The sequence below is a fragment of the Desulfogranum japonicum DSM 18378 genome (assembly GCF_000429945.1).
In the GTDB taxonomy this organism is placed as follows: domain Bacteria; phylum Desulfobacterota; class Desulfobulbia; order Desulfobulbales; family Desulfobulbaceae; genus Desulfogranum; species Desulfogranum japonicum.
In genome coordinates this window covers 56,290-113,960 of the sequence record NZ_AUCV01000004.1, presented here as the reverse complement: position 1 = coordinate 113,960, position 57,671 = coordinate 56,290, and the positions used below count along the sequence as shown (strand labels likewise).

The 57,671-nt window shown below is 48.1% G+C and carries 44 protein-coding genes (2 of these 44 only partly in view); 22 read left to right on the top strand and 22 right to left on the bottom strand.

The window, feature by feature from the left end; genetic code table 11:
* A protein-coding gene (gene recC, locus G493_RS0105020) for an exodeoxyribonuclease V subunit gamma (RefSeq protein ID WP_028579500.1) crosses the window boundary here: on the bottom strand, nucleotides 1-1,923 show its 5' portion. Its footprint begins 1,272 nt before the window's first position; the window shows 1,923 of its 3,195 coding nt (coding positions 1-1,923); it begins with the start codon at nucleotides 1,921-1,923; its stop codon lies beyond the left edge, outside the window.
* A gap of 309 nt (nucleotides 1,924-2,232) precedes the next feature.
* Between recC and G493_RS31810 the strand changes: the two genes are divergently transcribed.
* Nucleotides 2,233-5,073 (top strand): PAS domain-containing hybrid sensor histidine kinase/response regulator, encoded by a 2,841-nt coding sequence (locus tag G493_RS31810; protein ID WP_051309019.1) that lies wholly within the window; start codon nucleotides 2,233-2,235, stop codon nucleotides 5,071-5,073.
* Between the two features lie 175 nt (nucleotides 5,074-5,248).
* On the opposite strand, the gene G493_RS0105005 is transcribed toward G493_RS31810, so the two are convergent.
* A complete protein-coding gene (locus G493_RS0105005; protein WP_028579499.1) occupies nucleotides 5,249-6,586 on the bottom strand; it encodes a M48 family metalloprotease in 1,338 nt (445 codons plus the stop codon).
* Between the two features lie 4 nt (nucleotides 6,587-6,590).
* A complete protein-coding gene (locus G493_RS27845; protein ID WP_035273654.1) occupies nucleotides 6,591-7,070 on the bottom strand; it encodes a putative molybdenum carrier protein in 480 nt (159 codons plus the stop codon).
* A 590-nt stretch (nucleotides 7,071-7,660) separates the two neighbouring features.
* On the opposite strand from G493_RS27845, the gene amrS reads away from it, so the two are divergent.
* Nucleotides 7,661-8,668: an AmmeMemoRadiSam system radical SAM enzyme gene (gene amrS, locus G493_RS0104995; protein WP_028579498.1), complete on the top strand. Its 1,008-nt coding sequence runs from the start codon at nucleotides 7,661-7,663 to the stop codon at nucleotides 8,666-8,668.
* A gap of 138 nt (nucleotides 8,669-8,806) precedes the next feature.
* A complete protein-coding gene (locus tag G493_RS0104990) occupies nucleotides 8,807-9,370 on the top strand; it encodes a DUF882 domain-containing protein (protein ID WP_028579497.1) in 564 nt (187 codons plus the stop codon).
* Between the two features lie 123 nt (nucleotides 9,371-9,493).
* Here G493_RS0104990 and nhaA read toward each other — a convergent pair whose 3' ends face one another.
* The 3 genes from nhaA to G493_RS0104975 all read right to left on the bottom strand — a co-directional run bounded on the left by nhaA (nucleotide 9,494) and on the right by G493_RS0104975 (nucleotide 12,336).
* Nucleotides 9,494-10,819 carry a Na+/H+ antiporter NhaA gene (gene nhaA / locus G493_RS0104985; RefSeq protein WP_051309018.1) on the bottom strand — a complete coding sequence of 442 codons (1,326 nt, stop codon included), beginning with the start codon at nucleotides 10,817-10,819 and terminating at the stop codon, nucleotides 9,494-9,496.
* Nucleotides 10,820-11,119: 300 nt separating this feature from the next.
* Nucleotides 11,120-11,950 carry an amino acid kinase family protein gene (locus tag G493_RS0104980; RefSeq protein ID WP_028579495.1) on the bottom strand — a complete coding sequence of 277 codons (831 nt, stop codon included), beginning with the start codon at nucleotides 11,948-11,950 and terminating at the stop codon, nucleotides 11,120-11,122.
* 179 nt (nucleotides 11,951-12,129) lie between these two features.
* Nucleotides 12,130-12,336 (bottom strand): hypothetical protein, encoded by a 207-nt coding sequence (locus tag G493_RS0104975; RefSeq protein WP_028579494.1) that lies wholly within the window; start codon nucleotides 12,334-12,336, stop codon nucleotides 12,130-12,132.
* Nucleotides 12,337-12,743: 407 nt separating this feature from the next.
* Here G493_RS0104975 and G493_RS0104970 point away from each other — a divergent pair, with 407 nt between their 5' ends.
* The 5 genes from G493_RS0104970 to G493_RS0104945 all read left to right on the top strand — a co-directional run bounded on the left by G493_RS0104970 (nucleotide 12,744) and on the right by G493_RS0104945 (nucleotide 17,358).
* Nucleotides 12,744-13,490, top strand: a complete 747-nt coding sequence (locus tag G493_RS0104970) for a hypothetical protein (RefSeq protein WP_028579493.1) — start codon at nucleotides 12,744-12,746, stop codon at nucleotides 13,488-13,490.
* Between the two features lie 418 nt (nucleotides 13,491-13,908).
* On the top strand, nucleotides 13,909-14,397 hold the full coding sequence (locus G493_RS27840) for an RrF2 family transcriptional regulator (protein WP_051309017.1): 489 nt from the start codon (nucleotides 13,909-13,911) through the stop codon (nucleotides 14,395-14,397).
* A gap of 6 nt (nucleotides 14,398-14,403) precedes the next feature.
* Nucleotides 14,404-14,658, top strand: coding sequence for a DUF4492 domain-containing protein (locus G493_RS0104955; RefSeq protein ID WP_051309016.1), 255 nt, complete (start codon nucleotides 14,404-14,406; stop codon nucleotides 14,656-14,658).
* Nucleotides 14,659-14,669: 11 nt separating this feature from the next.
* Nucleotides 14,670-16,205, top strand: coding sequence for a cytochrome ubiquinol oxidase subunit I (locus tag G493_RS0104950; protein ID WP_028579490.1), 1,536 nt, complete (start codon nucleotides 14,670-14,672; stop codon nucleotides 16,203-16,205).
* A 1-nt stretch (nucleotide 16,206) separates the two neighbouring features.
* Nucleotides 16,207-17,358: a cytochrome d ubiquinol oxidase subunit II gene (locus G493_RS0104945; protein WP_028579489.1), complete on the top strand. Its 1,152-nt coding sequence runs from the start codon at nucleotides 16,207-16,209 to the stop codon at nucleotides 17,356-17,358.
* A gap of 236 nt (nucleotides 17,359-17,594) precedes the next feature.
* Here G493_RS0104945 and G493_RS0104935 read toward each other — a convergent pair whose 3' ends face one another.
* Nucleotides 17,595-18,086, bottom strand: a complete 492-nt coding sequence (locus tag G493_RS0104935; protein WP_028579488.1) for a hypothetical protein — start codon at nucleotides 18,084-18,086, stop codon at nucleotides 17,595-17,597.
* 176 nt (nucleotides 18,087-18,262) lie between these two features.
* Here G493_RS0104935 and G493_RS0104930 point away from each other — a divergent pair, with 176 nt between their 5' ends.
* Together G493_RS0104930 and G493_RS27835 are read left to right on the top strand one after the other, a co-directional pair.
* Nucleotides 18,263-19,132 carry a DMT family transporter gene (locus G493_RS0104930; protein WP_028579487.1) on the top strand — a complete coding sequence of 290 codons (870 nt, stop codon included), beginning with the start codon at nucleotides 18,263-18,265 and terminating at the stop codon, nucleotides 19,130-19,132.
* A 146-nt stretch (nucleotides 19,133-19,278) separates the two neighbouring features.
* The gene (locus tag G493_RS27835) at nucleotides 19,279-20,361 is read left to right on the top strand and encodes an AI-2E family transporter (protein WP_084813427.1); all 1,083 of its coding nucleotides are present in this window, start codon (nucleotides 19,279-19,281) and stop codon (nucleotides 20,359-20,361) included.
* Nucleotides 20,362-20,560: 199 nt separating this feature from the next.
* Here G493_RS27835 and G493_RS0104920 read toward each other — a convergent pair whose 3' ends face one another.
* Nucleotides 20,561-21,556 (bottom strand): LacI family DNA-binding transcriptional regulator, encoded by a 996-nt coding sequence (locus tag G493_RS0104920; RefSeq protein WP_051309036.1) that lies wholly within the window; start codon nucleotides 21,554-21,556, stop codon nucleotides 20,561-20,563.
* Between the two features lie 283 nt (nucleotides 21,557-21,839).
* Between G493_RS0104920 and ptsP the strand changes: the two genes are divergently transcribed.
* The 5 genes from ptsP (at nucleotide 21,840) to gap (ending at nucleotide 28,541) form a co-directional block, all read left to right on the top strand.
* Nucleotides 21,840-24,311, top strand: a complete 2,472-nt coding sequence (gene ptsP, locus G493_RS0104915; RefSeq protein ID WP_028579485.1) for a phosphoenolpyruvate--protein phosphotransferase — start codon at nucleotides 21,840-21,842, stop codon at nucleotides 24,309-24,311.
* A gap of 16 nt (nucleotides 24,312-24,327) precedes the next feature.
* Nucleotides 24,328-25,296, top strand: a complete 969-nt coding sequence (gene pfkB / locus G493_RS0104910; protein ID WP_028579484.1) for a 1-phosphofructokinase — start codon at nucleotides 24,328-24,330, stop codon at nucleotides 25,294-25,296.
* The gene (locus G493_RS0104905; RefSeq protein WP_028579483.1) at nucleotides 25,289-27,037 is read left to right on the top strand and encodes a PTS fructose-like transporter subunit IIB; all 1,749 of its coding nucleotides are present in this window, start codon (nucleotides 25,289-25,291) and stop codon (nucleotides 27,035-27,037) included. The genes pfkB and G493_RS0104905 overlap by 8 nt, the downstream gene beginning before the upstream one ends.
* A 179-nt stretch (nucleotides 27,038-27,216) precedes the next feature.
* A complete protein-coding gene (locus G493_RS0104895) occupies nucleotides 27,217-27,435 on the top strand; it encodes a hypothetical protein (protein WP_028579482.1) in 219 nt (72 codons plus the stop codon).
* A 101-nt stretch (nucleotides 27,436-27,536) separates the two neighbouring features.
* Nucleotides 27,537-28,541 carry a type I glyceraldehyde-3-phosphate dehydrogenase gene (gene gap / locus G493_RS0104890; protein ID WP_028579481.1) on the top strand — a complete coding sequence of 335 codons (1,005 nt, stop codon included), beginning with the start codon at nucleotides 27,537-27,539 and terminating at the stop codon, nucleotides 28,539-28,541.
* A 231-nt stretch (nucleotides 28,542-28,772) separates the two neighbouring features.
* On the opposite strand, the gene G493_RS0104885 is transcribed toward gap, so the two are convergent.
* On the bottom strand, nucleotides 28,773-29,699 hold the full coding sequence (locus G493_RS0104885) for an NAD(+)/NADH kinase (RefSeq protein WP_028579480.1): 927 nt from the start codon (nucleotides 29,697-29,699) through the stop codon (nucleotides 28,773-28,775).
* Nucleotides 29,696-30,718, bottom strand: coding sequence for an SPFH domain-containing protein (locus tag G493_RS0104880; protein ID WP_028579479.1), 1,023 nt, complete (start codon nucleotides 30,716-30,718; stop codon nucleotides 29,696-29,698). Before G493_RS0104880 ends, G493_RS0104885 begins: the two co-directional genes overlap by 4 nt.
* Before the next feature lie 252 nt (nucleotides 30,719-30,970).
* Between G493_RS0104880 and G493_RS0104875 the strand changes: the two genes are divergently transcribed.
* A complete protein-coding gene (locus G493_RS0104875; protein ID WP_028579478.1) occupies nucleotides 30,971-31,681 on the top strand; it encodes an NUDIX hydrolase in 711 nt (236 codons plus the stop codon).
* 104 nt (nucleotides 31,682-31,785) lie between these two features.
* On the opposite strand, the gene purL is transcribed toward G493_RS0104875, so the two are convergent.
* The 4 genes from purL to G493_RS0104855 form a co-directional block, all read right to left on the bottom strand.
* Nucleotides 31,786-35,589 (bottom strand): phosphoribosylformylglycinamidine synthase, encoded by a 3,804-nt coding sequence (gene purL, locus G493_RS0104870; protein ID WP_028579477.1) that lies wholly within the window; start codon nucleotides 35,587-35,589, stop codon nucleotides 31,786-31,788.
* Nucleotides 35,590-35,776: 187 nt separating this feature from the next.
* The gene (locus G493_RS0104865; protein ID WP_028579476.1) at nucleotides 35,777-36,448 is read right to left on the bottom strand and encodes a DUF6683 family protein; all 672 of its coding nucleotides are present in this window, start codon (nucleotides 36,446-36,448) and stop codon (nucleotides 35,777-35,779) included.
* A gap of 325 nt (nucleotides 36,449-36,773) precedes the next feature.
* Nucleotides 36,774-38,297, bottom strand: coding sequence for a B12-binding domain-containing radical SAM protein (locus G493_RS0104860; protein WP_028579475.1), 1,524 nt, complete (start codon nucleotides 38,295-38,297; stop codon nucleotides 36,774-36,776).
* A gap of 76 nt (nucleotides 38,298-38,373) precedes the next feature.
* A complete protein-coding gene (locus tag G493_RS0104855) occupies nucleotides 38,374-39,960 on the bottom strand; it encodes a peptide chain release factor 3 (protein WP_028579474.1) in 1,587 nt (528 codons plus the stop codon).
* 507 nt (nucleotides 39,961-40,467) lie between these two features.
* On the opposite strand from G493_RS0104855, the gene G493_RS0104845 reads away from it, so the two are divergent.
* Entirely contained in the window at nucleotides 40,468-40,938 is a 471-nt protein-coding gene (locus G493_RS0104845; protein ID WP_035273708.1) for a YqiA/YcfP family alpha/beta fold hydrolase, read from the top strand.
* 344 nt (nucleotides 40,939-41,282) lie between these two features.
* Here the strand turns inward: G493_RS0104845 and G493_RS27830 are convergent, their stop codons facing one another.
* On the bottom strand, nucleotides 41,283-42,203 hold the full coding sequence (locus G493_RS27830; RefSeq protein WP_051309015.1) for a 50S ribosomal protein L11 methyltransferase: 921 nt from the start codon (nucleotides 42,201-42,203) through the stop codon (nucleotides 41,283-41,285).
* Nucleotides 42,204-42,756: 553 nt separating this feature from the next.
* Between G493_RS27830 and G493_RS0104825 the strand changes: the two genes are divergently transcribed.
* A complete protein-coding gene (locus tag G493_RS0104825; RefSeq protein WP_028579471.1) occupies nucleotides 42,757-43,476 on the top strand; it encodes a DUF4852 domain-containing protein in 720 nt (239 codons plus the stop codon).
* Nucleotides 43,477-43,541: 65 nt separating this feature from the next.
* Here G493_RS0104825 and G493_RS27825 read toward each other — a convergent pair whose 3' ends face one another.
* The 3 genes from G493_RS27825 to G493_RS27820 are packed head-to-tail and all read right to left on the bottom strand — an operon-like array spanning nucleotide 43,542 to nucleotide 49,407.
* Nucleotides 43,542-46,688: an efflux RND transporter permease subunit gene (locus tag G493_RS27825; protein WP_084813438.1), complete on the bottom strand. Its 3,147-nt coding sequence runs from the start codon at nucleotides 46,686-46,688 to the stop codon at nucleotides 43,542-43,544.
* A 5-nt stretch (nucleotides 46,689-46,693) separates the two neighbouring features.
* Nucleotides 46,694-47,968, bottom strand: coding sequence for an efflux RND transporter periplasmic adaptor subunit (locus G493_RS0104815; protein ID WP_028579470.1), 1,275 nt, complete (start codon nucleotides 47,966-47,968; stop codon nucleotides 46,694-46,696).
* Between the two features lie 11 nt (nucleotides 47,969-47,979).
* Nucleotides 47,980-49,407 carry an efflux transporter outer membrane subunit gene (locus tag G493_RS27820; protein ID WP_051309014.1) on the bottom strand — a complete coding sequence of 476 codons (1,428 nt, stop codon included), beginning with the start codon at nucleotides 49,405-49,407 and terminating at the stop codon, nucleotides 47,980-47,982.
* A 439-nt stretch (nucleotides 49,408-49,846) separates the two neighbouring features.
* Here G493_RS27820 and G493_RS0104805 point away from each other — a divergent pair, with 439 nt between their 5' ends.
* Nucleotides 49,847-50,422, top strand: coding sequence for a type I restriction enzyme HsdR N-terminal domain-containing protein (locus G493_RS0104805; RefSeq protein WP_028579469.1), 576 nt, complete (start codon nucleotides 49,847-49,849; stop codon nucleotides 50,420-50,422).
* A complete protein-coding gene (locus tag G493_RS0104800) occupies nucleotides 50,419-51,768 on the top strand; it encodes a class II 3-deoxy-7-phosphoheptulonate synthase (protein WP_028579468.1) in 1,350 nt (449 codons plus the stop codon). The genes G493_RS0104805 and G493_RS0104800 overlap by 4 nt, the downstream gene beginning before the upstream one ends.
* A gap of 425 nt (nucleotides 51,769-52,193) precedes the next feature.
* On the opposite strand, the gene G493_RS0104795 is transcribed toward G493_RS0104800, so the two are convergent.
* From G493_RS0104795 to lptA, 4 genes are all read right to left on the bottom strand, one after another.
* On the bottom strand, nucleotides 52,194-52,637 hold the full coding sequence (locus G493_RS0104795) for a PTS sugar transporter subunit IIA (protein ID WP_028579467.1): 444 nt from the start codon (nucleotides 52,635-52,637) through the stop codon (nucleotides 52,194-52,196).
* 3 nt (nucleotides 52,638-52,640) lie between these two features.
* Complete coding sequence (rpoN, locus tag G493_RS0104790) at nucleotides 52,641-54,098, bottom strand: RNA polymerase factor sigma-54 (RefSeq protein ID WP_028579466.1); 1,458 nt, start codon at nucleotides 54,096-54,098, stop codon at nucleotides 52,641-52,643.
* Between the two features lie 65 nt (nucleotides 54,099-54,163).
* Nucleotides 54,164-54,895 carry an LPS export ABC transporter ATP-binding protein gene (lptB, locus tag G493_RS0104785; RefSeq protein ID WP_028579465.1) on the bottom strand — a complete coding sequence of 244 codons (732 nt, stop codon included), beginning with the start codon at nucleotides 54,893-54,895 and terminating at the stop codon, nucleotides 54,164-54,166.
* The gene (gene lptA, locus G493_RS27815; protein WP_051309013.1) at nucleotides 54,892-55,434 is read right to left on the bottom strand and encodes a lipopolysaccharide transport periplasmic protein LptA; all 543 of its coding nucleotides are present in this window, start codon (nucleotides 55,432-55,434) and stop codon (nucleotides 54,892-54,894) included. Before lptA ends, lptB begins: the two co-directional genes overlap by 4 nt.
* A gap of 241 nt (nucleotides 55,435-55,675) precedes the next feature.
* On the opposite strand from lptA, the gene argB reads away from it, so the two are divergent.
* On the top strand, nucleotides 55,676-56,560 hold the full coding sequence (gene argB, locus G493_RS0104775) for an acetylglutamate kinase (RefSeq protein WP_028579464.1): 885 nt from the start codon (nucleotides 55,676-55,678) through the stop codon (nucleotides 56,558-56,560).
* Nucleotides 56,557-57,671: the 5' portion of an acetylornithine transaminase gene (locus G493_RS0104770; protein ID WP_028579463.1), read on the top strand. It continues 82 nt past the right edge of the window; 1,115 of the gene's 1,197 nt are visible here — the first part of the coding sequence; its start codon is at nucleotides 56,557-56,559; its stop codon lies beyond the right edge, outside the window. Before argB ends, G493_RS0104770 begins: the two co-directional genes overlap by 4 nt.

The window sequence follows — 57,671 nt, the reverse complement described above, 5'->3', positions numbered from 1 at the left end:
ATTGCCGTCATGCATTCCCAACATGCAAATGACCCTGAAGGGAACGGAACGCATGGGCACCATGTTGCAGATGGTGATCCGGCCACTCAGGAAAACCTGGTCTGCAGGCTGTGTGAGCAGATGCTGCTGGAGATGATGGACCACCACAGCATACTCCACCTGCTGGGTACATCCTGCAAGTTCTGTCTGGTTATGCAGGGTCTCAAGATAATCACGAATGAGTTTAATGCCCGGCTCATCCTGTTCCTGAAGAAAAAAAGTCTGGAGGAGTTCCATCAGAGTAGATGCCCACTGGGGAAGAGCTCTGGGGATGGCAACGTCATGGCTCCACCTGCGTAGCTGGTCAATGCATTCAGCCAGGCCTCCAAGGAGGTCGGCTTCAGAGACTGTGACTGTTGACGCAGGGTAATGGCCGTTAAAACAATGTTCCGGTGAATCCAGAAAATATGCCAGCATCAGCCTGTCCAATCCATCTTGCCAACTGTTCTGAGTGTAGTTGCCCATGCCCAGTTTGTTTCGATGATTCTCATCCAGTCCCCAGTGGATGGCGCTGTCGTTTATCCAGCGGCGAATTCTGGGTAGATCAGCCCGGCTGAGATGAAAGCGGGCGAGCAACGGTTCACTTTCCAGTAATGAGAGAACTTCCATACCTGTACATTTTCCCGCCAGGATTGTCAGCAGGTCCAGAAACGTCTGTGCTGTGGAGGAAATCCCTGCAATGGACTGGTCTCTCAGGGAAAAAGGTATCTGTTGATCAGGAGGGGCGCTGTGAAACACGCCCTGGATAGCCTGGGTGTAGATTTGTATGTCCGGCGCAATAACGAGTATGTCGCCGGCTGTCAGGTCCGGGATACGTGTAAAGAGTTTGAGCAGGGTATCATGGAGAACCTGTACCTCACGTAGCGGAGAATGGCAGATATGGAATTGGAGGGAACCGTCATCCTCCAGGGGTGGCTTTTCTGAAATCTCAGTCTGTTCCCCGTCTTCCATGAACAGAATGTGATTCTGCAAGGTGGCCAGCAGGCTTGATTCTGCACGTGGTATGAAGAGTTCTTCTTCCTCCATCTGGTATTCGAGCAACTGATTGTGAAAATCCTGGGCCACGGAACCCAGAGATGCCAGCAGAGGATTTCCCCTTTCAATATAGAGGGTTTCCCTGTCGTGTGGAGTCTGAGTCTGGCGATTTCGCTGACGCGCCAGCTGTTTGTCTGACAGGACATCACCCCAATATTCCTGGCATGGGGAAAGGTGAAAAAGGTGCACCTGGGTATGTTGGCTCAGGGTGGTGAGTATTTCCAGATACACGGGAGCCAGCGAGTTCAGGCCGAACAGGTATACCTGTTCAGGCAGGTGGTGATCAAACGGTATCCGGGACAGTGTCTCCAGGGTTCGATGAATACACGCGCTACGGTGCAGGTGGTCCGAGGCGAGGGTTTTCCAGAGGGTGGCCTGCCAGTGGTTTGACTCTTCTTCTTCCCACTGTAGGAGGACATCAGGCCGAAATATCTGATACTGGTCAAAGAGGTTGCCCTGTGTGGCGGCGAGCTGGTACATTTTCAGGGCAGCATCGTCCCCGGTGACATATCCGGTAAGCAGCTTGCCTGCATCAGTAGCAAAAAATGCAGGCAAAATCTGATAAATCCTCCAGGTCAGAACTTCTCTGCTGAAAAGTTGCAGGTTGACCTCGCTTCCCATTACCTGCTCCATAAGGTTGCCTATAAACCGCCCGGGCAGGGGGAATTTCAGGTTGGCGGCAATACCTGTATGTCTGGCAAGTTTCCGTTGCACCCACTGGCCCATCCCGGGATGCTGCACGACGATATGTTCAGCAACAAGGGGAGGAGCCGGTGCCGTGGTCAGCAGGTATGCGAGTTGGCTGACAAGCGTTTCCAGTCGATTGGATGTATAGAGCATAAAAGCCATGGTTTTTTACCTCTGGCAGGTAAACTGGTCAACAGGATGCTGTTGATGGCAGAGTGGTCCCGTAAATCGGGAATCCTCTGCTTGGGCATGCTTTGTTTCAGACAGGATTTTTTTAGAGATAGAGTTCATATGTGAATGCATGAGAAAAAAGAAATCTGTAAAAGCTCTTTGTTTACAAGCTCTCCGCTGGTTGAAATGAGGGATATGAGCTGTGGAGCCATTTCAAAGGCAAAATTATTTGTGGAAACAACCAGTGTTTTGCTATAGTTAAGGAAAACCAACTACGGTCTTTTCTCTATGCGGGTCAGTATGCAACGCCATTTTCTTCCTTTTGTCACAATACCGGTCCTGGCCACATTAGCTCTGGCAGGTCTATTTTATCTTCCCTACAACTCTGTACGCAACAAAACCATAGATAATTTCCACGGGCAACAAACTTTATTACTCAATAAGGCTGTTGAGGGTATCCAGAAATATTTTGCCACCTATCATACAGCCCTGGAATATCTGGCTGACCAGGAAACCATTGTGCAGATGGACGAAAGTGGGAAACTGCTACTGGAGGATTTTTACGCCATACATCAGTCACAGATTTTCCAAGTCAGCAGAACGGATAGCCGCGGGAGGGTAATGTTTGCAGTGCCTGGGTACTATCGTGCAGGCGAAGGTGTTATCACCCAGGAACAGCTTGATGCTGTATTACCGCAAAAAATACTCCATATCAGTGAGGAGTTTTCCCTGGATGATGGAACGTCTGTGGTTCTGTTTACTCATCCTGTCTACCGGGATGAATCCTTTGAAGGCAACGTTTCTTTCCTTGTTCCCTGTGAGGTGATCGGGCGTATGCAGGTCGGAAATCTGGGAATTGAACAATCAGCCCTGCCTATCTTATTCAGCAAAAATGGGAAAACCCTGTATGCCCGAAAGTCAGACCTCACAGGAAAGATGATAACAGAGTATTCCTCGCGTGAACTGCAGACAATACGCGCTGATATGCAGCATCATGGACAGGGCTTTTTTCAGTTGGAAGATGGTTTTTTTGATCAGGAAAATACCGGGAAGCGTAAAAGGCAGTTTGGGATGTATATTCCCGTTGACCTGCCTGGGGGAGCATATTGGTCCCTTTTGATGGTCTCGCCTGAAAATGAAGTTTTGAGCACCATGGTCTCATTTCGTAAACAGTGGCTCATGGTCACGGGCATAACCTTGCTCGCTGTCGGTTTCATGGGGTTGGGATTGTCCTGGATTGTTCTCAAGAGGCAACAGGAGAAGAAGCAGCGGGAAATGCAGGGACAGCTCGTGCAACTTCTTGAGCACGCACCCATGGGGGTGTTACTGGTCAATGAAAAGAATATAATCTCCTATGCCAATAGATCGGCCCTTGGCCTGACTGAGTCGGCTTCACTCAAAGCCATAACAGGTGAATCTCTGCTTCGTTTTTTTCATGAAGAAGATTTAAAGAAGATTTCCGGGGAGATTAACGGCTTGCTCCCTGACCGGGAAGAAAAACTGATTTCTATCAAATTGATGACCTGCAAACAACAGGAACGGGATGTGATGATTAATGTCACCCCGTTTATGCTGGGGGCACAGAAAAATTGTATTGTTACGATTCAGGATATAACAGAAGAACGAAAAGTTGTTGAAGTCCAACGTCGCCTGGCCACTGCCGTTGAACAGGTTAAAGAGTTGGTTATGATTACCGATACCAACGGAACTATAGAGTACGTTAATGCAACGTTCTGCGATATAACAGGCTATTCTGTTGAGGAAAGTATCGGGAAGTCCAGTCAGATTCTCTGGGATGACGCCAATGACCCTAAGCTCTATGCGCAGCTTAAGCGGGAACTCATCCAGGGGACTGTCTGGCAGGGTCGAATAATGAACCGTAGAAAAGATGGGTCGGTGTTTGTTTCAGCCTCTTCAGTATCTCCTGTGCGTAATATGGCCGGGGTTATCACCCATTACGTGACCGTGGAACGCGATATTACCCACGAGGTCGAGTTTGAATCCAGGATGCAGCACTCCCAGAAAATGGAAGCCGTGGGAACTCTGGCCGGCGGCATAGCCCATGATTTTAATAATATCCTCGGTGCGATTATTGGTTTTACAGATATTGCAATGCTCCAGAACAAGGACAATCCGGAATTGCATGATAACCTGAAACAAATCCGACAGGCTGGAAAGAGGGCAGCAGACCTTGTACAGCAGATATTAACATTCAGTAGAGAAACAAAAACGGAAAAACAGGCTGTTCTGGTTGCTCCTGTGATCGAGGAAAGTCTTTCTCTCCTGAGAGCTTCACTTCCCACAACCATTGAAATACGCCAGCAGATTATTGATCCTGACAGTATGGTGTTTGCCGACCCTGTCCAGGTGCAGCAGATTGTGGTGAACCTGTTTACCAACGCATTCCATTCCATGCGTGAAAAGGGGGGAGTCTTAACCCTGAAGCTGGAAAAAAGACCAACAGAAGAATGCGAGAAAATATTAAGCATATCCAACGGCGAATGCGTGGCTCTTACTATCCAGGATACTGGTACAGGTATGAAGGATGAGACCCTGCAGCGGATTTTTACGCCTTTTTTTACTACTAAACAACCCGGCGAAGGTACTGGGATGGGGCTTAGTGTGGTCCAGGGGATTGTGGATGAACTCAACGGGCATATTCTGGTGGACTCCGTGCTGGGTGAAGGCACAACCTTTATCATCTATCTGCCTGCAATTCAGGGAATCCAGGAAGGGAAGATTCTTAGTTCAGAGGAGCCGTTGCCAACCGGAAACGAGCATATTCTGGTGGTTGATGACGAGAAAGAAATACGGAAAACAGCGGGAATGATGCTGCAGCATCTTGGGTATACAGTGAGTACCTCGGGTGATCCCCGCGAAGTATTGGGAATGTTTGATGATGGAGAAGAAAATATCGACCTGGTGATTACTGATCATACCATGCCCAAAATGACAGGCGTGGAATTGACAAGACAACTTCACACAACCCATCCGAAAGTGCCGGTTATCCTGTGTACCGGCTATTCAGACAAGCTGAATCATGAAGTTGCTAGGGAGGCAGGTGCACACTGTCTGATGATGAAACCCATTGATCTCCATGAGATGGCGGTCGCAGTACGTTCAGCCCTTGATCATGCGTAACTGCTCACAGTACACCTGATCTTTCCGCGATCAGCCTGGCTTACGTATGATCCAATACGCTGCGCCAGCCTGATTGCGAAAACCTCATACTTCCTTTACCAGTTACAGATATGAAAGAATTTCAAGTTGTCCGTCTGCCCCATGAGGCGTTACGCACCTGTAAGGTTTGATCGGACTACTTGATATATCCCCACGATTTAAGTCGGTTGTGTGCATGTTGCGCCTGTTTCCCCTTGTTCACGTTTTGCAGATATTTTTTATAGTTTTCCGCAGCAGCCTGTTTTTTTCCCATCTGCTCCAGTGAATATCCTTTGTAAAAGGTTATTTCTGGATTTCCCGGGAGTACCTTGTCATAGTCTTGCAGATGATGATATGCTTTATCGTATTGCTTGATCATCATCGCACTCATACCGGTTACCAGATGTCCCTGCGCTTCCTGTGGGTAGACTCGGATTGCCTGCAGACCGTATTTTTCAGCTTCTTGAATTTTTTTCTGTAAAAAACAGCATTTGGCCATGGTAATCAGAGCACCGTAATCCCTTGGAGCCATTTTTAATGCCTGCGATAACGTTGCTTGCGCCTGGGGAAATTTTTTCTGATTCATCAGGTTAGCACCTTCCTGAACCTGTTGAATCATCTTTTTTTGAGCACGCAGGGCGGCAATACTATCTTTATACCTTTCTCTGTGAAGCGCAGCCTGCGCCATATGGCGGTATTTTGTCTGTTCAGCCTGCCTGGCTGTGGCAAACCGTTCTTCGCTCATGGGATGGGTGGCAAACATTAGCTCAATGGCATTGGGGTTATGCTTTTTATTGTCCAGTAATACCTGCATCAGGCCCACCATGCCGGAAGGGTTGTAACCGGATCGGGTCATATATTCCATGCCCAATGCATCAGCTTCCCGTTCGTTGTCTCTGGAGTAGCTGGCCAGGAGTGCTCCCGCACCCAGTCCACCGACCCCTTGAACCAGGCTTGCAGCATCTGAATATCCTGCTGCATTGGTGGCAATGGCGGCACCAGCCACGAGGATATTGCTCAGCATGCCGGTACTGGCGTGTTCAGCACTGTGGCGGGCACAGACATGTCCTATCTCATGCCCAAATAGAGCCGCAAGTTCGGCCTCATTGTCCAGTTCCACGAGAATACCCCTTGTTGCGGCGATGGAGCCTCCTGGAAAGGCATAGGCATTTATATAGGACGCGTTGACTCCTCGAAAACTGAAAGGCATATGTGGACGATGTGAGTGTGCTGCCAGGTTCTGGCCAACCCTGTTCAGGTATGTATTGATGCCGCTGTCTTGTATTGGACCAAGGTCTGTGGAGAACTGAAAGGGAGATTGCTGTCTGTCCAGTTGTATTTCCTGTTGTTCTGAAAGAAGAACAAAAGAGCTCTGTCCGGTGACTGGATCCCTGGCGCATCCGCTCAGCAGCGGTAGCGCAAGGGCTGAACAGGTGCCAGCAGCCATGAAGGTAAGCAGTTGTCGGCGAGAAAATTCCAGCTCGGTTGTGTTCATAATGCTACTCTCTGTTTCCAGGGTGGATGAGATGCCGGAGGACTGCTGAGATGAGATTGAAAACAGCCTCGTAAATGAGGGGATCTCCGCTTGCCCTTGGGCCTGCCACGTTGATTGTCGTTATGGTGTTTTCAAGTATCCAGGCCATAATCGCGTCTACAGCCCGGGCTTCTGAATAGTGGTTGAAATTAATATGAAGGCAGGGCCTGTTGTGGCGAATGGCAAGGGCTTCTGTCAGTGCTGATCCCCTGCTTAGTTTTCCATGGCTGCAAATCAGGGTACCGTCACTTTCAAGTATGTTTTTTTCTGTGCGGTCCCTGTAGTTGCCACTGGACATTTCCTGCAGTCTATATCGTCCGGGTAGAGGGCCTTTTTCTGTTTTCCGGCCCTTGGGAAGCCAACCCCCATGTTCGACCCCGCATTTTATCGCTGCGTCGAGAGCTGCCTGATCCGCTCCGGTCTGGCCACCTGAGATAATTTTCACCTGTGTACCCTAATCCTGTGCAGCATGGCTGTGTATCACGCGGTGCCACAGCCATGGTTGTTGTCTTAAGAAAATCCTGAAACAATGGGAACTGCTCGCAGTGAACCTGATCTTTCTGCGATCAGCCTGGCTTACGTATGAAATAATACAATAATACGATGCGCCAGCCTGATTGCGAAAATTTCAGGCACCCTGCGACCAGTTACACATACAGGTGAGTTTCAAGTTTATCCGTTTCTCCTATGGGGAGTTGCCAAAAATCCTCATTTGTGAACAGGCGCGAGTGAATGAGCTGTAAATGCTCTTTGATTCACCACGTGTACGTTTTATAATAAATGGAAAGTATAACGAAAAGGTATGCGAAAGGTCAATATAGATTCCTGAGCCTGGTGGAGGTATCCTGTCCGGAATGCAAGAGTTTTTTGCAACTCTATGGATATTGCCACATGGAAATATGGAGATCATCCACATGTCTTTTGCTTCTTGGCCGTTTATGGGGCACGCATGTAAACCATGCGGTAAAAAAGCCGGTATACAACATCTGTGACAAGATCCTTTTTGACAGAGGATTCGAGATCTTGGGGGGAAATATGCGACTATCAGAAATGTTTGTCCGGGAGAACGATTCAGCTGTACAATGTACACTCTGTAACCATCGGTGTCACATACAAGAGGGGAAACGGGGCATTTGCGGAGTGCGTGAGAACAGAAATGGTGAACTCTACAGTCTGGTATATGGAAAGCTGGTTGCACAGAATGTAGATCCTGTTGAGAAAAAACCGCTGTTTCACTTTTTGCCAGGAAGCACCACCTATTCCATTTCAACTGTTGGCTGTAATTTTCAATGCCTGCATTGTCAAAATTATCATATTTCACAGTTTCCGCACATGCACAATGGAGAAATCAGCGGGGTACATGCCACCCCTGGAGAGGTGGTGGGCAAGGCTCAGGTGCATGGCTGTAAAAGTATCAGTTATACATATGTGGAACCGACAATTTTCTATGAATTCAGCCGCGACTGCGGTGAACTTGCCCATCAGCACGGCTTGAAAAATATTTATGTCAGTAATGGGTATATGACTGTTGAAGCCCTGGAAAAAATGGTTCCGTGGATGGATGCCATAAATGTTGATATAAAAGCGTTTGACGATCAGGTTTATCGAAAAGTATGCAAGGCCCGCCTGCAACCTGTTCTTGATAATGTCCGTCTGCTGCACCAATATGGTGTATGGCTGGAGGTCACCACGCTTGTCATTCCTGGAATAAATGATTCCCAACAACAACTGGAAGGCATTGCAAATTTCATAGCAGACATTGACTGTGCCATTCCTTGGCATGTTACAGCCTTTTATCCGACCTATAAGATGACCGACAGGCAGAGAACTCCGTTGTCATCTCTGGAAAAGGCGTTTGCCATCGGAAAAAGTGCCGGGCTGCAATATGTATATCAAGGAAATATTCCTGGAGAGAAAGAAGATACAGAGTGTCCTTCCTGTGGGGCAAAAGTTCTCTCGAGAAGTGGATTTGTCTTGAATTTCAGTGGGTTGGAGAATGGTTCGTGTGTGAAATGCGGGTTCCGTATTCCAGGAATTTTCTGATAATTGATTGCAATCATAGCATTTTTTTTAGCTGCAGACTTGACTTTTTTGTGTTCATATTTTTTACTTAATTGAAATGATAGATAAAGTAATTTTTACGCATTATCAGATTTTTCAAGACGGTAAAAAAGGAGCATTGTGTTGGCAAGCACGCCTGGAGATAAAAAACTGTCTCGTCGAAAATTTCTTACTCAAACCGGTAGCCTGGCTTTCGGTTTTGCTTTTGGAACCCCATTGTTGGCTGAGGCAGCATTGCTGAAGCCGCGTACCCTCTCTTTTTATCATATTCATACCGACCAACGACTCGATATTGAATACGCGTATGGCCGTGTATACGATGCCGATGCCCTGAATCAAATAGACTATTTTCTTCGTGATTTTCGGACAGGAGATGTGCATACAATTGATTCCAGCTTGCTTGATCTGCTTTGGAGTGTGCAGCATAGGCTCAGCCGTAGAGGATGGTTTGAGGTTATTTCCGGTTATCGATCGCCGACAACCAATAAACTATTGCGTAGCAGGACTACAGGAGTGGCGAAAAAAAGCCTGCATATGAGGGGGAAAGCCATTGATGTACGCCTTCCCGGTGTTGCCACGACATCTTTGCGGAGGTGTGCCATCAGCTTTAAGAGAGGTGGTGTCGGATATTATCCCAAATCGGATTTTGTGCATCTTGATACCGGCAGGTTTCGCACCTGGTAATACTCCTGTATAATTCACAGATGGGCTGGCAGGAGAACAGATTTCTACAGATATGTTTTTTCATTGAAGCCCTTTGTTTGAAAAAAGATCATTAGCAATCTGCAAGAATTTTTTTCAGGTATATCATCCTCTTTCTGCACCCTTTGCCGGCAGGTTTCTGTGCAGAACAATATAACCCCATAACGCAGATAAGATGGAAGCGATAAAGATGGCTATTTTCGCATCCCCTATGAGGGCATCATCTGTAAATGCCAGTTCACTGATAAAAATCGACATGGTGAAACCGATTCCACTGAGAATGGATACTCCCCAGATTTGACTCCAGGTTGTTCCTTTGGCAAGTTCTGCCAGTTTGCTTTTTACCACCAGGTAGCTGAAGCTCAATATTCCAATCTGTTTTCCCAGAACAAGCCCAAAAATAACGCCCAGACTCAACGAGTTTGGAAAACCCTGGAAAGTCTCCATATTGATCACAACTCCAGCGGAGAAAAGGGCAAAGAGTGGCAGTATGAGAAATGCTTGAATACTGTGGAGATTTTCCTCCAAAAAAATACCAGCTGGAATCATATCTTCTGCAGCAAGATATATCTGGTTGATCGCCCGTAACTGCTGCTTGTTGTCAATCATACTGGCCGTGGTAAGGTTGGTTGTTTCAAGGTGGGCAATGCGATCTTTGATAACCTGATAAAATGTTTCAGGGGAGATGCTTGCTTTTACCGGATAAAGCAGGGCAACCAGAACCCCGGCGATTGTGGCATGGACGCCGGAGGTTAAGATGCAGAGCCATATTCCGAGAAACAGCAGCAGGTGGATACCTGGTCGGCGTACTCCACGTCGTATGACAATTCCAAGGATGGTGAGCAGAAATACCACAATAACAAGAGGCAATATGGCTATCTGTTCGGTATAAAAAATTGCAATGACCAGTACAGCCATCAGGTCATCGACAATGGCCAGGGCGGTAAGAAAAACTTTCAGGCCCGTGGGAACCCGGCTACCGAAGAGGGCGAGTACACCCAGGGCAAAGGCTATATCTGTGGCCATGGGGATACCCCAGCCAGCGGCTTCCTGTCCATTGGGGTTGAGGAAAAAATATAAAGCCGCAGGAAATATGGCTCCTCCCAAAGCCGCCATCACAGGGAGAATGGCTTTGCGCCAGGATGAAAGCTCACCAATGAGAATTTCTCGTTTGATTTCCAGGCCTACAACAAAAAAGAACACTGTCATCAGACCGTCTTTGACCCAGTGGGCCAGGGTCAGGTGGTACAGGTTTCCCCCTATGTAGGTTCCTATATCCAGGTGACTCAGGCTCTCATATATTTCAGCCCATGGCGAATTTGCCCAGAATACTGCGCTGATAGTAGCCAGTAAAAGCGCCAGGGAACCAGCACTTTGAGAGTGAAGAAAGCGTTCAAAAAGAGGTACAGACGGGTTGATTTTTTGTGGCATCTTCCCTCCATGGCAATTGGATGTTGAACCGGTACAAAGCAATCGAACTCAATCACCCGTAATATATAGCGTTGTTAGAGCGTGCGGACAAGTTTCTGTTTGATTTTTTTAGCAGGAAGAGCTGCCAAGATAAAGACCGGAGCAGCGAATAGTATGTTCGTTGCTCCGGTATCGTGTGATTTGTTGCATCCGCAGGACGTCTCGATCAGACAGGTATATCTGAGACCGCAAAGGTGTGTGAAGCATCTGTAAATAAGAAACGCATGGCCAGGTCATGCTTCAGGCATGCGTGGAGTTCTCTTATTGTCTATAAATGATGGTACCCACGTGTTCACCGTTAAGTGCCTTGGTAATGTTTCCTTCCACCATGCCATTGATTATCTGCACTTTTTCAATTACTTCGCTATTCTGCATGATTTCAAGACAGGGACGTTCTATGACCATGTCGTCCTGATTTTGATCTAACAGATCTTTTGCTCCTATTTCTGGAATAAACTCAGCTTTGGGATTTTTTTTCGGATCATCTGTATAAAGGCCCTTTTCATCCTTAATAAATAAGATGGTCTTGGAGCCGATCAGGTCTGCAAGAATGACAAGGCCCACATCTGTACGGTGAATGGGAATGCGGCCAACTTTTGGCTTAATGGCAAAATAGTCGTATGGTGGCATGCCGTGCATTACCGGAATGATATTTTCGGCAAAATATGTGGGAAGTTTGACTATGTCGGAGTGGGACATTTGTATTCCGCCCCAGGGCGAAAGCAAAGTCGCAATCATCAGGGCATTCTGTTCGGAAACCATACTGCCGAACTTGGCTATAACCCCTGTTGGCATGCCCATCTCAAGGCCAATGGTGTAAATGTGACGACTCCTGGTCCCGCCACCGGTGGTGATGACCATTTTATGGTCGCTTCGATTGCGGACTATTTCCTTGAGTATTCCTGGCAGTGCTTGTGAACCTCGATCACAGATGGACTGGCCTCCGATTTTCATGAGTTTGACATCCGGGTAGAGCCGTTCCTGCGGAGCGATATCCAGAGAGCCTATAAATTCGTTGCTTACCAGACTTTCACCCATCAGTGTGCTTTCAACATGCAGCCGTTTACTCGCTTTTTCGCGAACCAGTGCCATGTGATCTCCTTTCTTGTATTTGGCGGTGGAAGATTTTTAGTGATTATGGAGCGCCATAATCACTATAGTGTTCTTCTTCAGGTTCCCAGGTTGTGGAAAGGTAACTGAAGAAGTTCCGAGCCAACGTTCCTGTAAGCCAGGAACGTTGAATTGCAAGCTTTTGTAAAACCGTAGGTTGGCTACTCCATCTTTTCTTCTTTTTTATCCCGTTCCAGTTCAATTAAGTCAGCTCCTGCGGCCCTGGCAAGATGTTCAAGTTCTTTTTTACGGAAATGATTGCCAAAGATTTTTATATCTGCATCACAGACAGCAATGATTCTGAATCGTGGGCTTTTTGCTCCTTTTTTGGACTTGATACGCTCACGGTAAAAGATTTTTCCTGCCATGGGGGCTCCTCCTCTGAATATGGGATAGTAAAGATAACCTAAGGTATATTGTATGGCTAGAAATGTTGAAACGCAAGGTCATCAGGGGAGAAATTAACCAAATGGAAGGAGAGGGGTAAAATTACCCGGAAGGCTGCAGGTTCGTGGTATTTTTACCCATATCAACTGCATGGTGACATCCTTGTTGACAGACGGTTTTACAGAGGGTTAAGTCACAAGCCTGTCATATTCTGCACAAGTGAATGTTTATACGTGGAGTGTGAATCGGCACATTGTTTGGATATGTTTACGCCCGTTGAGGATGGTCTCTGAGGGAGGCGCAAATTCGCCTGGTTGTGTCCACTGCATAGAGGGTTGTCACAGAAATAATTGGCTCTGAGCCGCCATGGATTCAGGAAGGTGTTACAATGAGGTTGTTGGTCAGTATAGATGATACGGATAATGCCGAAAGCGCAGGTTCCGGTCAGCTTATGGAACAGATGGTCCGCAGGTTTGCTGAGGAAAAATTGATACTGGAGTATTCTCCAATCTCCAGGCACCAGCTCTTTGTACATGAGCAGATACCATATACATCCCATAACAGTGGTATGTGTTGTGCGGTAACTGTTGATGCAAGGGATAAACAAAAGCTGTCTGAGCGGCTGATGGCTTTCTTACAGGCAGAATCTGCAAGTGGATCAGACCCGGGCCTCTGCATTGTTGAGGATAATGGCAACCTGCAAAAGGAGCCGTTGATAAGGTACGGTCTGCAGGCTAAACGGGAGGTGCTCAGTAAAAGTCTTGCCTACTCCCTTGCCGAAGAACTGGGGCTGCATCTTTCAGAGCATGGTGGCAGTGGAGATGGCGTAATTGGTGCTCTTGCAGCCATTGGCTTGAAGTTGCAAGGAAATGACGGCCGCTGTCGTGGCTGGAAGACTGCCGGCTCAAAAGGAACCGTGGCTTCAGCAGCAGATATTTGTGCCCGACTCTCTATCCCGACCCTTGTGGATGCCGGAGGAAATAGAGTCACCGGTTCGGAAATGGTCCTGTTGGCCGAAGAGAAACTAAAAACCGTGTTGTTTGATCATCAAGAGGTTCTACCTGTCAAACCACTGAACAATGGCGTTGCCGTTTCATGGACCACGTTGACCAAGCAGGAGGTGAAACAGTTTTAATTGGAATACCGAGGCCATGGAGGTCCTCTGTGTAAGTGGACTTCGGAATCTACTTCTCAATGACCTTCATGTTGCTGTACCATCCATTTTTCTTCATAAGTGCTCATACCCTCCTGGCGAGTGTCTGTTTATAAACGGTCTTTTGGGAGTCTTTGCCTCCCTGCCCTTGATTGAAAATCCTCACGTATGGACAGGCACCGGCATAAAAATCAGGCATCCTGTGAACAGTTCCACTGTATTTTTAGCGATATCCGGTTCAAATAGAATTTTCTATTTCATCTGGGACAGGTTGATTTTTAAAGAGTAGAGTTTGCATTCCTGAGATTTTTACCTGCTTTTTTGTGTATTTACCATTGACAGGTTGCGTCATTTGAAGATATAAGACTTTATTGATCTTATATATCTTATTCGGGAATGTATGCGTTTAACTAGAGCTGCCGAATACGCCATCAGATGCATGGTGTATCTATCAAAAAGAGGGAAAGGTATTTTAACCAGTCGCCAAGAAATTGCCGAACAAGCGGAGATACCTGCACATTTTCTTGCTAAAATAGCCCAGGAGTTGGCGAAGTCAGGTTTTATCGAGATTCGTCAAGGAGCCAAGGGTGGTTTTATCCTTTTAAAACCCCCCAGCGACATCACGCTGTTGGAGATAGTGGAAACAATTATCGGAGAAATCTATCTCAATGATTGTGTCGCCCGTCCATCCAGCTGTACTGTGAGTTACAGTTGTGCGGTCCACCGGGTCTGGCTTTCTGCAAGAGATCAATTGCGCAGTACTCTTCGAGAGGTAACTTTTGCAGACCTGGTTCGAGACGAGTCCTGTATGACAAGGGAGTGTCGTCCTGCTAATTTACAGACAGAGGTTGCATCTGTCTCTGCCCAGCCAACAATAGATCTCCACTAAACACATATGGAACAGATGATTGCGAACAATAATCCTTTTGTACGGGTCTATCGATTTTATCGGGATGGGTTCAGAAACATGACCCTGGGTAAAACATTGTGGAAAATAATTTTTATTAAGTTATTTATATTCTTTGGGGTGTTGAAACTGTTTTTCTTTCCTGATTTTCTGGCAACACAATTTTCAACAGATGAACAACGGGCGGACCATGTTCTGGGGGAATTAACCAGACCTGTCCAATCAACCACTTTAAGCAAATAAGGAGTGCAGTTATGATTGAGAACTTTGACCTGACCATGGTCAACTGGGCCAGGGCGCAGTTTGCTCTGACCGCTGCCTATCATTGGCTCTTTGTGCCATTGACACTGGGCATTACCTGGATCATTGCCTTTTATCATACTATTTACGTTAAAACAGGCAGTGAGGAATGGAAGCGGTTGACAAAGTTCTGGATGAAACTCTTTGGTGTCAACTTTGCCATAGGTGTGGCAACAGGCATCATTATGGAATTTGAGTTTGGAACCAACTGGTCCAATTATTCCTGGATGGTCGGCGACATTTTCGGAGCGCCCCTGGCCATCGAGGGCATTGTGGCTTTTTTCCTGGAAGCCACCTTTTTTGCCGTGATGTTTTTTGGGTGGAACAGGGTGTCCAAAGGATTTCACCTCTTTGCCACCTGGATGGTCGCAGTAGGTTCAAATCTGTCCGCAGTCTGGATTCTGGTAGCCAATGCCTGGATGCAGTACCCTGTAGGACAGGAATTTAACCCTGATACAGCCCGTTTTGAGATGCAGAGTTTCAGCGATGTGGCCCTGTCTCCGTATGCGATTGCTAAGTTTGTTCATACCACGTCTTCTTCCATGATGGTGGCAGCCTTGTTTATCCTGTCCATCAGTTCCTGGTATCTGTTGAGAAATCGCCACGTAATTATGGCAAAACGCTCCATAATCGTGGCATCTGCATTGGGACTGGTCGCCTCTGTTTTTGTCATGTTCAATGGTGATGAATCAGCCTACCAGATAGCAAAAGCGCAGCCAATGAAACTGGCAGCGTTTGAAGGCCTGTGGGAAGGTGAAACCAATGCCGGTTTGGTTGCAGCCGGGTTGGTCAATATGGACAAACGGGTGGATAATGATGAGCCTGCCTTTGATTTCGAGCTGAAAATACCTGGCTTGCTGACCTTAATGGCTAACCGTTCCTGGGGTACATTTGTACCGGGGATGAAAGACCTGGTTTATGGCAACGAAGAACAGGGGATTATGGGGGCTCAGCAGAAGATGGAAGAGGGAAAACTTGCCCTTGCCCATTTGCAGTCTTACCAGCAGGCGAAAAAAGAAGGAGATGCCCTGACCGCTGAAGCTCACCTGAATTCTTTCAACAAATACAAAGAGTATCTGGGATACGGGTATCTGCAGACCCCGGAAGAGGCCGTGCCACCGGTTGCCCTGTCTTTTTACGCCTTTCACGTCATGGTGGCTCTGGGAACTTTGTTTATCCTGATATTTGTTGCCTATTTCTTCTTCAGCATAAAAGGAACCCTTGAGAATAAAAAATTGCTCCTTGCCGGTGGAACACTCCTCTATATTTTAAGTATGGTCGCTTCCCAGGCTGGCTGGATTGTTGCCGAGGTAGGTCGTCAGCCATGGGCTATTCAGGGGCTGTTGCCTGTGACAGTAGCACGGACGAACCTGACAGCTGGAACCGTCCAGACGACCTTCTGGATGTTCCTGGGCATTTTTACCGTGTTGTTGTTGGCTGAAATCAGCATCATGGCAAAACAGATCAGCATTGGTCCTGAGGAGAACTAAAATGATTGAAAATCTTGATTACATAACCCTGCAGCATCTCTGGTGGTTGCTTTGTTCCGTGGTTGGCGCACTCTTCCTTTTTATGAATTTTGTTCAGGGAGGACAGACGCTGCTCTGGCAGGTTGCTAAAACTGATAATGAAAAGGACCTGGTTATCAATTCCCTGGGCAGGAAGTGGGAATTGACCTTTACCACCCTGGTGCTGTTTGGCGGAGCTCTGTTTGCCTCTTTCCCAAAATTTTATTCAACTTCTTTTGGCGGGGCATACTGGGTGTGGATCGCGATTCTGTTCACGTTCATCATCCAGGCCGTCAGCTATGAGTACCGTAAAAAACCCATGAATATCCTGAGCTCGTGGAGCTATGAACTGTTTCTTTTTATTAACGGTTCAATCGGTATACTCTTGATTGGTGCTGCGGTTGGTACATTTTTTACAGGGAGCAATTTTGAACTCAGCAGTTTTAATTTCGTGACCTGGACCACTTCACTGCGTGGTTTTGATGCCGCCCTTGAGCCCTCACTGTCAAGTGTATTTAATATCTGTCTGGGGCTTTTTCTGGTTTTCAACGCCAGAACTTTGGGCGCGATGTATTTGGTCAATAACATTGACCTGATTGCTGTCCCGGAAATGGAAAAACGTCTTCGCTACGCCTGCTGGAATAATTTTATTATCTCCCTGCCATTCTGTCTCTGGGTGCTGGTTCACCTGCTGCTGATGACGGGATACGGTATCGTTGATGAGCAGGGAACCATTGCACTTGTACCTTTTAAATACCTGTCCAACCTGTTGGCCAATCCATGGCTGATCGGATTGCTGGCTGCAGGTCTGGTCCTGTTGGTTTTGGGTGTATTCCGTACAGCCAAATCCCAATCCACTGCAGGCATCTGGTTTGGTGGGCTTGGTACTGTTCTGGTTGGGCTGACAGTTCTTCTTCTTCCTGCATATAACAATACAGCCTTTTATCCTTCTAAAGTTGATCTGCAGTCCAGTCTAACCATTTATAATGCCTCTTCAAGTCATTATACTTTAACGGTTATGACATACGTGGCCATTGCCATACCTTTTGTGCTTGCCTATATTGCTTATGTGTGGTGGGCCATGGACAGGGGCAAAATGAAGATAGAAGATACAACCGACAAGGCTGCATATTAAGCAGGTACTTGAGCAAATACATTTGGTAAAGGAGATACGATTATGATGATAATCTTACTTGGTGGCTGGGTGGCAGTGCTCGTGCTTTCCTATTTTATTGCTGTACGCTACCTGAAAAAGCTGGACCTGTTGTAATTCTGGTGGATTGAGCCTTGTTGACAGCCGCCTCTTCCCACATGAAGAGGCGGCTTTTTATTGCGTGCATTTGCAGAAACAACGTGAACAAAGTATACAGGTTAGTGGCAGCGTAACATTGCTATTTGCATGATGAGGGGCTCTGCATACCGGATGGATGATTTGCCCCACTCGTTGTAGCCGATATTGACCCACTCTCCCTGGTCCTCCCACTTGGAGAAACCGGATTTCCAGCCAACCCATTCTTCTTTGCAATTGTATTCCCTTTTCGGGCCGAGATAAAGAAATTCAAGATCATCATCGTCCTTTGATTGCCTGGTTTGTCCTACCAGAAGGACGTCCGCTCCTTTTGAACGGGCCTCATTTTTTATCAGGTTCGCCATTGTATCTCCCGTTGTTTCCGGAGGGATCGTCACCAGTACTTCAGCAAAAACCCTGCATTGATCAGGAGCCTGGGTATATTGAAAGACCGTCTGGATGTTTTCAGTAGGAGGATAGTGAATACCTGCATAGTTGTTTTTCGTGCTGAAACTACAGGCTGAAAAAAATATTGGTGTCATGAGCAGGGTAACAAGGATACTGATACGAAACATAAAATTACTCCTCAATCTATTTTTCTACAGCACAGGGCGGTAAAACGGGCTATTTTCTTCTACTTTTTTAAAGGCAGCGGGTTACCTGACCCTTAGCATGCATTTTAGGGTAACGTTATCATAACTTGATCGGAAAATTAGTCAACTACAACGCAATGGGAAATTCTCGTTATCATATGAAGACAGATTTGCTTCTTCTTTTGGTTGCAGCTATCTGGGGGTTTGGATTTGTTGCCCAAAGAGCGGGGCTCGAATATGTGGGGCCATACACTTTTAACGGAGTTCGATTCATTCTCGGTGGTTGTTGCCTCATTCCTCTCTCTTTGTTCAAACAGGGCAGCAGCACCTACAGTATACTTGGTTATAAAAAAATAGCACCCCTGATGGCAGGCTCTGTTGCAGGTCTGGTTCTTTTTGCCGGCGCTACACTGCAGCAGGTTGGGCTGCAATTTACCACTGCAGGAAAAGCTGGTTTTATCACTGGGTTATACGTTGTGCTGGTTCCAGTTATCGGGCTGATTTTCAGGCAGCGAACAACTTCAGGAACCTGGTTTGGTGCGATTTTGGCTGTTATCGGTCTGTACCTGCTCAGCATTCAGGAGAACTGGCAGATTGCCTATGGTGATGTGCTCGAAGTGATTGGCGCCATATTCTGGGCCTGCCATGTATTGGTTCTTGCATATCTTTCGCCGAGAACCAATGTTATCAGGCTTGCTATGTATCAGTTTTTTGTCTGCGGAAGTTTGAGCCTGGGAGTAGGATTTGTGCTGGAAAACATTTCCCTGGTGCATATAATAGGTGCGTGGCTACCTATATTTTATGGTGGGGTGATATCTGTTGGTACAGGTTACACCTTACAGGTCGTTGTGCAGAAAAAGGCCCATCCTTCCCATGCTGCCGTTCTGCTCAGCCTGGAGTCTGCATTTGCCGCCCTTGGTGGGTGGCTTTTTCTGGAGGAATACCTGTCGCTGCGAGCATTCACAGGATGCGTGCTCATGCTTGTCGGCATGATAATATCTCAACTCTGGCCCGGTCAGGAGAAGTAGAAACCCGTGAATACGTATTTGGTGCATTAAAAAAATGTATCTGAAAATTGTGTCTCTGTTCATCATTACAACATCGTAAAAATTCGGGGCAACTGGGGCTGTTGCGTTCCTTGCCCTTTCAATGAAAGCCTTTCCCGCAAGATCCCATGCTTATAAATCTGGCTGCTTTTGTCGTTATTGTTGCAGGAATGGTGTCGGCAAAACCATTGCTTATACCCTTCCTGCTTGCTATTTTCATGGCCATCATCTTTTCACCACCTGTGTATTGGATGCGTTCCAAAAAGGTGCCGGTCTGGTTGGCTATTACCCTGGTCATGGTGGTTGTCATTGCTCTGCAGGTTGGGATTACGACCATGGTAGGGACTTCTCTGGCTGAATTCACCCGTGCTTTGCCCCAATATCAGGAGCGGATGCAGCAGCTGGTGCATGAAGGGGTTGTCTGGTTGCAGGGGAAGGGCGTACATATCACCGATGCTGCCATCATGGAACAGATCAATCCAAACCGGGTGTTCGCTCTGGTAGGTAATTTGGTCAACAGTTTGCTTGCCATGTTGAAAAATACCATGATGATCCTGCTGACTTTTGTGTTTATCCTTTTTGAAGCTGCCGGAATCCCAACTAAATTGCGCGCCATGGCCAGAGGCAGCGAATCACCTGTGGAAAAATACGAGGAAGTGATCAGGGGCGTCAACAGGTACCTGGGGTTAAAGACGCTGACCAGTCTGCTCACCGGTGTTTGTGCCTGGTTCACCCTTGTCTGTATTGGTGTGGATTATGCGATTCTCTGGGGAACGACTGCCTTTGTCTTGAATTTTATCCCCACTATTGGCTCAATCATTGCCGCCATTCCCCCGATTTTTCTGGCTCTGGTGCAGTTTGGACTGGGCGAGGCCATCACCACGGCTGTCATCTATTTTATCATCAATATTGGCATCAGTAACCTGCTTGAGCCCCGTCTCATGGGCTCCAGAGTTGGCTTGTCTGCACTGGTTGTCTTTCTGGCCATGGCATTCTGGGGTTGGGTTTTGGGGCCGATGGGTATGCTGCTTTCAGTGCCTCTGACCATGACTTTACGTATCGGTCTCGGCAGCAGTGAAAAAACCCGGCATCTCGCCTTACTTCTGGGGTCTAATGCAGAGGCGGCCGCTTCCCTTAAATCCCATAAGTCAGTTGGCCCCCCATATTTTCTCAAAAAGAGGGGGGAGGGAGAGGAAAACTCAGAAGAATAGGTGTGAGGGCTGCGAAAAAAACATCACCCAATATGGCTGGTCTTTCAACTTACCCATGTCATGGCTGCTTTAATAGAGCAATACGGCCAACATGAAACCATTATAACCGTCAGGAAAATGAGCCGATACCCTGCGCAATTTGTGGATAGTGATCTGCCAGAAGTTCAGCCGGTGGCGGGAGAATAGTTATCTGATATGATCATTGACTGCTGCCGCACGATTGCCTGATAATTAACCTGCTTGAGAGAACAACCTGCCTTGTTGGGCGGCTCTGTTCTCTAATTCTCTTGATCAACATTTCCCCGGCAGTCATGCCGATATCATACGTCGGCTGCTCAATAACGGTGATAGCAGGCCTGGTCATTGATGTCCAGGGTGACTCATCAAACGTGGCAAATGCCAATGTACCTGGGATTTCAATCTCTTTATCACGAATTGCCCGAAAGGCACCGTTCGCCAACAGACCACTGCTTGTCATTATGGCTTCAGGTGGTGATTCGCTTTCCAGTAGCTTTGTGACTGCTTCATGTGCATTCTCCATCTTAGCTGGCAATTCAATAATCAAGTCTGGATCTATTTTTATTCCTGATTCTTGAAATGCTGCCTGGTATCCGAGCAGCCGTTCTTCACCCGTAATACTGGGAGAACCGAATAATCCGGCAATGCGCTTAAGTCCATTTCCCAACAAGTGGGTCGTGAGTGTTTTTGCAGCACTAAAGTTGTCGATGAGAACACTGTCAACATCAACTCCCTCCACCTTTCTGTCAATCAAAACCATAGGGGTTTGGTTTGCCAGTTCTTGAGGAAAGTGCTTTGCCAAGCGCTTTGTTGGTGAAAGAATGATCCCGGCTGCATTTTCATTCTGCAACAGCTCCAGATACATTTGCTCTTTTTCGGGATTTTCATCAGTGTTGCAGAGTATGATACTATAATTATGAGCCTGTGAAACATCTTCCACAGCTCTACAAACAGAAGCAAAGAAAGGATTTTGAATATCGGCGACCACGAGTCCTATCATGCTTGATTGCCTTGAGCGTAAGCTTTGGGCAGCCCTGTTCGGGCTATAGTTCATCTGTTTTACGATCTCGAGCACCTTCTTCTGCACCTCTGGTCGTACATGTTGCTTTCCGTTCAGAACCCTTGAAACCGTTGCGGTCGATACCCCGGCCGCTTCAGCAATATCTTTAATTTTCATATGCATTCCATTTCACCTTGTTTTGTAATCATTTACAGGATAGCAAACAATGGAAAACGAGGCAACTTATATCTCCAACACCCTGCCATTACTTGATAATTTGTCGTTTAAACATAGGAAAGTCGTAAAAAGCCCATTGCTGGAAGAGCTATCTTCTTGAGAAATCGTTTGCAATAATATAAGTCTGAAATTGCGTGTTATTTTTTAGTTTCAAAAAAAAAATTGATTTTTTGTTGTAATCGGTTACAATTTAATTGTGAACAACACTACAGGAGGTGCAACCATGCTGAATCTAAATAGCGAGTCAATAGTTCTTGGTGTCAATGTCGCGGGAAAGAAAGAAGCGATCGAGATGGTCGGCAATATTCTGGTTCAAAATGGCAATATAGACCCAGGATATATCGAAAGTATGAAAGGGCGGGAAGGTGTTGCAAACACATTCCTTGGTAATGGCATTTCTATCCCCCATGGACTTCCTGAGCATAGGCACCTCATAAACAAGACCGGTGTGGCAGTCCTTCAGGTGCCCGAGGGCGTATTATGGAACCCCAATGAAACTGTCTTTCTGGTAGTGGGGATTGCTGCAAAATCTGACGAACACATCACAATCCTGACCAACCTGACGCACGTACTGGACGATCCCGACACAGTAGCCCGACTCTCGCAGACAAAAGATGCGGAAGAAATTGCCCAAACCCTCTCTGGTCAGGCTTTTACTGCCAAAAAGAGCGCACCGAGAATGGATCTTACAGGTTTTATATCTATTGATGTCGTAGTCAACAACCCCCATGGACTCCACGCCAGACCTGCAACATATTTTGTTGATGTTGCAACTGATTATGCCTCTGATGTTTTTGTCGAATATGACGGGAATACGGGAAATGGGAAAAGTCTGGCATCATTGCTTAAGCTGGGAGTCACGCCAGGTAAGAAGATTCGCATTCATGCAAAAGGCGCGGATGCCGATAGGGTTCTCAGCAACCTGAAAAAGGCTGTAGACTCCGGACTTGGTGAAGAGGAGGAACAAGAAGATGTGGCTGCTCAGACAGAACATGGCTGGAGGCCGCAACATGTCGGAAAAACCATACCTGGGATTATCGCCTCACCAGGTCTTGCAACAGGAACCATACGGCAATACGTCCATGAACAGATTGTCGTTGAAGCCAACGCCAGGGAGCCAGAGTACGAAACTCATTCGCTCAAGCAGGCTATTGCTGCCGCCAAAGTCAACCTCAAGAACCTGCACGATGAGGTTCGTGCCAAGGCCGGTGCTGCAAAGGCGGGTATTTTTCTGGCACATATAGCATTTTTAGATGACCCTGAACTTCGGGCTGAAGTCCAAAACCTCATAGAAACCGGCAAGAGTGCTGGTTTTGCCTGGAGGCAGGTTGTTGAGACCAAAGCGCACGCACTGGAGTTACACGACAACCCTCTGCTGGCTGCACGGGCAATGGATCTTCGTGATATTGGCCGTAGAGTTCTCAAACACCTGGCTGGTTCAATCCACGATGAACCTTTCATTCCATCCGAGCCGATTATTTTAATAGCTGAAGATCTTACACCCTCTGATACCGCCTCTCTGGATCCGGCATTAATTCTCGGAATCTGCACATCTGCTGGCGGCCCTACATCGCACTCCGCAATTATCGCACGATCGTTGGGCATACCTGCCATTGTAGGTGCGGGCCCTTCAGTTCTTGATATCCAGGACGGAACTGACGCCATTTTGGATGGTGATGCCGGGAATCTGTATCTTGACCCAAGTGCGGAAGACAAGGGGGCTGCTGCTCTGGCCCGTAAAGTTCTCGATGAGCTTCGTAACAGGGAGTTTGAGGATCGTTTTCTTCCTGCAATTACCACTGACAGTCACAGAATGGAAATCGTGGCTAATATCGGCAAGGCAGAGGAAGCCGAACAGGCTGTGAACGCTGGCTCTGAAGGTATCGGCCTGCTACGGACGGAATTCCTGTTCCTCGGACGGGAAACCCCGCCGGATGAAGACGAGCAATATGCCCACTACAAAACAATGATCGAAAGCCTGAACGGTTTACCGATGATTGTCAGAACGCTTGATATCGGCGGAGATAAGGAAGTCTCTTACCTTGACCTTCCGGCAGAAGACAATCCGTTTCTCGGTGAAAGGGGAATTCGCCTCTGCCTCAACCGACCTGAACTCTTTCTGTCACAGTTGCGGGCGATTTACAGAGCCTCACAATATGGCCCTTTGCGGATTATGTTCCCCATGATCACCACTCTCGAAGATTTGACTGCCGCAAAGCGCATGGCGGAAAAAGCAAGGATAGAAGTAGGGGCAGAGCCTGTGGATATCGGCATCATGGTCGAAGTGCCGTCTGTAGCACTCATGGCAGATATCTTTGCTGAAGAGGTGGATTTTTTTTCCGTAGGCACCAATGATCTCACTCAATATGTCATGGCCATTGACAGGCTGCACCCGACACTGGCTGGCCAGGCCGACAGCCTCCATCCTTCCGTATTGAGGATGATCAATACAGTTGTCAAAGCTGCTGAGAAGGCTGGTATCTGGGTGGGGGTCTGTGGAGGCCTGGCGGCCGATCCCCTCGGTGCGGAAATTCTTACCGGACTTGGGGTAAAAGAGTTGAGCATGGTGATCCCCAGTATTGCGGCCATTAAAGCGCACATTCGTTCAATTAGCCTAGAGACAGCGAAAGTAAAAGCCGAAAAGGCACTTGCCTGTAAGGATGTAAAACAAGTCAGGCGGTTGAATACATTGTAGAGGAGCACCAAACACTATGAAAACGATATCAAAACTCCTGACAATTACTTTAAATCCGGCAATTGACCTGGCCTGCACGGTTCCGGGATTGACTCTGGGGCAGGTTAACAGGGTTATAGATTATCAACACGATGCGGGCGGAAAGGGGGTAAATATTGCGGCACTTCTCCGCAAATTCGATCTGCAGGTTGCCGCAACCGGTTTCCTGGGCAGTGACAACCAGGAAATTTTTGAAACACTGTTCAGAAACGAGCGAATAGAGGATCTTTTCGTTCGAATCCCTGGCTCCACAAGAATCGGTATCAAGATACTGGATCCGAAATCGCATTCAACCACAGACCTGAACTTTCCTGGCCTGTCTCCGGAACAGGAACACGTAGAAGCCCTCATCGACGTTATAAGAAAACAACTCCAGGATACTGCCGCCGTCATTATAGCGGGTAGCCTTCCCCCGGGGGTTGAAGCAGGGGTTGTCGGGAAACTGGTGACTATGATCAAGGAGTGCGGGAGCAGGGTATTTGTCGATACAAGTGGCGAAGCCCTCACGAGCGCCATCGAAGCAAAACCCACATTTATCAAACCCAATATTGATGAATTATCCGAATATCTTGGTCGTACGGTACGAAGTGAAAGAGAGATTTTTACAGAGGCCGAAAAATTGATTCGGAGCGGTGTTGAAACTGTTGTCGTATCCCTTGGTGAGCGTGGTGCACTTTTTGTTGAAAAAGAAGAAGCGTATTACACAACCCCGCCATCAATTGATGTGGTGAGTACTGTGGGAGCCGGTGATGCTTTGGTTGGCAGTATGGCTGCGGGAATGATGCTGAACCTCTCATTACGGGAACGAGCGAAAATGGCAACAGCCATTTCTGCGGCTGTAGTGACACAGGCCGGCCCTGGACTGAAATCCATAGGAGAAGCCCGGTTGCTTGAACAGCAGGTCGATATAGACAATGTAACAATCAGTGGAGGAGCAAATGAGTAAAATAGTAGCAGTGACAGCCTGTCCTACAGGAATAGCCCACACCATCATGGCCGCAGAAGCCCTACGGAAAGTTGCAGTTGATATGGGGCATGAGATAAGCGTTGAAACACAAGGCTCGGAGGGGGTGAAAACTCCCCTTGCTCCTGAAGACATCAGCACTGCAGATGTTGTCCTCATCGCCTCTGATATTCACGTCGACCCTGCCCGTTTTGCCGGTAAGCCAATGCATGCGGTGACTACAAGTGATGCCATCAGGAAAACCAGGTCGGTAATCGAGGCGGCACTGGCTGAAGCTCAAGAGTCCCTTGAAGGAGGAGCAGAGGCTGCTGAGGAAAGAACATCCATTACCTCAACCTCAGAGAAGAAATTCATTATAGGTGTGACTTCCTGTCCCACCGGCATCGCCCACACCTTCATAGCGGCTGAGGCACTTCGAAAAGCCGCAGAAGGAATGGGACATGAAGTAAAGATAGAGACCCAAGGTTCAGTCGGTGCCAAGAATGTCATTACCGAAGAAGAAATTGCACGGGCTGACGCCGTAGTAATTGCAGCTGACGCCTATGTGGATACCAGTCGTTTTGCAGGCAAACCGATGTATGAAACGACTACCAAAGCTGTGCTGCACAATGGAACGGCAGCGATTCAGGCAGCCATTAATGCTCCCAAGCCTGTTTCCCAGGGATTGGCGGATCAGGTTTCGGCGCTTAAGAAAGAACGCTCTGCAAGTCGCACAGGGCCTTATAAACACCTTATGACAGGTGTCTCCTATATGCTGCCTATGGTTGTGGCCGGTGGTATTCTCATCGCTCTGGCCTTTGCCTTTGGAGGTATCTATGCCGGTGATGCAGAAGGGACTCTTGGCTGGGCCCTCATGCAGATTGGCGGTGCAACCGCTTTCAAGCTTTTTGTTCCTGTCCTGGCTGGCTTTATCGCCTATTCCATAGCAGATCGTCCGGGTATCACTCCTGGGTTGGTCGGCGGTCTTTTAGCAACCACCGTAGGCTCTGGTTTCCTGGGCGGTATTCTGGCCGGTTTTATTGCCGGTTACCTCACGCAATTCTTAAATGATAAGATCCGGTTGCCGGACAACCTGCAAGGTCTCAAACCGGTTCTCATTCTGCCGGTACTGTCGACGCTTATAGTCGGCCTGCTCATGATATATCTGATCGGCCCCCCGATGAAAGTGGCCCTTACAAGCCTGGAGACCTGGCTTAAGGGGTTGCAGCAGGGTAGCGCGTTGACACTTGGCCTTATTCTTGGCGGCATGATGGCCTTCGATATGGGGGGACCGGTTAACAAGGCGGCATATGCCTTTTCAGTAGGTCTGCTCTCAAGCCAGATATATGGGCCTATGGCGGCTGTTATGGCCGCCGGTATGACTCCTCCGCTTGGTCTCGCCCTGGCGGCAACCCTTTTTAAAAGCCGGTTCACAGATGATGAGCACGAGGCGAGTAAAGCAGCATACGTTCTCGGTATTTCGTTTATCACCGAGGGAGCAATTCCTTATGCTGCCCGTGATCCGTTCCGGGTCATCCCCGCCATCATGGTTGGTTCAGCAATTGCCGGTGGCATGTCAATGGTCTTCAACGTGAACCTGATGGTTCCCCATGGCGGTATATTTGTTCTCTTTATCCCAAAAGCTGTATCCCATTTACTGAGTTATGTCATCGCTATTGCAGCAGGTACGGTAGCGACGACCGTAATGTTGTTCATTTTGAAGAAACCGATCAAGAACGCATAATCGGTTGAGGAAAACATTATTGACAATATCTGTCTAATGGCATGCCAAGGCAATGGTTGAAAATGACACGGAACCTGCAGGTAACTTCAACAATATTGATCAGTTGCAGTTAGCCATGGCCGGCTGCATGGAATCGGCTTCTCCGGTTTAACTGCAGGTTGCAGAAAGCGCAGGGAGCTATGCAAACCCTGTATTTCTCCCGTATATGGTCAAAGGTGGCTGTGGCTATGGCCAGAGAAGTGGATAGTACGATTCCCATTGCCTTGCATCTGGACCATGGTTCCACCTTCCGATATCCTGGGAGTCTGTCGGAGAAAGCTCTTTTTCCCCATATTTGTGTTATTTTCAGGAAATCAATGCTCGCAATATCAACTATATGGCTGGGCTTGATTTCCTGAAAATGCCTTAATCTGAGAAAAAATAGCAATTGTCCGACAATCTCCTCGGCAATTTTTGGATATTTCTTATTTTTCGCGACCCCTATAATAGGAGAGTATGTATGACTATTCGAGTAGGAATCAATGGATTTGGTAGAATCGGCAGAAACATCTTCCGGGCAGCTGCAGTCGACCCTGAGTTTGCCGAAATCGAGATAGTAGCTATTAACGATCTCACTGACACGCAGACCCTCGCTCACCTGCTCAAATACGATTCGGTCATGGGCCCCCTGGATGCTGAAATTGAAGCGATGAAAGACGGTATACGGGTGAACGGCAGGGATATTATGGTCAGCAGCCACAGGAATCCTGCGGATATCCCCTGGAGGAAACTGGGGGTGAAATACGTGGCAGAGTGTACCGGGCTCTTCCGTGACGATGTCTCAACCCTGTCCCACCTGAACGGCGGTGCTGAAAAAGTGGTTATCTCGGCACCAGCAAAGGGTAACGTGAAAACATTTGTCATGGGTGTAAACGAGGACGAGTACGATCCCCATAGCCACAATATAGTCTCCAACGCTTCTTGTACCACCAACTGCCTGGCTCCTTTCGCCAAGGTTATCCTGGACAATTTCGGCATTAAGCGGGGATTGATGACCACAGTACACGCTTATACCGGTGACCAGCGTCTGCTTGATTTCCCCCACTCGGATCTTCGGCGAGCCCGGGCTGCTGCTCTTTCCATGATACCCACCAAGACGGGTGCCGCTGCTGCTGTTTCACTGGTCATTCCAGAACTTAAAGGTAAATTCGACGGCCTTGCCATTCGAGTGCCGACCCCGACCGTCTCCTTGGTGGACGCAGTAATGGAAGTGGAAAAGGAGACCAACGTCGAGGAGGTGAACGCCGCTCTAAAAAGGTCCCAAAGCCGCTATCTCAGCTACACCGACCTGCCCCTTGTCTCCATCGATTTTCAAGGTGACAGTCATTCCTCCATAGTCGATGGCCTGTCAACTAAGGTTATAGGCAAGACGGTGAAAGTGATGAGCTGGTATGACAACGAGTGGGGATACTCGAACAGAATGCTGGATCTAATGCTGCATATGGAAAAGGCAGCTGTTTTATAATACCGAACTTCAAACTCTTCGTGATGTCGCAGCATCGACGACGGACTATACTATGCATCGGGCTTTGGCTGAGCCCCATAAGTGAATGCAAATGGAAGCACGATGTTATGGGACTTTTTTAAAAATGATTCGCCACCTCCAACTTATGGTCTCAAGCCTTCTCATGGAGAATTCAGGCTCCAATGCAGCTATTCATAGGGTAAGTGATTAAAGCTGGTAACTCTCCTGTATTTACGATACCACCAGATGCCCTGTTGTTTCGGCAATACTGACTGTCAGCAGACTTCCTGAGTTGAAATTCAGGAAGTCCTTTTCGATCCCATCGGAAAAAACAATGCCGCTGTCAGGCATATAGGATTCGAGTACCAGAGAGTTACCGTGGGACACTTCGCCAAAAACAAGGCTTGTCCCGGTTGTTCTGCTTGGAAATGGTTCCCGGACAGAAAAATACAACCGTTTGTCATCCCAGGAAATACCCTCCTGTAATGGATGAGATGACTGTCCTGTTATGCCCATTGCCCCTGCAAGGATTGACTGCAACCAGCCGGTTGAGCCAAGCCCGGTTGAGACGATGATGCCGGAGGACGATTGTTTTTCCTTTCTTCCGTTATAGGTAAGTCCATATCTGGCTGATGTATGCGTTTTAGGGCCGATGAAAAGGTCATTTACCGCAAGCATTCGTTCTCCCTTGTTGGTTTCAGCTTGAGCCAGGGTGATGCTTCGACAGGTACATTTATTATTCTCCGTACGTTGCACTATGGCAGCGAGGTCATCAATTTCAAAGGGCAGCAACAATCCATCCCATCGTGCCGGGTCTGGATTGATCGCTATTACCGGTTGACCGTGCACATATTTCAGTGTGTTGGCAACCAGCCCATCCTGGCCGATAACCACTACAATATCTGCTGGATCAAAGAGGTAATTGGGCAGAAAATCCCTCTCTATTCGATGGTACGTACCGCGCTCTCTGAGTACGTTTTCAGCCCTGTGAATACAGTGGATATATGTATTATGCTCTTCCAGGTAATCATGTGTATCCATCTGGTTATGCTCCAGGTAAAATTTTGCCTGAGGCCAGGTATTGAATCGCATGACCAGCTCTTCCAGACGGGTCTTTCGCGTCACCAGGATGTATCTATTTCCCGCAGTATCTTTCATTTTTGCACCGCTTTTCGAAGTATTTGCCCAAATACCTCCTGGCCAATGTTCAATTCTCCTATTTTCTGGGCATTGCCGGCCAGGGATTCTAGGGCCATGGCCATGAGTTGCTCCGGATTCATCCCGGCCAGGGTCAATGCTTTCAGGTTTTCAACCGGAAGTTCGGTAAACGCACGCATTCTTGCTGCAATGGCATATGCTTCCGCATCAGATTCTTTACTGTCATTGGCTGCCTTTTCCTCGACAAGCTCACGCCGCCGGCGTTCTATTTCTATCTTTGCGGTCATTTTTTCTTGTTCTGTTTCATTTTTCCCTCGGAGAGTCTTTCGCTCATTGGCAATACGGGACTCCTGTATTTCCTGTTCTTTGGTCTGCACGATCAATTCTGTCTGCAACTCTGCCTCACGTATGGTACGTTCCTGTTCAACAGAAGATTTGCGGCGTAAATAGATGGCGTCGTCTGCTTCCTGCAATATTGCCTCTCTGGCTTCAGCTTCAAGGGCTCTTGCCGTTTCCGGAGAAGGAGAGATGCTGGAAATGGTGATATCGACAAGCGCTATGCCCAACTCCGCAAGAGAAGTTTTCTGGCTGAGATTTTCTTTGATCAGTTCGACCAACTGCTGGTTTAATTTCAACGCCTTTCTCAAGGTAACACTCTGTACCTGAACCTGGATAAAGCTCTGAAGGACGCGAACAACCTGATCACTCAGTTTCATGGGATCTTCAGAGATATATGCCCGCCCATTTTCTTTCACCGTAAAATTCAGCATCGCGGCTATTCTTGCAGGGGCTGCTATCTGGTAAGCTGCCTGGCCTTGTATTCGTATCTCCTGGTAATCGGCAGTCTGGAGGGAGAATATAAATGGAGCTTCCTGGATACTCATCGGAATGGCTTCAATGGAGGTGTATGCAGTGTTGTAAAAAAAACAGAGCCCTTTTCCTTCCTGCACGATATTGCCTCCTGCACTGCGAATGATGTAGGTAGATGAATCTGCTTTGAAGTAGTTGATCCCAAACATGATGTCCTCCTTGAGAAATCTTTGTGTCTTATAGTCGCTTTCAAATATAGTGTCACAAGGACACTAATCTTGTCAAGGAAAAAGTGTCTTAAGGATACAAAGTGATTGTGCACTTACATGCATATATGTATCTTGTACTGGAGCTGTGCTTTTCGTAGCTGCTAATAGTACTTTCGGGACATAATACCAAGCCGGGAACAAGAACACCCTCGGACAGTCTTCACCTCACCTGATTTACAGGAAAAGAAATTCATGGAAGAACAGGATTATTTGAAAACGTATGATCAGCGCGCATATGCCACTCCTCTTTTAAGTGTGGATAGCGTTCTTTTTACCTACCATGAACAATCTCTTAAAGTGCTGCTGGTACAGCGAGCCAAACATCCAGATAAAGGGAAATGGGGTCTTCCTGGCGGCTTTATCGATATGCAGACAGACAAGACCATTGAAGACACGGTAATGAGGAAACTGGAAGAGAAAACCGGTGTCATTCCACCCTACATAGAACAACTCGCTACACGGGGAAATGCTGTTCGCGATAAGCGTGGGTGGTCGGTGACGGTTTGCTACACTGCCCTGATTGCGCATCAGAATTGCCGGGTGAATATCAGTACTGTTTCAGAGGTGGAATGGGTTGATTCAGACAGGCTGGATGAGGTGGACCTGGCCTTTGATCACAGAGAGATTATTCATATAGCCCGGGAACGGCTCAGGCAGAAAGCCCTGTATTCCATTGTGCCGGCATATGCCCTTCCGGAAAAATTTACCCTGCCGGAGTTACAACATATTCATGAATTGTTGATTGGAAAAAAATTGCAGAAAAAATCTTTCAGACGTCGCATTGAGCAGGCTGACCTGCTGCACGAGACCGATGAAAAGCGTGCATTGGGAGGACGCCCGGCAACACTCTATACCATGAAGAAATCTTCAGGAAGCTATACGTTTATCCGTAATTTGGGATGACCCTGCCATCTGCGTCCATGGGAGGTATTACCTGTAGAAAACAGCCCCCGGAGAGTATCCGGGGGCTGTTTGGCTTGAGCCGGTATTAATAGGGTAATTCCTGATTACTCTCCCTTGCACCAGGCATAGGCATTCTGGAACATTTTTAACCAGGGGGAGACCTCAAGCCCTTTCATTGCTTCGGGTAACCAGTGGGCCTGCCAGGCCAGAAAAACCCTTTCAGGATGGGGCATGATGGCCAGATGACGTCCGTCTGGTGAGCAGAGTCCTGCTATACCTTTGGGAGATCCATTGGGATTGAAAGGATACTGTTCCGTTGCCTGTCCCTGATCATTGACATAGAACATGGGGGTAAGATTTTGTTGTTGTACCTGTTCAAAAATGGAGTTGTCCGGGAAATGAAGCTTTCCTTCTCCATGATCCACATGGATACCAAAAACCAGATCTTCCATACCGCGAAGCATCACGGAAGGACTCTGCTGTATTTTTACTGTTGTCCAGCGTGATTCAAATCGTCCTGAACGGTTGTGGATAAAACGTGGCTGCTGCTGTGGGGTCAGCCCCAGCCAGGGTACCCAGCCTAGCAGGCCAAAGAGCTGGCATCCATTGCAGACTCCCAGGGTAAAGGTATCCGGACGATTGTAGAAGGTATCAAATTCCTGTTTGAGACGGTCGTTGTAAAGAATGGTCGCAGCCCAACCCTTGGCACTGTCAGGTACGTCGGCGTAGGAAAAACCACCCACAGCGGCAATACCGCGGAACTGCTCCAGGTTAACTGTACCCCGCAACAGGTCATTCATACATATATCCCAGGGCTCAAAGCCTGCAGCATAAAAGGCAGAGCTCATTTCCCGGTCTGAGTTGGAGCCTTCATCGCGGAGAATGGCTACCTTGGGCTTGTTCGCAGCCTGCAGGATTGCAGGAGCAGTGGGAGCAGGGGTAAAAGGCATGGTGTAGGTCGGCCCCTGTCGATCGTAGATATTGGCTTTTTCTTCATCAGCACAGTTGTTTTTGGTCTGTAGACATTCCAGTTGGTAACTGGTTTCTTCCCACCAGCCGCGCAGTACTCGCATGTCTTCGGCAAGAACCTGCTGGTTGTTGATGGTAATGCTGATATCCGCTTTCGGAGTGGTTGTTCCCAGGCAGATTGCAGGAACTCCGGCTGCCTGCAAGGCCTTAAGGGTATCTTGCACCTGAGCGGTTGCACATTCCACCACCAGGCCCAGCTCTTCAGCAAATAGATATTCCAGAGGCGTACAGCTGCAGTTAATATTCAGGTCCAGACCACAGTTGCCGGCAAAGGCCATTTCCAGCAGTGTGGTGATCAGGCCGCCATCGCTGCAGTCATGGCCGGAGAGAATCTGTTGTTTGTCAATGAGGCCCTGAACTGTCGAAAAAGCGGTTTTTACCAGTTCCGGGTTCTCCATATCTGGGACTTCTGCACCGAGTTGATTCAATGTCTGGGCAAATCCGCTTCCTCCCAGGCGTTTTTTACCTTCTGCAAGATCAATATATATCAGGGAACTGCCTGGCTGTTTAATGTCCGGGGTAACGACTTTACCTAAATCTTCCATGGCCGCGTAGGCAGAGATAACCAGCTCCCTTGGGGATTTGACTATGCTGTCGCCAACCATGGTGGCCATGGAGAGACTGTCCTTACCTCCGTCAACAGCCATTCCCACTGCGGTCATAGCCTCACACATGGCTTTCACCGCATCGTGCAGGGCTGCCCCCTCACCCTCAAGTTTTGGTGCCCACATCCAGTTGGCAGAGCATTTAATCTGCATGGGGTCATCGATCTTTGCCCAGACCATGTTAGTCAGGGATTCGCCCACCGCCATGCGCGCACCTGCTGCAGGATCAACCAGCATTTTAATAGGTTGTTCGCCAATTGCAGTGGCAATACCTGAGCGTCCAAAGTGGCTCTGGGCTACTACAGCCACATCACTTACTGTTAACTGCAATGGACCACAGCATTGCTGTCTTGCGATCAGGCCGGTTACAGCGCGATCCACTTTATTGGTAAGGAATCGTTTGGAGCCAACGGACACCAGCCTGAATACATCACGCAGGGCATCACGTATATCGATATCTTCTGGAATTTCCAGCGGCTTTGTAGCAACTGATATGCGTTGATCCCTGAATTCCTTCTGGGGAATATTGCCAAGCAGTTCGTTGAGCTCAAGATCCACCGGGGTGGTGTTGTTGTGGCTGTCAGTGACTACAAAGCGCAGATCACCTGTGACTTCGCCAAGCACTTCGCAGGCGACTTTTTCCCGGTCACAGATTTGTTGAAATTGCTCAATGTTTTCAGGGGCTATCAGGAATCCGGTACGTTCCTGATACTCTGCGACATAAATCTCCAGCACAGACATGGTGGGATCGCCGACCCGGATATTGCGGATTTCCACCTTACCGCCTGAATGTTCCACAAGCTCTTTGAGAACATTTGCCGGGCCGCCTGCACCCTGGTCGTGGATAACTTCAACCAGGGTTTTATCGCCCATCTCGTTACAGGCACGGATAACGCGGTTCATCTTCTGTTCCATCTCAGCATCGCCGCGTTGTACTGCGTCAAAGTCCAGGTCTGAAGCATTTTCACCCTGGAGCATGGAAGAGGCCGCTCCGCCGCCGAAACCAACCCTGTAGGCAGGGCCGCCAACCTGCACGATGAGCATTCCTTTGGCTTCTTTTTCCTTTTCCGTGTGACGATCATCAATCTGGCCGATACCGCCGGTGAACATGATGGGTTTCAGAAAACCCCAACGCTCCCCGTTTTCCAGCTGCATGTCAAAGGAACGGGTAAATCCCTGAATCAGGGGCTCACCGAACTTGTTACCATAATCGGATGCGCCGTTACTTGCCTCGATCTCGATTTCAAGGCCTGATGCCAGGTTGTCCGGGCAGGGAAACTCATTTTCCCAGGAACATTCGTAATTGGGGATATGCAGGTTTGCTACGCAGTACCCGGCGGTGCCTGCCATGACAAAACCGCCTTTACCTGTGCCCTGGACGTCACGGATACGGCCGCCAGTACCGGTTTCCGCACCAGGGAACGGGGCGACACCGGTAGGGAAGTTATGGGTTTCTGCGGTCAGGAGCGGGTGATAGGTGACCTGGTTAGGCCTGAGTGGAGAAGGAACTCCTGGCTGCTGGGGCAGGAGAGTTGTTATGTCATGCCCCGTAATTACGCTGGAGTTATCCTTAAAGGCTACCAGACTTCCCTTGGGATTGGCCTTGAGCGTATTTTTAACCATGGCAAACAGGGTGTGTTCCTGTTCCTGGCCATCAATGATCTGTTTGCCTCCAAAAAAACCATGGCGGGAGTGTTCGGAGTTGGCATTGTTAAGATCCATAATCTCAACAATGGTGGGATTGCGGTTATGTTTTTTTACAAAGTAGTCGTAGTAGAGTTGCCTGTCCCATTCATCCATGGAAATGCCGGGAATTTCAAGGAGCGCAGCCGGACCTTTGGTTTTCAGGTCCACCTCGTACACTTCCTCTGGAATGATGCCTGTTTCAAAGGTTTTCAGGGGTTCCGGGTAGACGCATTCGGTCATGCGGTCATGATTTGCAGCAATAAACTGATCAAGGTTTTCATTGTCAGGGACCAGGTAGCGTCGTGAACGCTCTACGCGTGTGATACTGTCCAGGCCCACAGCCCGACAAATGGACACAAGGTTGGAAGACCAGGCTGTTGCAAAATTCAGGCGTGGCCCGATTTCTATCACCCGTTCTCCCTTAAGGATGGGTTCACTGCTTACGGTCTCGGCCAGAAAACCGTCAGCCAAAATGAGCTTGAGCTGCTGGATTTCCGATTCCGTAAGTAAACGGGTGGATTCGATATTAAAACAATAGGCGAAACGATCACTGATTTTTCTGTACAGCTGAGAAACTTCTGATCCCATGATTGTATATCCTTCTAAGTATGCATGACCTGGACAGCCAGGCTCAGGGGTGACAAATGATGGACTGAATACGATAATTTATCAGTATATTGGCTAAAAAACCGGTAGGCTCTTATTGAGTATTACTCTTTAAGGGCGCAACCTAGCACTAAAGTCTGTTTTTTTCCGCTGAAAAGTGCACTCTTTTTTATTTACGCACCAGACCTTTGTTTGTGATGGTCATGGTGCGTGGGTCGATCTTTCGTTTACGCAATGCCTTGGTAATATCTGATCGCAATGTGCGTATATCAACCCATTCCGCTCCTGCCTGTTGTTGCTGGTATTGGTAGGTGAAAAAGGCTGCATTCCAGTATAATTCTTCTGCAATTTTTTGTTTTTTGCCATCCTTGGCCAGGGAGAGTTCAGGGTCTTTTGCCAGGCCGAGCCTGAACTGTTGCCAGACTTCGCGGTCCTGTCTGTTGGAGGTTTCCCGTTCTTCAAGGATACCAAAAGAAGTGGTAACCCAGGCTGTCAGGGCTACGGCAAGGTCATTGACCTGATATCCCTGATCAGCAAGGCCCTTCAGGAAAAAGTCAAGAATGTTAATGTGTTCAAAGGTGTTCCAGATTTCATCCCTGGATGCTGCCGGAACTGTTTCCAGGAATTCGCTGAGCACCCTGTTTTTGACTCTGGCACTGATTGTGGGGCTGGGAGTGAACCGGGAGATTTGGTTCAGTTCTTCTTCACTGTAATTCGGGCCAACGGTTTTGCCGGCAGAACTGATGATGGTTTGTTGCTGTGCATGGCCGGATGAATCTGGCCACGCTGCCGCGGCAGAGCAAAAGTAGAGGATACAAAAAGTAAGGAGTATGCGATACATAGTGTAGGTCTTATGGGCGATGGAGTTATGTCGTAACCCCTCATAGGCGAGGCGGATAAACTAGAAAATTCCCCCTGTATTTGTAACTGGTTACAGGGTGCCTGAAGTTTTCGCAAGCAGGCTGGTGCAGCGTATTGAGTCATACGTAAGCCAGGCTGATCGTGGAAAAAGCAGGTGCGCTGTGAGCAGTTACGTTATGTCTTTGTATTCAGCGTACAATATCTTCCCCACTTATCGCAATCAACTTTTTTGCTGGGCAGCTGGGTATTTGTAGCTGATCAGGTGATAGGTAACTCCTTGCTTTCCTTTATTGTCTAAGTGTAAGTTATTTCCGTGTTTCACACTCTTCATCCATACAGAAAAAAGGAGCATGGTTGGAAGAAAAAAATGGTGGATCCCTCTGAATGATAGACGTCATGGCCGGATGGCGTTTGAAGTCTTTATCAAGGAATTTTCTGATCGCTTTTCTGTTCCAGCCCAGGGGATGAATAAAGTCGCTGTACAGGGAAAGATCACCCTGATAAAAATCCCGAGTAACACATTGGCTGCTCTCTGGGCTGTATCTGGGAAGGTTGAATATGGCAAGATTAAGAAAAGTGATGGCTTCAGCGTGGTCAGCACAGAAATTCAGCGTATCTACTGCATGGGAAGGGGATTCCTGCGGAGCACCAAAGAGCAAGTAGACATAGGTGCATATGCCTGCCTGATGGAGGGCTCGGAATACCCGGGACGCCAGGCCAAGGGTGATGCCTTTCTTCATATTGTCCAGAACTTGCTGGTTACCCGATTCCAAGCCCAGTTTAAGCAGCACGCAGCCTGAACGCCGCAGCGCGTTGCAAAAATTACTGTCAGCCAGTTGTTTATCCATGCGTGCAAATCCATACCAATGCGGGCCTGGAGGTCTATCTATCAGGTGTCGCATCAAGGTCGGGCTGACCGCATTATCGAGAAAATGAATGAGTCCTGGTTGCCAATTCAGGCACAGTTGGTCCAGTTCTGCCTGAATGAGTTCCGGCTGCAGAGTTGAATAGGAGCTGCCTTCAGCCTTTTCCGGGCAAAAAGAACATTTGTTCCAGTAGCACCCTGTTGAGGCGGCATAAGGCAGAATAGTGCAGGGCGATAGGTATTCCTGCATGGGAAGATTGCTGAAATCAGGAGCATATCGTTGTCGATATTCTTTTCCCAGAAGATTGAGCAGAGGTCCCTCGCCTGGACCGGCAACCAGATGGTCTATAATTTCAGAAAAAGGATTACTCCAATCTGGGCTGCTCATCCAGGAGGTGATCAGGCCACCGCCCACTATTATTGTAAGCTGAGGATGGATATGCTTGAGGAAGCCGATGAGCGCGAAACTGCAAAGGGCCTGGCTTAGATAGGTGAGCGAAATCCCTATATGGGTACAACGATATTCTGCAATCAGCGCAGCAACGCGTTGTTTGTAATAGCTGTAATAAGGGCTGGCTGTGTAGCATGTTGCCGCTTGGAGCAGATCCGCACTGCGCAATGGAGACAGGGATTTTTCCTGGTAGTTCGACAGGTTGATCAGGGCAGAGTCAGATGATTGTTCGATAACGCGATTGACGTCGCGGACTGTTTTTTGATAGCGGTCGACATTGCAATACGTCTTTGGGGTTTTGAGTGCTGTCAGGTTCCGATAGCGGTTTTTGGCAGCCCGTACAGACCAGGTGTCGTCATTGGGGGTAGAGCTGTCCAGGAGGAATTGCAGAGCCTCCAGGTTGGCGTCGAGCAGGAGGCAGTCTATTCCATGACCTCGCAGGGCACCTGCAAGCTGGGAAATGCCGGCAGGTGCCTCTCCTGGTTTGGCCACAGGCGGATGGATAAGAAGTATTTTAGCCTGCATCGCTGGAAAGAAAACGGTAACCTGGAAGAATCAAATTGACAGATGCTTCTCGCCGCCCTGGGCGCTATTCGATCTCACGTGTTTTATGAAATACCACATCAGGGAATAATTCCATGGTATGGGAAAGACGCCATTGGCCATCTGCCAGATAGGAGAGATGACCCTCGCTGTCAAAGGCGAGGTTCGCCTGGTTTTTCTTTTCAAATTCCCGAAGCATTTGCCGGTTGTCACAGCTTACCCAGCGGGCCAGTGAAAAATTGAGTGGTTCATACTCAGCATCAACACCGTATTCTGCTTTCAATCTGGTCATGGTAACTTCGAACTGCAACACACCCACTGCACCCAAAACGTAATCGTTACCGAGAACCGGTCGAAATACCTGGACAGCTCCTTCTTCAGCCATCTGGATAAGACCTTTCTGTAATTGTTTGGTTTTCAGCGGATTGCGTAGAATGACCCGGCGAAAATGCTCTGGTGCAAAGTTGGGAATACCGGTGAATTTGAGCTCCTCTTTTTCTGTAAAGGTGTCGCCGATTTTAATGGTGCCATGGTTATGAATGCCTATGATATCACCGGGGTAGGCTTCGTCGATATTTTCCCTGTTCTGGGCCATGAACACCGTGGCATTACTGAGGTTGATATCTTTGCCTATGCGGTGATGGCGTACTTTCATCCCACGGGTGAATTTACCGGAGCATATACGAAAAAAAGCAATACGATCCCTGTGAGCAGGGTCCATATTGGCCTGAATTTTAAAGGTAAATCCTGTAAACTCTGACTCTTCCGGGTCAACCATGCGGCTTTGGGTTTCTCGGGCTGATGGCGCTGGTGAGAGTTCGACAAAGGCATCGAGAAGCTCTCGTACACCGAAGTTGTTGATCGCGCTTCCGAAAAATACAGGTGTTTGGCTGGCTTTGAGATATTCTTCAAATTCAAAGGGATTGGCCGCACCTTCAAGCAGTTCAATGTCTTCACGTAACTTATCAGCGTCAATGCCCAGGAGTTTATCCAACTGAGGATCCTCCAGATCACTGATGATGATATTGTCTTCCGGTCTGGTTTCCTGACTGGGGGTGAACAGGTTGAGTTCCTTTTTGTACATGTTGTACACCCCTTTGAATCCTTTACCCATGCCAATGGGCCAGGAGAGAGGAGCACACTCAATCTGCAGTTTTTCCTCTATATCTGAGAGAATCTCCAGAGGATCAAGACCATCCCTGTCAAGTTTGTTGATAAAGGTGATAATGGGGGTGTTGCGCATACGGCAGACCTCCATCAATTTTGTGGTCTGTGTCTCCACACCTTTGGCACTGTCAATAACCATGAGCGCACTGTCAACCGCTGTCAGTACCCGGTAGGTATCTTCCGAAAAGTCCTGGTGACCTGGGGTATCAAGGAGATTAATTTCAAAATCCCGGTAATTGAATTTCATGACTGAAGTCGTGACTGAGATGCCGCGGTCTTTTTCTACAGCCATCCAGTCACTGGTAGCATGATTGGAGGTCTTTCGGGACTTGACTGCTCCTGCCATTTTGATTGCTCCACCAAACAGCAGAAGTTTTTCTGTCAGGGTTGTTTTACCGGCATCAGGGTGGCTGATGATACCAAAAGTTCTTCGTTTCTGTATTTCGTTGCGTAAATGACTGCTCACTATATGTACCGCTCTGTCGGGAAAAGGGAAAACCGAAAAAATCTGTTATTGAAACCTTGCTGCTTTGCCGGGTGAATGTATTCAGGAACGACCCTTGCCAGAAGCTGCCTGCTATATTTCAAAAAAAAAAGATGGGCCAGAAATTGGCCCATCATTCTGGAATATAGCCTTTTTTGAGAAAAATGTCTACTATTCTTCTCGTATGGCTATGATTGCCGCCCAATGTGCCAGGCTTCAGCCTATGTGATCAGTTACGCTTTAGGGTCACAGAAAAAATAAGGTATCCAATCTTGGTTGTCTCTCAACTCGGTAAGGTTGTTGCGTCAATGGCTCAATACGGCCAGTATGGAACCATTGACGCAACAACCTTACCAAACCGATATCCTACGCAATTTTTGGATTTTTATTATTTTCCGCGACCTTTAGCTTCCATTTGTTCTCCAAAGAAAAACAATGTATGCTCCAGCCTGGTTTAAAAGTATCAGCAATCACATCTGGGGCATTGTTATGTACACATATTTTTTACACGGTCTGGATTCTTCCTGTAAAGGCACAAAAGGGCAATGGTTCAGCGAACATTTTCCAGATATGCAGCTCTACGATTTTGATGGAACTCTAACTCAGCGGATGGAACGGTTGGAGAGTATCTGTAAAGAGCAGCAAGGGCTCACGCTTGTGGGTTCCAGTTTTGGAGGCCTGATGGCAACCTGTTTTGGCATTGCCAATCCAGCGCGCTGTAGAAGCCTGATTTTGTTGGCACCAGCCCTGAATTTTGCAGAATTTTCTACACCAGCTGAGCCTATCACTGTGCCAACAAGACTGATCATCGGCAGGCATGACGATGTTTGTCCACCGGAAATCGTGCTGCCAAAGGCAGAACAGACGTTTGCATGTTTAACCACGTCAGTGGTTGATGATGATCACATGCTGCATAAGGTCTTTTATTCTCTGCCGTGGGAGGAATGGCTTAAAGAATAAACGGTTAACTCGATTTTGGTGGAAAATATCGTCGGGTATATGATCCAGACCGCCCTGTGCACCAACCTCTTATCTCCCCCTGGATTTTTTACTGCTGCACAACAGGCAGGGAGCCTAATCCGGGAAGCACTTTGAGAACATCGGTCTAGGAGGCTGTCCAAGAATGTTATTTCCGCCCATATCTTCGTTAAACCTGAAAAAATATCCTCGGAATATCATATATATGCCTGTGGTATTTTTTCAGGTTTGCCTCGAGCTGAACGAAAATTCCTATTCTCGGACAACCTCCTAGGCAGACTGTCCGAGACTTGAACCCTTGTCTGGGGTTGTACAAGGGGAATGCATTATCCTGCATAACGAAATCTCAAGGCGACCCATTCATCGGTGTATTCGGCACTGACAAAAAGAAAGCCATGTTCTGTGTAGGTCTGGATAATGTTTTCCTCCTGCTCACCTGCAAGAATTCCGGCAAGAATTAAAGCTCCATCCTGCACCGAGCAGCGTGCAAGATCTGCTGCCATGTCAATAAGTACATTGTGGACGATATTGGCACAGATGACTTCATAATTCTCTTGAATCATTTCGAGGGGGGTGAGGCTGACACTGATCAGCTCACTCATCCCATTGGAAGCGATGTTTTCCTCAGCTACCTCTACTGCCTCGGGGTCATTGTCAATGGCCGTGGCTTCCGTGGCACCGAGTAAAATTCCTGCCATGGCAAGTATGCCAGTGCCTGTGCCGACATCAAGTATCCTTTTGCCAGCCGGTTCAGTTTGGGACAAAAGTAACAATGCCATCCTGGTGGATGCATGTTGTCCGGTACCAAAGGCCATGCCAGGATCCAGTTCCAGAATTTTCTGGTTGTTGTCAGGTTCAAATGTTTCCCAGCTTGGTTTGATAACCAGTCCTGGGATGATCTCAAAGGGAGTGAAAAATTCCTGCCAACTGGTGGCCCAGTCTGCATCATCCATCAGAGTCGTTTCTACCCCTTCAAAGGCCATATTATAAAGTTGGAAAAGCTCCTCCATCTGTTCCCGGATGATTTCAAGATGTTCTTCTACTTGGAGTTCCTGGTTATCTGCAGGCTCTAAAGGAAAGAAACCGCTGACACTGCACCCCTCAGGAGTCTCGGGAGATTGTTCTACGCCTGAACCGCTCAGGACACCCATGAGATCGCTGGCAGCCTCAATCAGTGGTATTGGGACGTGCAAGGTTACTTTGAGCCATTTTTTAGGTTCCATGGAACCATCTGCTGATACAATCATTACTCCACCTGTTGACGGGAAAAGGTGCCATTGCAGGACACGTATATTTTCTGATAGCTACGCAACCTGACAGTATACCCGGTAATATGGCAGAGAGCGAGTGTTTCTGTTTGGCTTTTGTCGTTCGTGCCAGTCCAAAAATGGTCTTTTGGGAGTCTCCTTCCTCGTTTAGCTGGTCAGTTTTTGCGTTATACCCAAAATTTTATCTATGAAATATCAGGTAGATGCCTGTGAAAAAATGTGTCGTATACCTCGGAGTCTACACTTGCCCAGATTTGAATAAAAAACCTCATTAATGGACAGGCATCAGGAGTATGTCGGAGAATTGCTATTTTCCCAGATTAAGGCTTTTTCAGGAAATCAAGCAGAATCATTTGAAGGTTATATGATTTTTTTTATATAAAAAAGTCCTTCATTTTTATTGGCTCCAGAGTAAAAGGCCGGTGCTCCTGATTTCCTCAGTATAACAAGTTATTGCTATTTTTCCAGAGCGCGCTATTTTTCTGTATCTTGTTAACTTCTTTATTTAATTATCACAAAAAGGAAACAGAATATGCATGCCAGATACCTTATTGCTTCACTGTGGATACTGGTGTCCACTGTTGGGACAGCCACTGCATTTGCAGCCCAGGAATTCACATTTGACAATATGATGCTTTATACTCTTTCCCAGCAGTCGAGTTTTGATTATTCCAAACACTGGAAGCCGTTGGTTTGTACCTTTGATCCTGAATTCTGGGATCAGAATCATGCCAATGAGTTTAAAGTCCATGGCAGAGCGGAAAAGGTAATCTCTCAGATTAAGTCGCAACTTGCAGAGGCACCGCCAGACGGAACTTTTACAACGGAAGAGTTCCTGAAACTTGGCGAGTATGATTTCAGTAAAAATGAATTCGCTTTTAAACCCTTTGGAACATACCATAAATCAGGCATGAACTGGGTGGCCTTAAATGTAGATGCCGAGTATAGCTCTGATATCACTGCTGAAGATTATCTGGATCTTAAAAAAGAATACAGGATCCTTTTTAATAATACCAACACGTTGGTTACTACAGGCGTGCCCTTTGATCCTGAAGCAGCGGAAAAATTCGTGAATGAGAAGGAAAAAAACAAGCAAGACAAGGCTGTCTACTGCAAAGTTACCTTCCATATCGTTAACACTCTGGAAGATGATGTTAAGTACAAGGTGATTACTTTCTTGGCTGAAATCGACTCCATTGAAGTGTATCTTGATAAAGAAAAAACAACACTGCTGACCACCTACGGTAAATAATTTTTCGCATTCCGAATCAGCCCTCCTGCAGAGGGCTGAGCCTTCCTTCCGTTTAGGGGCAGACATTATTTGCTGCCAACGCCCATTGTTTCTCCATTGTTTTTACTATCAGCAGCGCTATCCGGCACACCTCCGGGACCTGAAATAAGATTGCTTATATCCTCCTGGATCAAATAAAAAGCAGGTACCAAAATCAGGGTAATGGCAGTCGCAAAAAGAATGCCGAATCCCAGGGAGATGGCCATGGGAATGAGAAACCTGGCCTGGCGTGAGGTTTCAAATATCATGGGTAGAAGCCCGAAAAAGGTGGTCAGGGTGGTCAGCAGGATAGGGCGAAAACGGGCAACCGCCGCGTTGATAACCGCTGCATAGGCCGTATGCCCCTCCAGTCGCTTACGGTTTGCCAGATCAATCAGGACCAGAGAATCGTTGACCACCACCCCGGAAAGGGCAACAATTCCGAAAAATGAGACCAGGCTCAAAGGGTATCCCATAAGCAGGTGGCCAAGTACAGCGCCTACGATCCCAAAGGGAATGGCGGTCATGATAATGGCAGGCTGAAAATAGCTGCGGAAGATGACAGCCAGCAGCACATAGACGATGAGCAGGGCTATCAGCATGCCATTTTTCAGGGCAAGCATGGACTCCTGCTGATCGGCCTGTCTTCCCTCGAATCCAAAGGTCAAGCCAGGATATCGTTCCATTAATTCAGGAAACAGGTCTGTTTTCATGGCCTCGACTATTTCGTCTGTCCGTTTGGCAGGAATAACATCTGCCGAAACTTCAATAACCCGCCGTCCGTCTCTGAGATTGATAGAGGTGAAAGCATGGCCCGGCGTGATGGTAACGATGGAATTCAAAGGAACTTCACCTCCATCTGCCAGGCGTATCATCATTTTATCCAGTGAATGCAATGATTTTCTTGCATCCTCAGGATAGCGGAGCATAATCTTGACCTCATCACGTCCGCGAAGTTGACGGTTGATCTCATACCCATAATAAGAGGCTCGAATCTGCCTTGCCACCTTTTCAGGACTGAGACCCAGTCGATAGCCTAACGGGTTCAGAACAAAATCATACTGCTGCTTGCCTTTTTCAAATCCATCTTCAATTTCATGGACAATGGGAAAGGTTGCCAGGAATTCGACCATATCCGTACTTGCCTGTTCAAGAATATGAGCATCACGATGCTGTAGTTCCACGGATAGGCTGGAACCAGAGCCAGGGCCACCGGAGTTGGCACGGAAACGCAGGGATTCCAGTCCGGCAAGAGAGCCAACTTCTTCTCTCCATTTTTCAGTAAATTCACTGGTTGCAATGGGGCGTATGTCTGGTGGGGTGAGGTAAACACGAATCCAACCAGAATTATCTGTGATTGAGCTTTGAATGCCTTCAACCAGATTCTTCCCACCGTTTTGGGCGGTAACTGTTTCTGCTGCCTGGTGCAGGCGTTGCAAAATCGCCTCAGTTTTTTCAAGGGGAACTCCAACAGGCAAAGCAAAGGAAACCATGGAGCGATCCGATTCAACCTTGGGAAAAAGTGTCATACCCATATGGCCGCTACGCATAAATGCCGCAGTGACGAAAAGAATCACGATGCCGATAGCTGAGCTGATATATCGGTAACGCAGGGAGAGGATCATTACCGGAGTAAAGGAATTTTCTATCAGGCGGCTGATACCATTGCTTATCTTTTTTTGAAAGCGGTCCAGTGTTGCGCCGATTTTACCAGGTAAGGGTTTCTGGTGGCCCAGGTGAGCAGGCAGTACAAAAAGCGCTTCGACCAGCGAGATACAAAAAACCATTCCAACAACCACGGGAATAGCGCGGAAGATTTTCCCCATGATCCCTGGAATAAAATAGAGGGGCATAAAAGTGATAATATTGGTCAATACCGCAAAAGTGACCGGCGTGGCCATTTCCCTGACAGCCTCAATGGCAGCAGCCAGGGGACTGTATCCCTTTTGCCTGTAACTATAGACATTTTCTCCAATGATGATGGTGTCGTCCACCACGATGCCCAGAGATACGATAAAGGCAAACAGGGATATCATATTGATGGATACATCGAAAAAGGGCAGGAACAGCAGCGAACCAAGGAAAGAGACGGGAATTCCCATGGTAACCCAGAAAGCCAGTCTGGCCTCCAGGAAAAGCCCAAGGAGCAGAAAAACGAGCATAAGCCCCAGGTAGCCGTTTTTCAGGAGTAAATGAAGTCGCTGTTTGTAAATTTCCGAACGGTCATTGACAATGTCCACATGTAGGCCATCAGGGAGAGTCTCCCGCAGTCGCTCAACATGTTGCCGAACAGTTTCTGATATTTCTATGGGGCCCTGTTTGCCGACACGAAATATCTCTACGCCCAGGGCAGGCTCTCCGTTGTAGAGCATGTAGGTGTCTGTTTCCTCGAATCCGTCATGGATACTTGCAATATCTCCAAGAAGAATCTGGCCACCCTCTGCAGCAGTTATGATGGGGATACGGGTAAATTCACTGCCAAGGTCCCTCCGTTCCTTCATGCGCAGCTGAATATGACCTGCAGAGGTTTTTATGGTCCCTCCCGGTGTATCCAGAGAGGCAGTCCGGATCTGTTCGGCCAGTGTCTGCATGGTCAGGCCATAGGTGCGAAGGACCTGCTGGTCGATATCGATGGAGATTTCTCTGGGGCTGTTGCCCTGGAGTTCAATCTGGGTGATAAGGGGATCCTGCCGAAGTTGGTCGCGGACCATTTCAGCAGATTCTTTCAGGACCTGCATGGGAAGTTTTCCATGCAGTACCACCGTTATTACAGAGCGGCTCCTGGACGGAATAGTCACCACGGGATCTTCAGCATCTTCGGGGAAAGAGTTGATCCGGTCTACCTCGTCCTTGATATCCGTTGCAAGCTGTTGCAGATCTGTGTCAATCAGAGCTTCCGCCGTGATGGTGCCTCTCCCTTCAACGGCTGTGCTGTATACTTCTTCAACACCTTCAATGGAGGAGATGGCCTCTTCCACTGGCAGGACGATACCGTCTGTTACTTCTTCAGGACTGGCACCGGGGTAACTGACCGTAATCTGGACAGCATCCCGTTCAAATTCAGGAAAAACCTCCTGCTTGATATTGGTGCCTGCGTACAGGCCACCCAGCAGGAAAAAGAGCATGAGAATATTGGCGGCCACCGGGTTGGTAGCCATCCAGGCAAAACCGCCTGTCCGGTTGGTAGGTTTCATGGTCTTCACCGGACTCCCTGTTCTGTGGAAGAAGACTGTTGTACCGTATTGATACGCAACGCCATTCCCGGTACTGGTACGGCGACGGGACTGGTTATTATCTGTTCTCCTTCCCGCAGTCCCTTGCTTATATACACTTCATCATTGTGCTGCCATGCAACCTGGACAGAACGGATGTCCAGTGTCTGTCCTGTCGTGGCCACAAGGACAGTGGAATCACTCCGCAGCGCACTGCGGGGAAGGACAAAGGTATCTGCCAGTGACTTGCCAGGCAGGGTCACCTGAACAATGGATCCCAGTAAGAGGGGAGTCTGCTCTGCTGTCGGATTGGTTGGGTGGGGTACTTCAATCAGCAAGCGGGCCATGAGTCCCTGGGGATCGACGTCTCTGAGTAGCTTGAGGATACGTCCCTTCCACGGAGGAGTCCCCGGCGTGTCATGCAGGTTGGCAACAAGAACATCTCTGTCCTGTTCTGTATTACCAGGCAAGGTGATACGTTGAACCTCTTCTCTGGGAATGGACACTCGTATCCAGAACCGGTCTGTTCCTGCCAGGGTTGCAAGGGTGGTCTGCGTACTGACCTGGGCGCCTATGGTAGCATTGTTATCCAGGACTACACAGTTAAAGGGGGCAACCACTCTGGTTCGTTCCAGATTCAGCAGGGCAAGTTTGTAGCTCGACCTGGCAGCGGCTTCTGTTGCTTTGGCCTGGGCAAGTTGAGGCCCTCGAAGGGCAAGATCTTGCGAAACCTTGTCTGCGGTGTCCCTGGCATATTTTTTAATCAGGTCGTATTCACGTCGGGCAACAGCCTGATTTCCTTCTTCTATGCGCAGGGCCATGGTGGCCTTTTCCAGCTCATTTTTATTTTGTTCAAGAGCCAGATCATAGTCGCGGGGATCAAGTTTAACCAGGAGTTCCCCTTTCTCAAAGGTTTCTCCAGGAATAAGCCTGTCACTGACCATGGAAAGGGTGCCAGGTACGGATGGCTTTATTTCCAGGGTGCGACTGCTTAAAACTGTTCCAAGGGCTTGCAGGTTTACTGGCACGGTCTGGCGATGTACTTTCATTACCTGTACCAGGGTTTGCATTTTCCGGGGTTTTTCGCGTTCAGGCCTGGATTTGGAGAAAAGAATAAATCGGGCTAGAAAAAAACCGCCTGTCAGTATCAGTATAACAAGTCCCAGGGCAAATAAGCGTTGCTGTCTGGTACGTACAGGTGTCACCGTATCCGGCCTGAGCGGACCATTTTGGGAAGATGTATCAGGTGTGTGTGTGTTCATTGTAGGTGTGTTCAGGGAGTCTGTTCCGGGGGGTGTTGGGCCGTGGAAAGGGACATGGAATCGGGTTTTTGCATGGTTTCAGGCCAGGATCCGCCCAGTGCGATATGGAGTGTAACCCTGTTGGCAAGCAGTTGTTCCTGGTTGGTGATGCTGTCCAACTGACTGGTGATAAGGTTTACTTGTTCCCGCAGAACTGCCAGATAATCACTCAAGCCGTTCAGGTAGCGAAAGGTGGCTTCCCTGTATGCTTTACGGGTAAGCTCAACCTGCTGTGTAATATTGGCTGTACTAAGTGTATACTGTTCCTCACGGACAAGTGCCTCTTCAACCTCATAGATTGCCTGGAGAACCGTTTCCCGGTAGGTGGCCAGATCTTCCTCGACAACCCCTCGAGCCCTGTCGATTTCAGCTCTTTTTTCTCCACCATCAAAAATAGGCCCGGCAAGCTCTGCAGTCAGATTAAGCACCCAGGCGTCCAGCAATGATTCCAAGACGCTGGCATTAAAGGTAAATGCACCTGTCAGGTTGAGTGCAGGAAGCATGTCCGCCTTTGCTTCAGTTACTGCCCAGGAACTGCTGCGCAATTGTGCTTTTTGTGCACGGATGTCCGGACGCTGGGCGAGAAGATCGCTGGGAAGGCCTCCCGGCGGCGGACTGCTCAATTTGGGAAAATCTTGTGCAGAACTGGAGACAAGGCTGGCAGGAGATACCCCTGCAAGAAAACTAAGCTGTTGAAGGCGAACCTCTTTTTCAGCCCTGGCTGTGATCAGGGATCCTTCAATGGCGGTAACAGTTTGTTGCTGCTGATACACATCCAGGGCGCTGGCCTGGGAAACCGAAAACCTGTACTGGACCAGGTCAAGCAGGTCTCTGTTTAGCTCCAGTTGCCGTTGGAGCAGCTGCTCCTGCTGTCTGATACTGATAAGGGCCAGCCAGGCACGGGCAACCTGGCCGCTGAGGCTCAATGCTGCTGCATGGAGGTTTTCTTTGCTTGCCAGAGCAGCTTGAGAAGCACTTTCCTGTGAAGCGCGTACGCGGCCCCACAGGTCAATTTCGTAGCCTGCACTGAACCCGAGGGAAAAATTGTCTGATGTGGTTTCCGGAATATCCTTGCCGCCTGTTCGTTGGTGAGAGGGGCCAAATGAACCATCAAGGTTTGGCCATCTCTCCGCACCTGTTTTGCGGACGACAGCCTCTGCCTGGTACATTCTGGCCCATGCCTGCTGCAGGGAAAGATTGTGCGCCAGCGACTGTTTGATAAGCGCATCAAGCTCAGGTGCATGAAACTGAACCCACCAGGGGGATGTATTACAAAAAGCGGTAGTCTCCCTGCTCCAGTCGGTCGGTAATTCCGGCGCTGGAGAGGGCAGTTCCGTGTGTAAAATTGCACAGGCAGGGAGCAGGATGACCAGCCATAGACCAAGGAGCTGTTTGAACATTGAGTAATTAGTTGAAAATGGGTAAATTGATGATTGACAAAAGGGACACTATACGATTGACTACGATTTCGCTTTTCAAGAAAGAGTTACCACAATGGTAACTGCTCACAGTGTACCTGATCTTTCCACGATCAGCCTGGCTTATGTATGACCCAATACGCTGCGCCAGCCTGCGTGTGCAAGCCTCAGGTATCCTGTAACCAGTTGCAACTACGGGAGACTTTTACGTTTGTAGGTTTCCCCGGTGAGTAGTTAGCCACAATGTACATATCTTACCAAAGCAGTATGGGGTTGGCAATTGCCAATGCAGGATGGGTGACTATTGCCCTTCTGTGTTGACATGCCCGGCAATGACAGGTTGTAAGATCAGTCTTGATTTTCCCGAAAAGAATTGCTGACTGGAATAGAATGTGCGCAGCTTTGGAGTTTGGTGAGAATCATGATTGATACCTCTGGACATCATATCGTTTATGGAACGCTTCTCGACTATCTGACTGGAGAAGAGCTGCCTGATACTGATGACGAACGGGTGCGACAGGATTTGGCACGAATGTTTGTTGAGGAGCTGGGGTATGCTGCAGAAGAATTACAACCCAGATTGCAGATTCGTTCTGAATTCAACAATAATCAGGTTGTATCGACCATTGAACTGCTGGTGACTGTCAATGAAAAACGGGTAATGATTGTCCGGTACGGGCCTGGTTCACTGGTGACTCGAGAAAAGGCTGCCATCGCTGCAGCTCGCATTCTTGATTCAGAATATCGTATCCCCCTGGCCGTGGTCACCAATGGCCGAGACGCTGAACTCCTGGAAACCGGAAAGGGAAAGATCCTTGCTACAGGCATGGAAGCCATACCTTCACGTCGGGAGATCACTGCGCTGGTCAATACATATGGGTGTGAACCGTATCCGGATAAAGAGGAAAGAGAGAAGGCGCTCAGAATACTCAATGTGTTTGATGAGGAAATCTGCTGTGCAGGCGGTAAGTGTGAACAACAAGAAGAGAAATCATGACTGATCAAAAAAATTGGACAAAATCGAGCTGGAATCAGTACACGGCATTGCAACAACCTAACTGGCCAGACCAGGAGAAGTATAATGCTGTTATAGAAGAACTTTCTACCCTGCCTCCCCTGGTTTTTGCAGGCGAGATTCGTGACTTGAAGGCCATGTTGGCAAAGGCAAGTAAAGGAGAGGCGTTTCTGCTCCAGGGCGGTGATTGTTCAGAGGAATTTTCGCGCTGCACTGCACCCAATATACGAGAGTCTTTGAAAGTATTGTTGCAGATGGCTGTTATCCTGACCTATGCAGGTAACAAGCCTGTGGTAAAAGTCGGTCGCATCGCCGGGCAGTATGCCAAGCCCCGTTCAAGTGATACCGAGATCATTGATGGCGTGGAATTGCCAAGTTACCGTGGTGATATGGCTAATTCCATAGAGCCGGAACTGGAATCGCGTATTCCTGATCCCCGCAGATTGCTCAAGGGATACAATATGTCCGCCGCCACTTTGAATCTCCTGCGCGCCTTTACACGTGGAGGATTCAGTTCTCTGCATCGTGTGCATGCATGGAACCAGGAGTTTGTTAAGCAGTCTCCCATGGGACGCTCTTACGAGCGTCTGGCTACCCAGATTAGTCATGCACTCAAATTTATGGAAACCATCGGTATCTCAACCGATATGCCGCAGCTCAAGCAGGCACAGTTTTTTACTTCCCATGAGGCATTGTTCCTTGGCTACGAAGAGGCCCTGACCCGCGAGGATTCCGTTGACGGGGGCTGGTACGACTGTTCTGCCCATATGCTGTGGATAGGCGATCGCACCCGGCAGCTTGATGGCGCACATATAGAATTTCTGCGTGGTGTCAACAACCCATTGGGTATGAAGGTAGGGCCGAAGCATAATATCGATGAAATTCTCAGTATCGTTGACCGGCTCAATCCAGACAATGAGCCTGGCCGTATAACACTGATCACCAGGTTCGGCGATGGGGAGGTTGAAAAGCATCTCCCCGGGCTGCTGCGTGCTGTGAAGAAATCCGGTCACCATATCCTCTGGAGTTGTGACCCCATGCATGCCAACACCTTTAAGGCAGACAGCGGTCATAAGACCAGGGATTTTGAAAAGATTCTTTCAGAGTTACGCTGCTTTTTCGAAATTCACTGGTCTGAAGGTACCATCCCCGGCGGTGTGCATTTTGAGTTAACAGGCAATGATGTTACCGAGTGTATAGGCGGAGCCCGTCACCTCACCGACGATCAGCTTGGCCAGCGTTACTTGACAACCTGCGACCCCCGTCTGAATGCTGAGCAATCTCTGGAAATGGCTTTTCAGATTGCAGATATGATCCGCACCTCCTGAATTGACACTTTACTGATGTAAACTGAAAGCCCTGGCCGCTTCTGCGTGTCGGGGCTTTTATGTTTCTGGGAAAAAGAAACACTGGGCAGATACTCTTGTTTTAGATATGTACCCGTTATTGTAAGGTAACTGCTTACATGTACCGGAGAGTTGCCTGGTTTGGTCACTTTTCCTATGGGGATTTATATGTAAGAAAAGATAAGAAATGGGAGCTAGGGAGCGGTCAGAGAAAGCTCTTAGGGTCGCGGGAAATATTAAATATTCAAAAATTGCGTAGGATATCGGTTTGGTGACGTCGTAGCGTCAATGGTTCCATACTGGCCGTACTGAGCCATTGACGCTACGACGTTACCGAGTTGGGAGACAAGCAAGATTGGATATTGGGTAATTTATTTTTTGCGTGGCCCTTAATCCCCGGCAAACAACTAGGAGTTGAAAATCTGAACAATTTGTTCACTGCTGGTGGTGTCGAGTAACTTCCGGCGATTATGTTCCTGCTTGAGGACGGAACTGACGTGGGCCAGGGCCTGAAGATATTGGTTAGCGATTCGTGTCGGAGAGAGCAGCAAGGCAAAGAGATGAACAGGCCTTTCATCAATGGCATCGTAATAGATTCCACCAATGCTGCGGCCAAAACAGAGGATGATGTCTGTCAGATCTGCAATTTTCCCGTGTGGGATGGCGACTCCGTTACCAACACCGGTGCTGCCTATCCTTTCCCGTTCAAGCAGAACTGAAAAAAGTTGTTCTGTGTTGAGTTCTGGTCTATTCAGGGTTGCTGTTCCGGCAAGCTCTTTGAGAGCGGCTTCTTTTTCCACCGCCTGCATGTTGAGAAGAATACACTCTGGTTGCAACTGAACAATAGACACGGTTCACTTTACCTTTGCTTTGCGTCTGTGTTTTACAGGCAGAATTTTTAGTTGATCTCGGTATTTGGCGACCGTGCGGCGGGCTACCTTGATATTTTCCTCAGCCAAAAGCTGGGAAATTTTGTTGTCACTCAGCGGTTTGTAGGGATCTTCACCGGCGACCAGTTGCCGTATGCGGGTTTTGATGGCTTCCGCAGCAACTGTGTCGCCATCAGTGGTGGCCACGGCAGTGCTGAAAAAGTATTTCAGTTCATAGATTCCCTGGGGCGTGTGGGCGTATTTATTGGATGTAACCCGGCTGACTGTTGATTCGTGCATGCCAATATCTTCTGCAACATCCCTGAGAATAAGGGGGCGCAAAGCGCTCGGACCGTGCTCAAAAAAGTCATATTGAAACTTGAGCAGACTTTCCATAACTTTGTAAATGGTCCGCTGGCGCTGTTCAATGCTTCGAATGAACCACTCCGCATTGCGCTTGTTTTCTCTCAGGTATCCGGAAGATTCTGAATTTAATGCTTTTTTGGTGCTGAGCATTTTTACGTAATCTTCAGAAAGCTGTAACTTTGGTAGCCCATCGTCATTGAGTTGAATGATGTATTCATCGCCAATTTTATGGACATAGACATCTGGTACTACGTAATTGGTTTGCTCGTTGCTGAATTCATTGCCTGGATACGGTGTCAGATCCTGAATGATTTCTATCGCTTCTGTAACCCGCTTGATGGTGGCTCCTGTCTGGCGTGCTATGAGCATATAGTTGCGGGTTTCGAGCAGATCCATATGCTGGTCAACAATGATGTATGGCAACTTTTCGTAATAGTCCATACGATCCAGTTGCAGGAGAAGAGATTCACGGATATCTCTGGCTGCAATTCCTGGAGGGTCGAGGCTTTGTACTATGCGCAGGCCACCTTCGGCATCTTCCTCGTCACACTGGCAATGTTCGCAGATATCTGCAATTTCCGCTTCAAGGAAACCGTGGCCGTCCAGATTGCAGATAATGAATTCTGTAATTTCTATGTCTTTTTCTGTGAGTTCCAGGTGGGTGAGCTGCCAGAGAAGATATGAATCAAGCCCGGGCGTAGAAGAAATAAAATCGAACTGAGAGGGCGCGTCTGCAGGGGGTGCCTCCCTTGCAAAGGAAAAATCTGCGTCAAAATTGTTGGCATAGTCTTCCCAGTTGACTTCGCCAACACTTGTGGGCCCTTCGCCTTCGACCCCCTCGGTGACTTTGCTTTCACTTTTTTCCACTGGTTCCACAGCGGAAAGAGCTTCTGGGTTGGTCTGTTCCAGAGTTGATGCCGGAGCTTCTTCAAGCATTGGGTTCTGCTCAATTTCAGCCTGTAGTGCATCTGTGAGCTCCAGGCGGCCGAGCTGGAGCAGTTTGATGGCCTGACGCAACTGTGGCGTCATGACGAGTTTTTGGGCCAGCTTGAGGTTTTGTCTGAGTTCCAGTACCATTTTTGCCTGTAATTTTTGGGCATCGTGGACAGTGCAGGGGCACTATCTGTTCTCTGCCACTATACCTACATATGGAAGTTATCGCCAAGATACATTTTACGTGCCACGACACTTTCTATAATATCTGTGGCAACACCACTGGTTAAAATTTGCCCGCTGTTCATGATATAGGCAAAATCACACACCTGCAGGGTTTCTCTGACATTATGGTCAGATATCAGCACGCCCAGTCCTTTGTTTTTCAGGTCGCGGATGATTTGCTGCAAATCAGCCACAGACAGGGGGTCAACCCCCGCAAAGGGTTCGTCCAGGAGAATGAACCGGGGGCGGGTGGCAAGAGCCCGCATGATTTCAACCCTTCGCCGTTCACCACCTGAAAGGGCATGGCCTTTGTTCCCCGCAAGGTGCTCAATTTTCAGGTCTGCCATGAGTTCTTCAATGCGGTTATTGATTTCGTTCTTCGGCAGCCCAAGGGGTTCCAGGACAATGCGAACATTTTCAACCACAGTCAATTTTTTGAACACTGAGGCTTCCTGAGCCAGATACGTGATACCACGGGATGCCCGCTTATGAATGGGAAGGGCTGTGATATTTTGTCCGTCAAGATGGATGGAACCGCTGGTGGGCCGAATAAACCCTACAATGGAATAAAACGTGGTCGTTTTTCCTGCCCCGTTTGGTCCCAACAATCCAACGACAGAGGTATCCTGAACCTGTAAACTGACCTGGTTGACAACTCTTCGGTTTCTGTACTCTTTGACTATGTTGCGCGTTTCAAGCGTAGAGCGAGATGTCATTGTTTTGTGTCTGAGTCAGGGTGCAGAGTAGCTTTTACCCGGCCTTGCTTGGTTGTATCCTGTTCGACAATGGAACGTTTTTCGTCAAGGTAATAGGTAATGGTTTTTCCAGAAACCATATTCTGTCCCTGCCAGGCCTTGGCATTGCCAGAAAGTATGACTTTACGTTCTTTTGCAAAATAGTCCATTCGTTCACCGGTTCCCAGCCAGTCGTCCTGAACAACCTCAACATTCTTTTTGCAGATAAGGCGTTTGACCTGGTTGGAACTGCCTTTTCCTTTTTTATTCCCTGCTTTTGTCTGGGTATAAAAAACGGTCATCTCGTCGGAACGTATGGTCACATTGCCCTGTTTGGCATCGACATTGCCAAGGAAAACCACCGAGTTTTCAGTTTCCTGGGAGATCATCCGGTCAGCTTCAATGAAAATGGGTTCATCGTTTTCTGCAGCCCAGTTTTTTACAGGGAGTATCCCTATGGTAAAAAAAACAAGGAGCATGGCAACAAGCTGTCTTGTCGAATTTTTTTTGTGCATATACATAAGAGCCACGGCAAAAAGTAGTTGAAAAAAATAATCTTTGTGTTTTTAGGTTTATTTTTTGCAAAGACTAATCACATTACTGTGTTCCATGGGAAAAGTAAAGTATTTCCCTCTGTGCTGTTTCCTCCCTCTTCAGGCAAGAGAACTGTTTACACACTGATGAACCAGGAGTACAGTATATTTTTGAGAACAATTATAAAAAAAAAGTGATCCAAGCAACATATGCTTTTAGAGGAATAGAATGCAGGAAGATATCGCCAAGGCCAAGGTGCTGGTCGAATCGCTTCCCTATATCAGGGAATTTTATCATAAAACAGTGGTGATAAAATATGGCGGGCACGCCATGGTTGATGAAGAGTTGAAACGTAGTTTCGCCCTTGATGTCATTCTCATGAAATATATTGGTATTAATCCGGTTATTGTTCATGGCGGCGGTCCCCAGATCAATCGTTTTCTTGAAAAAATGCAGGTTACCCCAAGCTATGTGCAGGGAATGCGTGTCACTGACGGCGAAACCATGGATGTGGTGGAAATGGTGCTTGTGGGCAAGGTGAATAAGGAAATCGTTGGTTTGATTAATCATTGTGGTGGCAAAGCCGTCGGCCTGTCCGGTCGGGACAGTGACCTCGTGCAGGCGCGTAAAATGACAGTGCATGCAAAATCGGATAAAGATAACAGGCCCCCTGAACTGATCGACCTCGGACGGGTTGGTGAAGTTACCAAGGTTAACCCTGAAATTCTGGCTACCCTGGAACAGAAAGATTTCATCCCTGTGATAGCTCCGGTGGGAGTTGGTGAGGATGGCCAGGCATTTAATATTAACGCTGATCTGGTTGCTGGAGCCATCGCTGCAGAACTCAATGCGGAAAAACTGGTTCTGCTTACCGATGTGGAAGGGGTAAAAGGAAAAGACGGCAATCTCATTTCCAGTATCAGTAAGGAGGATATCCCTGGGATGATCGATCAGGAAGTGATTGTCGGCGGTATGATTCCAAAAGTCAACTGCTGCAAGTCTGCCATAGAGAAAGGCGTAGGGAAAGCCCATATTATTGACGGACGACAGGAACATGCAATTTTGCTGGAAATTTTTACGCGGGCAGGTATTGGAACGGAGATAGTGGCATGAGCAACGCAGAATGGACTCAAAGAGGCAATGATGTCTTCATAGGCACATACAACCGGTTCCCGGTTATGATGGTGAAGGGCGATGGTTGTCGGTTATGGGATGAAGATGGCAAGGAGTATCTGGATTTTCTCGCCGGTATCGCAGTGTGCTCCCTTGGGCATTGTCACCCGGCAGTGACCAAAGCGGTTGTAAAGCAGGCTGAAAGTTTGGTTCATGTATCAAATCTGTTTCATACCAGACCCCAGATCGAGTTGGCGGAACTGCTTACCCGCAACTGTTTCGCTGATCGTGTTTTTATGGCCAACTCGGGCGCCGAAGCCAATGAAGCTGCCCTGAAGCTCGCCCGTATCCATAGTGGCCCGGGGCGCTATGAGGTTATTTCCCTGACCGGATCGTTTCACGGCAGAACCCTGGCAACCGTTGCCGCTACCGGGCAGTCTAAATTTCACGAGGGATTTGAGCCATTGCCCCAGGGATTTGTCCACGCAGAATTTGGTGATCTTGAGGCGGTAAAAAATCTCATCGGACCCCAAACCTGTGCTATTTTGTGTGAACCCTTGCAGGGAGAAGGTGGTGTGCGGCCTTTGGAGAAAGAGTATCTCCAGGGGTTGCGTGATCTGTGTGATACCCATGGGCTGCTTCTTATTTTTGATGAGATTCAGACTGGTTTAGGGAGAACAGGGAAACTTTTTGCCTACCAGCACACAGGCGTTGTTCCCGATATCATGACCTCTGCAAAGGCTCTTGGAAACGGTTTGCCCATTGGAGCGATGTTGACAACTGATAGCATAGCATCTTCCCTGGTTCCCGGAACCCATGCTTCCACCTTTGGAGGAAATCCCGTCGCTGCAGCCGCGGGAGTTGCCGTGTTGCAGGAAATGCTCAGCGAAGGCTTCCTGCAGTCTGTGCAGGAAAAAGGAGCCTACTTTACCGCTCGACTGGAAAAGCTTGCCGGGCAGTTTCCCCATCTTGCCACAGGCGTAAGGGGACAGGGGCTGTTGCTTGGTCTGGCTTTGACCGAGCAGGGGATAAGGCATGGAGCCGATATTGTTCAGCAGATGTTTGCAAATGGGGTTTTAATAAATTTTGCAGGTAACTGCGTGTTGCGGTT

Coding starts and splice junctions, on each gene's coding strand:
- G493_RS31810 (WP_051309019.1), top strand. CDS start 2,233: ATGCAACGCCATTTTCTTCCTTTTGTCACAATACCGGTCCTGGCCACA.
- G493_RS0105005 (WP_028579499.1), bottom strand. CDS start 6,586: ATGAACACAACCGAGCTGGAATTTTCTCGCCGACAACTGCTTACCTTC.
- amrS (WP_028579498.1), top strand. CDS start 7,661: ATGCGACTATCAGAAATGTTTGTCCGGGAGAACGATTCAGCTGTACAA.
- nhaA (WP_051309018.1), bottom strand. CDS start 10,819: ATGCCACAAAAAATCAACCCGTCTGTACCTCTTTTTGAACGCTTTCTT.
- G493_RS0104980 (WP_028579495.1), bottom strand. CDS start 11,950: ATGGCACTGGTTCGCGAAAAAGCGAGTAAACGGCTGCATGTTGAAAGC.
- G493_RS0104975 (WP_028579494.1), bottom strand. CDS start 12,336: ATGGCAGGAAAAATCTTTTACCGTGAGCGTATCAAGTCCAAAAAAGGA.
- G493_RS0104970 (WP_028579493.1), top strand. CDS start 12,744: ATGAGGTTGTTGGTCAGTATAGATGATACGGATAATGCCGAAAGCGCA.
- G493_RS27840 (WP_051309017.1), top strand. CDS start 13,909: ATGCGTTTAACTAGAGCTGCCGAATACGCCATCAGATGCATGGTGTAT.
- G493_RS0104955 (WP_051309016.1), top strand. CDS start 14,404: ATGGAACAGATGATTGCGAACAATAATCCTTTTGTACGGGTCTATCGA.
- G493_RS0104950 (WP_028579490.1), top strand. CDS start 14,670: ATGATTGAGAACTTTGACCTGACCATGGTCAACTGGGCCAGGGCGCAG.
- G493_RS0104945 (WP_028579489.1), top strand. CDS start 16,207: ATGATTGAAAATCTTGATTACATAACCCTGCAGCATCTCTGGTGGTTG.
- G493_RS0104935 (WP_028579488.1), bottom strand. CDS start 18,086: ATGTTTCGTATCAGTATCCTTGTTACCCTGCTCATGACACCAATATTT.
- G493_RS0104930 (WP_028579487.1), top strand. CDS start 18,263: ATGAAGACAGATTTGCTTCTTCTTTTGGTTGCAGCTATCTGGGGGTTT.
- G493_RS27835 (WP_084813427.1), top strand. CDS start 19,279: ATGCTTATAAATCTGGCTGCTTTTGTCGTTATTGTTGCAGGAATGGTG.
- G493_RS0104920 (WP_051309036.1), bottom strand. CDS start 21,556: ATGAAAATTAAAGATATTGCTGAAGCGGCCGGGGTATCGACCGCAACG.
- ptsP (WP_028579485.1), top strand. CDS start 21,840: ATGCTGAATCTAAATAGCGAGTCAATAGTTCTTGGTGTCAATGTCGCG.
- pfkB (WP_028579484.1), top strand. CDS start 24,328: ATGAAAACGATATCAAAACTCCTGACAATTACTTTAAATCCGGCAATT.
- G493_RS0104905 (WP_028579483.1), top strand. CDS start 25,289: ATGAGTAAAATAGTAGCAGTGACAGCCTGTCCTACAGGAATAGCCCAC.
- G493_RS0104895 (WP_028579482.1), top strand. CDS start 27,217: ATGCAAACCCTGTATTTCTCCCGTATATGGTCAAAGGTGGCTGTGGCT.
- gap (WP_028579481.1), top strand. CDS start 27,537: ATGACTATTCGAGTAGGAATCAATGGATTTGGTAGAATCGGCAGAAAC.
- G493_RS0104885 (WP_028579480.1), bottom strand. CDS start 29,699: ATGAAAGATACTGCGGGAAATAGATACATCCTGGTGACGCGAAAGACC.
- G493_RS0104880 (WP_028579479.1), bottom strand. CDS start 30,718: ATGTTTGGGATCAACTACTTCAAAGCAGATTCATCTACCTACATCATT.
- G493_RS0104875 (WP_028579478.1), top strand. CDS start 30,971: ATGGAAGAACAGGATTATTTGAAAACGTATGATCAGCGCGCATATGCC.
- purL (WP_028579477.1), bottom strand. CDS start 35,589: ATGGGATCAGAAGTTTCTCAGCTGTACAGAAAAATCAGTGATCGTTTC.
- G493_RS0104865 (WP_028579476.1), bottom strand. CDS start 36,448: ATGTATCGCATACTCCTTACTTTTTGTATCCTCTACTTTTGCTCTGCC.
- G493_RS0104845 (WP_035273708.1), top strand. CDS start 40,468: ATGTACACATATTTTTTACACGGTCTGGATTCTTCCTGTAAAGGCACA.
- G493_RS27830 (WP_051309015.1), bottom strand. CDS start 42,203: ATGATTGTATCAGCAGATGGTTCCATGGAACCTAAAAAATGGCTCAAA.
- G493_RS0104825 (WP_028579471.1), top strand. CDS start 42,757: ATGCATGCCAGATACCTTATTGCTTCACTGTGGATACTGGTGTCCACT.
- G493_RS27825 (WP_084813438.1), bottom strand. CDS start 46,688: ATGAAACCTACCAACCGGACAGGCGGTTTTGCCTGGATGGCTACCAAC.
- G493_RS0104815 (WP_028579470.1), bottom strand. CDS start 47,968: ATGAACACACACACACCTGATACATCTTCCCAAAATGGTCCGCTCAGG.
- G493_RS27820 (WP_051309014.1), bottom strand. CDS start 49,407: ATGTTCAAACAGCTCCTTGGTCTATGGCTGGTCATCCTGCTCCCTGCC.
- G493_RS0104805 (WP_028579469.1), top strand. CDS start 49,847: ATGATTGATACCTCTGGACATCATATCGTTTATGGAACGCTTCTCGAC.
- G493_RS0104800 (WP_028579468.1), top strand. CDS start 50,419: ATGACTGATCAAAAAAATTGGACAAAATCGAGCTGGAATCAGTACACG.
- rpoN (WP_028579466.1), bottom strand. CDS start 54,098: ATGGTACTGGAACTCAGACAAAACCTCAAGCTGGCCCAAAAACTCGTC.
- lptB (WP_028579465.1), bottom strand. CDS start 54,895: ATGACATCTCGCTCTACGCTTGAAACGCGCAACATAGTCAAAGAGTAC.
- lptA (WP_051309013.1), bottom strand. CDS start 55,434: ATGTATATGCACAAAAAAAATTCGACAAGACAGCTTGTTGCCATGCTC.
- argB (WP_028579464.1), top strand. CDS start 55,676: ATGCAGGAAGATATCGCCAAGGCCAAGGTGCTGGTCGAATCGCTTCCC.